Consider the following 56,558-nt stretch of genomic DNA (forward strand, 5'->3'; position numbering starts at 1 on the left):
ATCGTGATCGTCAGCGTCGCGGTATCCGTCGCGCTGCCATCGCTCAGCGTATAGGTGAACACCTCCGTCAGGGTCTCGCCGTCGCGCAGCGCGTTGACCCGGGGGTCATCGTTGTCGAGCGCGTAGCTGTAGCTGCCGTCGGCGTTCAGCGTCAGCGTCCCGTAGGCGCCGGCAAGCCCGCTGCCCACCGTTCCCGTCGTCGCGCCGAAGGCGATGCCGCTGATCGCGAGATCGCCGACCAGCGTGTCCGGGTCGCGGTCGACCGCGCTGCCGGGCGACGGGTCGAGGATGACGTTGCCCGAGACCGAGGCGGTGTCCTCGGCGATAGTTTTGACGTTGTCTTCGGCGACCGGCGGGTCGTTCGTCGCCGCGATCGTGATCGTGCCGGAGAGTGGCGCAGAGGTCAGCGAGGCAGGCCCGCCGGCCGTGTCGTTCTGGCCATCGCGGTTGTTGCCGTCGCGCACGACCAGCGTGTAGCTGCGCGTGGTCTTCGTGCCGAAATCGGTCGGGTTGTCGCTGCTGCTGCTGTAGGTGACGTTCTCGATCAGGGCGATGACGTCGGCGACGCTCGTGCCCGGCGCGAGCTTGATCACGAGCCGCCCGGCCGAACCGTCATGCACGGCGTCGATCGTCACGCCGGCCGGCAAGGTGTAGCCGGCCGCGATAGCGAGCCTGTCTCCGGAGAGATAGCTCGATCCCAGCGACAATTCGATCTCGCCGGCGCCGAAGACACCTGCGCCAAGGCCAGGCGTGGTCGTCAGGTCGATATCGGAGAGCGTGATCGTGCCGGGGGTGAAAAGCGAGGTCGGCGGCAGGCTGGTGCCGGTGCCGGTCTGGGCGTTTTCGGTCACGACCGGATTGGTCGCGGTCCCGCCAAGGAGCGGAGCGTCGTTGAGCGGGTTGACGGTGGTGCCGAGCGCCACAGCGTTCGACCACGGCCCCGTCGTCCCCAGATCGCCGGAGAGATCGGCGCTCGCGGCGAAGCTCACCGGCGCGTCGGAGGCGCGCACGGATAGGCCGCCCGGCGTGCCGTTGAAGTCGGCAGCCGGCACAAAGCGCAGCTTGGCGGTAGGCGCCAGGAGCAACGCGTCGCCGTCGCTGAGGTCGGTGCGGACGGTGGTCCAGTCGGCGCCGTTCAGCGAATACTGCCACTCGCCCTGGGCCGAGCTTGCTGCATTTCCGGTGATGGCGATGCCGCCGAACGGGGTCGCGGCATTGCCGCCGCCCGCAATTGCGCTGCGGTTGTCGGTGGCGTCCGAGTAGAGCGAGCCGAACAGGTTCGCGACCGTCTCGCCCGGCGGAGAGACGGTGTCCTCGTTGACCGAGGCGAGGGTCGCGCCCGAGAGGGTCGGCGCGTCGTTGACGTTGGCGACCGACGTCGTCACGACGACCGAGCCGGCGCTGTAGCGCGTGGTGCCGCCGGTCGCGTTCGCCGCGGAGAGGTCGACGACGGTTCCGGTCGCCGGCGCCCCGGCCGGATGCTCGGCCAGGCGCACGGTCAGGTTCTCAGGCGTGCCATGGAAGTTCGCGGCCGGCGCGAAGCGGATCTGCGTATCCGCAGCGAGGTAGAGCCCGCTCGCGAGGGTGCGTGGGCCAATATCGACCCAGCTCGTGCCGTTGAAATACTGCCAGCTGCCCTGGGCGGGGTTCGTCGTCAGGCCGCCGACGACGACGCCTGCGAAGCTGTCGGCGTTCGAGCCGCCGGTGATCGCATCGCGCGAATCGTCGAAATAGCCCTGGAACAGGCTCGAAACCGTATGCGTCGGAATGCCGGCGCCGGTGCTGTCCTCGGTCCCTGTCAGCGTGACCGTGGTGCCGCCGCCGACGGGCACGACGACGGGTGCGTCGTTGACCGGGGCGACTGTGATGCCGAAGCTGCGCGTCGTGACGAGATGGTTGTCGTTGTTCGGATTGCCGTCATTGCCGTCCGGATCGGCATAGGAGAAATCGCCTGGATTGGCATTGGGGTTGTCGGTGTCGCCCGGCAGCGTCGTCGGTCGGCCGCCATTATTGCCCAGGTCGTTGACGGTGATCGTGACGTTGAACGTGCCGTTCCAGTCTGCGCGGTCCGGCGTTCCAGCCTCGTCCGGCAACTGAATGCGAATGCTGTTCACGGCGCTGTTGATCTGGTCCAGCGTGCCCGAAATGGTGACGGTCGCGGTGCCGACGCCGCCCACCGTGCTGCCGCCGGCCGTGATCGAGGAGATGACGAAGCCGGGTGGCACCGTGACGGTCGTCGTCAGGATGTCGCCGGGCAGGGCATCAGGGTCGCTGATCGCGACGCCGCTCAGCTGTACCGTCGCCGAGCCTTCATTGGGCGTCGGCGGCGTCACGCGGATTTCGGCGGGGTCGTTGACCGAGCTGGGGAAGATCTCGCGGCTGGCCTGGTTGACGTTCGCAGTCAGCCCGCCGGGGACGGCGGCGTAGGGATCGACCGCCGCCGTCGGAACGGCGGAGACACCGCCGGCCGGATTGTTGTTGCCGCCGCCATTCGCTTCGGTGCCCGTCAGAGCACCTGTCTTCACGTCGCGGACGCGGTCGTCGACGACGACCTCGAGGCGCAGACTTCCGTCACGGTTGGCCAATGTGCCCTGGAGCGTGACCGTCAGCCCGGCGAGATAGGCGTTCACCTGCTCGCGCGTGCCGCGGATGACCAAGGCATGGCCGTTGCCGTTCTCGGTGTCGTCGATCTCGAAATTGACGCCTTTGATTGGCGAGGCGGTCGAGGACAAGACTACATCGCCATGGGCCGCGAGCGACAGGGGCAGGCCGCTCGTATCGGTCAACCGGATCGTGACCTGAACGAAATCGGCCTCGCCCGCAGCCGTACCGGTGGCTCCGTCGCCACCAATGTCCTTGTCGGTGACCGAAACGCCGTCCACCGGCGTCGTCCCGGAGACGACGAGCGCGCCCGAGCCGACCGCGACCGTCGGGCGGTCGTTCACCGGGACGATGGTCAGCGCGATCTCGAGCGGAGCGGGATTGGCGGCAGCGCCGCCGCTGCCGATGTTCGAGCCGGTGTCGTCGAAGGTGACGGTCAGGGTCACGTCACCGGCGGCGACCCCATTGCTGTCGTGGTTGTGGTCGGTGGCCGACTGGTAGCGCAATGCGGCATTCAGGTAAGCCTGGATATCGGCGGCCGTGCCGGTCAGCGTCATCGTGCTGCTGTTGGCGCCGCTTACGGTGACGTTCAGCCCCGGCGGCATCGTGCCGAGCGAGAGCGTGCCGGAGCCCACGCTGAGCGTCACCGTCACCGGCGTCCCGAACGCGGCGGACTCCGCATCGGTGATCACGAAGCCGATCTGGCTGCCGATCGGCGTCGCCTGATCCTCATAGACCGTCGCCGCCCCTGTACCGGTCAGCACGGCGGGATCGTTCACCCGCGAGGCGCGGATCGTGACTTCGGCCGCGGCGATGTTGCCGACCAGCGCCGCGATCGCCGGGTTGCCGTTCGAGGCGGTGGGAACGGCATCCTGATACCAGTTGAAGCCGTCATAGCCCGAGACCGGTTGCGGCGAGCCGGTGTAGGGCTGGCTCGGCTCATTGTGGGTGCCGCCGCCATTGCCACCGGGATTGGTGCCCGCAGCCGCCGGGTCGCGGTCGAGCAGCGCGCCGCTTGTCAGGTCGCGCACGCGATCGTCGGCGATCACCTGGACGCGGTAGACGGCGTCGCGGTCGTCGCCGAAACTGACGGCGAGCGTGGCCAGTGCGGCGTTGATCTGCGCCTGCGTGCCGCGGAGGACCAGAATGCCGCCGACCCCATTATGCGTCGCATCGACCGTCGCGCCACCCACGGTCACGCCGAGCGTGGCTCCGGCATAGCCCGCCTGTGTCAGTGCCTGACCGTCCTTGTCGAGTAGCCGGACGGTGACCTGAAGGAAATCCGCCTCGATCGCGAGCGTGCCGTCCGCGAGATCGGGATCGCTGACGCTGAAGCCGGGAATCGTGGTGACGGTATCGGTCGAATTGATCGGCCCGGAGGGGGCTTTGACGACGGGGGCGTCGTTCGTCGGCTGGACGTAGATCCAGAATTCGCGGCCCGTCACCTCGGCGGCGCCGTCGGAGAGGGTGAAGACGAACTTGTCGTCCGGCGTGCCGGGATAGGTCGTGCCGCTCGGCTCGTTGCCGCCGTGCTGGTAGTAGATATAGCCCTTGGCGATATCGTCCTGGGTGAAGGAGGAGCCCTTCCCCAAGGTGGTGAAGTTGATGCCGTCTCTCGAATAGGCGAGGCGCCCATGCGCCGGCGCCTGCGTGATCGAGTACTGGACCTGCGTCACCGAGGAGTCGGGATCGACCGCCTGCAGCAGATCGGGCGTGATCTTCTGCCAGGAGCCCTCGTAGATCACCGTCATGGGCTCGTTGACCGCGCCGCTGCCGCTGGCGCCGCCGCCCGGCCACGGGCCGGTCGGGTCGGGCAAGGTCGGATTGGCCGCGATGTTCGGCGCGTCGTTGACCGGCGTGATGACGAAACCGACGCTGGCGCTGCCGGAAACGGCGCCCCAGCGATCGCGCGCGTGAACCGTGAAGCCGTCCGATAGATCCTCGCCGCCGGCATGGACATAGCGCAGCCGCGTGGTCGCCGGATCGGAGGTCAGCCAGCTCGCCTGGAGTTCCGTTGCGGGCGTGACAACCTGCCAGCTCGCGCCGTCGAACCATTCGAGGTGCCCCTTGGCCGGCAGGGCATCGACGAAGAACGCCAGCGGGTTGGCGGCATCATGGTTCGCAGCGTGGTTGTCCTGCCCGTTCAGCGTCGAGCCGGCTTCGTAGCGCGCTTCGCTCGTCGCGTCGTCGGGATCGGAGAAGCCCAGCATGTCGCTGGTGATGGCGACCGTCTGGCCTTCCTTGATGATGTTCTCGCTGGAGCCCGTCGCCACGGGCGCGTCGTTCACCGGGGTGGCGTAGAAGTGGAAATCGGTGATCCACTTGTCCATCGCCAGCCCGCCGGCACCGTCGTCGATCAGGACGCCGGCGGAGGCGCGCAGCTTCACGCTGGACTCGAAATCCTCGCCGCCGTCATGAACGAAACGAACCCGGCCGGCATCGAGATCGGCCTGGGTGAAATTGTCATATTGCGACAGCGAGACCCAGTCGCTCCCGACCTGCTTCTGCAGCACGCCGTTCCAGCCTGAGGCGGCGCCGTCGAAGGACATCACCGTATAGACGATCTGCTCGGGCGCGACGCCGGGTACCGAATAGTGCAGGCCGGGGCGCTCTTCGCCGCCTGAAGGCTTGCCGTCGTAGAGGACGATGGTGCCGCCCTCGGTCAGGCTGCCTACGGCATGGCCGCTCGCGTCCGTGCCGGCGTGCTCACTGGACTGATGCGAGGGGGTGCGATCGGGGTCGGCCGGCAGGGCGCCACCCTCCCCGTCCTGCGTCTCATGCAGGCGGATCGTGAAGGTGAAGTCCTTCAGCCTGCTCGTCTCGCTGGCTGGATCGTCATAGATGCCGCTCGGGCGCTCGTAGAGCGTGCCGTCGGCGCGCCAGTGCAGCGAGACGCCGTTGTCGACGACCTGGAACTGGAAGCTGTCGGTCTCGTTCGGGCCGGCTCCGAGATGCTGGACGTATTGGACACGGCCGGCCTTGACGTCGGCCAGCGTAAAGGTGCCGCCGACCGGAAGCGGGACGGCGGCGCCGCCGCCCACCGGCGTCAGATAGAGCCGTCCCTTGTCCATCTCGCGCCCGGTAACGACGAAAGAGAGGCTGTCGTCCAGCGAATCCGGATCGCTGACATTGAGCATGCCGGTGTCGAGCGTGATCCGGTGCGAAGCGTCGACCGTCGCCTCGAGCGAACCGCCTGCCCAGACGGGCTCGTCATTGACGGGCAGGACGTCGAGTGTGATCCGCGAGGAAGCGGAGAGCGCTGCAGCGGCGCCGGCCCCGCCGCCACCGTCGATCACGGTGACGTCGAAGCCGTCCTGTGGTTTCGGCCGGCCATTCGCCTGGTCGACGCCGTTATGGGCATAGGTCAGTTGGCTGCGATCGGCGTAGGCGAAACTAATCCCGGCTGCGATGTCCGCCGCCGTGATGGCGCGGTTGATCGCCTGCACGACGCCGCCGATCGTGACCGTGCCATTGAAGTGGAGCGTGCCATCCGTGGGCAGTGTGTCCAGCCGGACGATCAGTAGGGGATCGTTCGGATCCCCGCCTCCGTCGGCGACGATGTAATCGCCGACCTTGGAGGGGGCCGAACCGGGCCCCTGGGCATTGCTCGGCTGCCCTTCATAGACACGCCCGTCACCCGAGACGGTCGGCGCCTGGTTGACCGGTGTGATGTCGAGCCGAATGGTCGCGAGCTCGGAATGGGCAAGCGGCGTCGCGCCGTCGTTGACGCGCACGACGAAGGCGTCCTGCGTATTCTGGTGCGCCCCGGTCGCCGTGTGGACATAGGCGAGCCGGCCGGCCTCGATATCGGCCTGGGTGAAGACCGAGCCCTGCCCGATACGGACCCCGCCAAGGGTAAGGTAGCCGTACTGGGTATCGGTATCGAGCGTATAGACGATCTGGCTCTTGTCCTGCGTCCCGAACGCCACCTCGGCGTCCGTCGGCGCGATCATGGCGCCGTCGAGGATGGTCACGCTCGGCGCGCCGCCCGGACCGACTTCGGCGACGTTCACCGTAACGTCGTCGAGCACGGTCGGATCGTTGGAGGCGGTGACACGGATCGCCGCGGTCCTGTCGGCCGTGCCACCATCGGTCTGGTTGGTGACCGAGACCGCGATATTGGTCGAGGCAATGGCGTTGCCGCGCTCGACATCGGCCGCGGTAAAGGTCAACCCCTTCAGCCAGGCGTCCGCCTGCTGCATCGTCCCGTTGAAGGTCCAGACGTTGCCGAGCTGGACGCCGCCACCGACCGTATCGGCGAACGCGCCGATGCTGGCATCCGAGACGGTGACGGAGACGGTCACGGCATCGCTGGCGTCGGCCGGATCATAGCCAAGGCCCCAGCCGGCATCGCCGAGATTGACGCTCGCGCTCGTGCCGAAGGCCGGGTTGAGCGTGCTCGGCTCGGCCACCTGCAGGTTCTCGGAGCCGGAGATGGTCGGAGGGGCGAGCTCATGGTTCCAGGCCGCCACGGCCTCAGCCGCGAAGGGGAGAGCCGCCTCGATCGCGCCGGTGCGCGCTTCCAGAACCCAGTCGCCACCGCGCTGCTGCGCACCGGTGCTGTCCTCGGAGGCGGCGACATCGCCGCCTGTCAGCATGGCGAGGCTGCCGAGCAGAGCCTCGCCCGCCGGCGTGCCTGCGACGTCGCAGCCCCAGATCATGAGGTCGGCATCGGCGTTCAGCGCCGCGCTCCAGGAGGCGATTTCGGCGCCACGGGCTTCGACCAGCGCGCCATCCACCACCGTTCGGCCGAGGGTGAAGGCACCGCCCTCGCCATGGCCGACGAAATGCACGGCGTCGACGCCGCTGCGAGCGGCCAGCGCCGCGCTCACCTGTGCAAGGCCGTCGCGCTCGGGATCGAGGACGATGAGCTCGACGCCGGGAGCCGGCGTCAGGCTGCCGAGTTCCGGCAGGCGGGCATCGACGAAGACGATCTCGTGCCGCGACGCCTGCGAGCGGCCTTCCGCCTCGATCAGCTGCGCCTCGGCTTTGCCGCCGAACGGCCCGACATCGGCGACCGTGCCGGCTGCGCCATTGCCAGCCGGGAGGCTGTGATCCTGCTCGTTCGCCGGCTTGGTGACGGCTTCCGCGGGCGTGTGCATGTCGGCGGCGACCGCGGCAGCCGTCGTGGCGCCAGCGGCGTCGAACATGAAGCGAGGTTCGAGAGAAAGGGTCAGGCTGGGGAGCGAGAAAGGCCGGCGGGGCCGCCGCAGAATATCAGTTTTAGACAATTAGGCGTATCCGAATCGCTTGCGCAACAAGCGCATATCAGAACCATCTCAAATTGGAAAAATGTAATGTTCGATTTGCCCGTCGGAGGGATATTTATCTTTTAGGCTCGCCGCAGAGACCTCGCTGGGTCAGGTGTAGACTTGGACATCAGGTTTTTTATCGTTCTCGACGGACTTTCTTCGTGAGAATCAGCATTCTGCAGCGCAGCGAGCCTCCTCGGACGTCAGCTCTGGCCGCCCAAACAGGCATGGACAAGACCCTCGCAGCGTTCGAACCGGGAGCGGCAGGCCGTGAGCGCTCCAATCTTTCAAAGCGCTAGATCAGCCAGCGATACCAGCCCCATTGCAGTAGGTCGCGGCAAGGGACGGCGAACACAACAGTTGTGATACCCGGTCGAATACCGTGATCAGCAACTGCGTTTCGCTACGGTGACGCGTGTCACGTGGGCCAAGGAAGACAGGCGACACCAGAGGCAGCTGCTTATCGGCATTTGCGAAGATCGCGCGTCAATCTCGTGGTCGGCTCAGTTGCCGAAGCGCCGCCGCCGGCTCCCGGCGGTGGCGAGTTGCAGGAGGGCTGGCAGCTCCCGGTCGAAGCACGGCAGCCGATCGGCCGATCCGCGTCCCGAGCGCCGCCCCCGGGTCAGTTCATGGAAAGCTTTGGCCCATCGTGGATAAAGCCCCCCCTGCCCCCTGCCCGCCGCCAAATCTTCAATTTGTGCCGTTCAGTGAGTCTCTGAGCGCATAAAATCCAGTCGCTTTCTCTAGATCACGTAGTCCTTGTAGCGCTCAATGTAAGCACGCGCATCCCGGTTGAGCTCCCTGATGCGCAACTCGGCTTCGTCGGCATCGCCGCGCATGATCGCCGCCAGCACCGCGCGATACTGCAGGATGCCCGCCGCGGCGCGGCCGGGCAGCAAGGCGACGCGGCGGATCGTGATCCGCGTACGGTCGTAGATCCGCTCGATCATGTCGCTGAGCACGGGGTTGCGGGCAGCTTGGGTGACCCGGCTGCGGAAGGTCTCGATCGCCGCGACATGCCGGTCGATGTCGCCGGCTTTCAAGCTCTCCTCGAAAGAGGGGCCGAACAATTCGCGGATGTCGTCCCAGTCGCTCGGCTTCGAGTTCAGCGTCGCCAGCCTGACGGCCAGCCCGTCCAATGCCTCGCGGACCTCGTAGAGGCGGTATGTGGTGTCCATGTCGACCGCCGCCACGACGGCCCCCTTGTTGGGCTCACGGGTGATGAGGCTGCGATCCTCCAGGGTCGCGAGCACCTCGCGCGCCTTCGCTCGCGGCAGGTCGTAGGCCAGCGCCAGGTCTTCCTCTGGAATTCGCGTGCCCGGACTGAGAGCCCGCGAGGAGATCCGCTTGCGCATGTCGGCGATGGCACCCTCGACAGTCGCCGCCTTTCGCTTCGGCCTGGGCATTCTTGCAACCTCATGGTGTCCGTTCGCTTCCGAATAATGCGGTTGAGCCCCCAGATCAATCGTTCAGACAAAAGATTGTACAATCTATTGCAATATCATTGACACAAAATCAGGTGCAGGCTTATCTCCAGCCAAGGCGATTGGCTGTCGGGGAGGGACGTCGCATGAGGCTGAAGCAGGAGCTGGCTGTCCCGGGCCCGCAATGCGCTTCACTGCTCGATCGCCGCAATGCGGTCGTGGCGCGTGGTGTCGCGAACGGTCCACCGGTCTTCGCATCGAGCGCCGCAGGAGCCGGGCTGACCGATATCGACGGCAATGAGTTTCTCGACTTTGCCGGCGGGATCGGCACGCTGAATGTCGGGCATGCCCATCCGGAGGTGGTGCAAGCCGTGAAGGCACAGGCCGAGCAGTTTCTGCACACCTGCTTCAACATCGTGATGTATCCCGGCTATATCGACCTGGCCGAGAAGCTCGCCGAGCTTGTCCCCGGGGCGTGGCAGAAGAAGGTCATGCTCCAGACCACCGGGGCCGAGGCGGTCGAGAACGCGATCAAGGTGGCGCGGAGCGCTACCGGACGGCAGGCCGTCATCGCCTTCGAGGGCGCCTTCCATGGCCGCACCTTCATGGCTTTGTCGCTGACGGCAAAGGCGCCGGCCTATAAGAGCGGCTTCGGACCGATGGCTTCGGAAGTCTATCGGGCGCCGTTCCCGACCCTGTATCGTTCCGGTCATGAGAACGACGAAGCCTGCAGCGAGGCGGCCTTCGCCGAGTTTACCCGCATGGTCGAGATGGAGATCTCGCCCGAGGCCGTTGCCGCCGTCATCATCGAGCCGCTTCAGGGCGAGGGCGGCTTCCATGTGGCGCCCGGATCCTTCCTGCGGAAGCTGCGCGCGTACTGCACGGCGCACGGCATCGTGCTGATCGCCGACGAAATCCAGTCCGGCTTCTGCCGCACCGGCGAGTGGTTCGCGACGCAGCATGCCGGCATCGAGGCCGACCTCTACACGCTCGCCAAGTCGATGGGTGGTGGGATGCCGATCGCGGCCCTGGTCGGGCGCGCCGAGCTGATGGATAGCCCCCGAGTCGGCGGCCTTGGCGGGACCTATGGAGGCAACCCGCTATCCTGCGCCGCGGCCCTGGCGACGATTAGGGTGATGGAACGCGAAGACTACCGCGAGAAAGCGCGGCGCCTCGGTGCCCTCGTCGAGGGGCGCTTTGCCGGCTGGGCGCAGCACTATCCGATTGTTGGAGATGCCCGCGGCCTCGGCGCGATGCGCGCGGTCGAGATCGTGCGGGATCGCAAATCCCATGAACCGGCCGGCGACTTGGCGGCTCAGATCATCGAGGAGTGCTATCGCAACGGTCTCATTCTGGTGAAGGCCGGGTTCCACGGCAATGTCATCCGCTTCCTGGGGCCCCTTTCGCTGGAGACAGCGGAGCTGGAGCGGGGGCTCGACATCCTCGGTGAGGCGATTGCCGCCACCGACCGCCGCGCCCGTCCGGTGGCCAAGATCGCCTGAGCGATGGACGCGCTTCGCAAGCTCGTGAACGCCCGCAAGGTCGTGAGGTTGCTCGGCAATGCCGGGCGGGAGAGCCAGGTTCTGGTCCTCTACGATCTCTATACCGCACATAATGTCGAGGTGCTGGCGATCGCCTTGTCCGAGGTCGGTGCCGAGGTGAATCTGATGCAGATCGAGGGCTCGGCGCGGCATGGCGGCCAGCTTTCGCAGATTGCTGCCGAAGCCATGAAGGCTTCGGATCTCGTGATCGGGCTGACGCGGGCCAACATCGCGCACACGCAGGCCCGCCAGGAGGCCACCGGCGCCGGCGTAGGCGTCATCGTCCTGCCGGAGTCACACCAGAGCGACTTCTTTCTGGCGGAGGGGTGGCAGGCGGATTTCGTCGCCCTGCGGCCGTGTATCGAACGCCTGGCTGGGGCCTTGACCGAAGCCGCGACCGCCCGCGTCACAAGCCCGCATGGGACCGATGTGACGATGAGCATCGCCGGAAGGTGTGGCCGCGCGCTGCATGGGTTCGCCAATACAGTCGACATCTCGGCGGGCTACTGCCTGGAGGCCAGCCTGGCCCCGGTCGAGGGCACGGCAGAGGGCGTCATCGTCGTAAACGCCAGCATACCGGGCGTGGCGCTGATCCGCGAGCAGCCGGTGCGCATCCATGTCGAGAAAGGCATGGCCGTTGCGATCGAGGGCGGCGTCGAGGCGCGGCTGTTCCGGGACCTTTTGCAGAGCTTCGGCGACCCGCTCGTCTACAATCTCGGCGAGCTCGGCATTGGCATGAACCCGAGCTGCACTCTCGATGGCACCATGCTCTCGGACGAGAGCGTCTACGGCTCGGTCCAGCTCGCGCTCGGCACGAGCGCTTACATCGGTGGCACCGTGCGCGCGGCGGCCCACTACGACACCATCCTGACCGACGCCACGCTGGAGCTGGACGGCCACACCGTCCTGCGCGGCACCAATCTTTTGCTGGAGTGCGCCTGATGAGCATCGAGGTTTCGCGCAACGACAACGGCGTTGCCACGGTGCTGATGAACCGTCCCGAGAAGCGCAATGCCTTCACCATGGAGATGTACCAGGCCTTTGGCGCCGCCTTTTCCGCCTTCGAGGCTGATGACACGGTGCGCTGTGTCGTGGTCCGGGGCGCCGGCGGGCATTTTTGTGCCGGCAGCGACATTGGCGGCTTCGGCGACGACCGCGATGGCCGCCAGCAGGCCCGCGACTACGCAGATTTCACGCTGGAGATGACCGACCGGCTCAAAGACCTGCGGCATCCGACCGTGGCTTGCGTCGAGGGTGCCTGCGTCGGAGGCGGGCTGGAAATCGCCGCGATGTGCGACGTCCGGATCGCGGGGCGCTCGGCCCGTTTCGGCGTGCCGATCAACCGGATCGGCATCACCCTGGATTACCGCGAGCTCGAAGATATCGTCGCCGTCATCGGCCATGCCACGGCGCTCGAAATCCTGCTGGAAGGCCGTGTCTTCGGGGCCGAGGAGGCGCTGTCGAAAGGCCTCGTCAGTCGCCTCGTCGATGATGAGGCCGTGGCAGTCGAGGCCTACGAGACCGCCGCGCGGATCGCCGAAGCGGCCCCTTTGACCAATCGCTGGCACAAGAAATTCGTCCAGCGCTTGCGGCGAGGTGGCCCGCTGACGTCGGAAGATTACGACGAGGCCTATGCCTGCTTCGACACCGAGGATTACCGGCTGGGGCGTGCGGCCTTCAGCCAGAAGGCCAAGCCGGCCTTTGTCGGTCGTTGAGACAAGATGACAGGTGAAACTCCGATGAGCAGTCGTCCGTCGCCGATCGCCGGCATGAAGGTCCTCGATCTCTCCCAGATCATGGCGGGGCCTTATTGCACGATGGTCCTGGCCGATCTCGGCGCCGAGGTGATCAAGGTCGAGAAGCCGGTCACCGGCGACGATTCACGCGAGATGGGTCCTTATGTGAATGGCGAGTCGACTTGCTTCGCCCACATCAACCGCAACAAGCAGGGTATCTCCCTAAACCTGAAGGATTCCCGGACACGCGAAATCCTCTACGACCTCGTCCGCTGGGCTGATGTCGTGGTCGAGAACTACCGGGTTGGTGTGACAAAATCCCTCGGCGTCGACTATGAGACGCTGAGCAGGATCAACCCACGCCTGATCTATTGCTCAGTGTCCGGTTACGGGCAGACCGGACCGTATTCGCGCAAGGGCGGCTTCGACCTGGTCGCGCAGGGCCTTTCCGGCATCATGAGCATGACGGGCGAGCCAGATGGCCGCCCGCTCAAATCCGGCATCGCGATCTATGATGTCGGCGCCGGTCTTACCGCCGCCTATTCGATCCTCGCCGCCCATGTGCATCAGCTAAAGACCGGCGAGGGCCAGCACATAGATATCTCGTTGGCTGAGTGCGGCCTGCCCTGGTTCGTCTGGGAGGCTGCCGCCTATTTCGCCGAGGGCACCGTGGCGAAGCCAACGGGTAGCCGCCACCGGGTTTCGGCACCCTACCAGGCGCTGCGCACAGGCGACGGCTACATCGTCATCGGCGCGGCCAACCAGCGCACCTGGGAAAAGCTCTGTCGCGATGTGATCGCTCGCCCCGAGCTGATCGCCGATCCCCGCTTCGTGACCAATATGGATCGGCTCGAGAACATCGAAGCGCTGGAACCGATGCTCGAAGAGGCCTTCGCCTCGGCCGATGCGGCGACCTGGATCGCCCGCTGCGAGGAAGCCAGCGTGCCCTGCGGCCCGATCAATGATTTCGGGCAGGCGATGAACGACCCGCATTACCTGGCCCGCGGCATGATCGAGGAGATCGAGCATCCGGCGCTCGGCACAATGCGGACGATTGGCATCCCGACGAAGTTCTCGAAGACGCCCGGCGCGATCAGGAAGCCTGCGCCTCTGCTGGGCGAGGATACCGACAACATCCTACGCCGGTTCGGGGTTTCGGACGAGGAGCTTGCCGGCCTGCGCGGGCGCGGCGCCATCCAGTGAGGCAGCCTCGCGCGACATTCCCGGGATGGCCGCGTGAGAGGCGCGGCGCATCGGCTTGGCACAGCCCGGCAATTCCGGCGGGCGGCAACCGAACGCTTGTTAAGTTCAAGGCGAGAACAAAAACATCGCCAAGCATAGGGGAGGCTGACGTGACCGCCATCAAGCCGCATTTCAGCGCCGTGCGCGGGCTGTGTGACGGATTCGGCGAGGCGACCGGCCTGGTTTTCGGGTTCGCCCCGACGCGCCGGTCAGCCTAAGCGCGGGACGCCGGTCATGTCGATATTTTCGCTAATGAGTCTGGGGCCCGATGGCTGGGGTCTGGCCATGTTGGCCGCCGCCGGGGTGACGCTGTCGGTTGCGGCTTGCGGGTTCGTCATCGGCTCGGTGATCGGTGCTTTCGTTGCGTGGGTGAAGCTCTCGGGCGGGGCGCTCGCCCGGGCCGCGGCGGACGCCTACACCACCGTGCTCCGCGGCATTCCCGACCTTCTGATCATTTACCTGTTCTATTTCGGCGGCAGCGCGCTTCTGAGCAGCATCGCGGCGCTCTTCGGTCCGGGCGGCTTCGTCGGGGTGTCAGGTTTTGCCGCAGGCGCCGCCGCGATCGGCATTATCTCGGGCGCCTACCAGTCGGAGGTTTTCCGGGGTGCCTATACCGCGCTGAGCCGGGGCGAGATCGAGGCTGCCAAGTCCGTCGGCATGCACCGCGCCCTGCTGTTCCGCCGGATCATCGCGCCGCAGGTCTTGCGCTACGCGATTCCCGGACTGGGCAATGTCTGGCAGCTGGCGCTGAAGGAATCGGCTCTGGTCTCGGTTACAGGGCTCGTCGAATTGCTGCGTCAGTCGGCGATCGGCGCAGGGTCCACCCGCGAGCCGTTCAGCTTTTATCTTGCGGCAGCGGTGCTCTATCTGGCCATCACCACGGTTTCGTCCTGGGGCTTCCGGCGCGCCGAGAGCTACTCGATGCGCGGCGTTCGGAGAACCTGAATGCAGCGTCCCAGCATACCGACCGAATGCGCTCCCCCTGAAAGGTTCCGGCCATGATCGATGCCGCCTTCATGGGAGAGACCTTTCTGAAGCTGTTGGAGGGGCTGCCTCTCACGCTCAAGCTCACCTTCTCGTCGGTCTCGCTCGGCCTGCTCGTGGCGATGCTGCTGGCGGCGATGCGGTTGTCCGGGGTCTGGCTCCTCGACGGGTTCGCGCGCGGCTACGTCTTCGTGTTCCGGGGGACTCCGCTCCTGGTCCAGATCTTCCTGATCTACTACGGCCTCGGGCAATTCCGGCCCGAGCTCCAAGCGATGAACCTGTGGGGTTTCTTCCGCGAGCCCTACTGGTGCGCGCTGCTCGCCCTGACGCTGAATACGGCCGCCTATGTCAGCGAGATTCTGCGCGGCGGCCTGCAGTCGGTGCCGCTCGGCCAGATCGAGGCAGCGCGCGCCTGCGGCATGTCGCAGTTTCTCCTCTACCGGCGGATCATTGCGCCAATCGCCTTCCGGCAGGCCCTGCCGGGCTACGGCAACGAGATCATCCTGATGGTGAAGGCGACCTCACTCGCCTCGATCATCACGATGATGGAGGTGACCGGCATTGCCCATAAGCTGATTTCGCAGACCTTCCGGGCGATCGAAATCTTCATCTGCGCCGGAGCGATCTACCTCATCCTGAATTTCCTCGTGACGCGAGCCATCCAGGCCCTGGAGCACCGGCTTTCGCCGCATCTGCGCCAGGCACCGGTGCCTGCGCAGCGCCTCGAGCCGGCTATGAGCAGCGGAGATGACCGGTGACCCTATTATCGACGCCTGCAGTGTCCATCCGCGATCTGCGCAAGAGCTTCGGCGCGCTCGAGGTCCTGCGCGGCATTTCTCTTAGCGCAGCCGAAGGCCAGGTTATCTCTATCCTGGGCTCGTCGGGATCCGGCAAGTCGACGATGCTTCGCTGCATCAACATGCTGGAAACGCCCGACGCCGGCGAGATCGCCATTGGCGGCGAAGTCATCGCGCTGCGCAAAGGACGCCGCGGGCGCACCGAACCAGCCGATCGCGCCCAGGTCGACCGGATTCGCTCGCGCGTCGCCATGGTCTTTCAGAGCTTCAATCTCTGGTCGCATATGACGGTGCTCGAGAACGTCATCGAAGCGCCGATCCATGTGCAGAAGCGTCCGAGGGCCGAGTGTATCGAAGAGGCCGAGGCGCTGCTCGCCAAGGTAGGTATCGTCGACAAGCGCAACCATTATCCGGCGCATCTCTCCGGTGGCCAGCAGCAGCGCGCCGCGATCGCCCGGGCCCTGGCGATGAAGCCAAAGCTGATGCTGTTCGACGAGCCAACCTCGGCGCTCGATCCGGAACTCGTCGGCGAGGTCCTACGCGTCATGCGGTCGCTGGCCGAAGAGGGCCGCACCATGCTCGTGGTCACGCACGAGATGGGGTTCGCTCGGGACGTCTCGTCCCGCGTGGTCTTCCTCCACAAAGGGATGGTGGAGGAGGACGGCCCGCCCGGCGAGGTGTTCATAGCGCCGACATCGCCGCGGTTTCGACAATTCATCTCTGAACATCATTAGGAGGGGACCTCATGAGCAATTCGATAATGCGCCGCTGGTGGCTGGCGTTAGGTGCCTGCGCACTTCTGGCTCCGGCTGCTTCGGCACAACAGAGCAAAGAGATCACCATCGCCACCGAAGGCGCCTTCGCTCCCTGGAACCATACCGAGCCCAACGGGCAACTCGGCGGCTTCGACGTCGAGCTGGCGAACGAGCTCTGCCGCCGGATGAAGGCCAAGTGCAAGATCGTCGGACAGGACTGGGCCGGCATCATTCCGGCTCTGCAGGCCGGTAAGCACGACGCCGTGATGACGGGAATGAACATCACCGACAAACGGCTCGCGGTGATTGGCTTCTCGAGGCCCTACGCCACCAGCCGCCATGTGTTCGCGACCATGGGCGATCGCGAGATGCTCAAGCTTCCGAAGGCCGGGGAGCTTATCGACATCACCGCATTGAACGACGAGGACAAAGGCACCATCGAGCAAATGCGGAAGCTGATCAAAGGTAAGACGATCGGCGTCCAGACCTCGACCAACGCTCTGGCTTTCCTTGAAAATTATTTCAAGGGCGACATCGAGATCCGCGAGTACAAGACCGCCGAGCAACACGATCTCGACCTTTCGGCCGGGCGTATCGACGCGGTGTTCGTCGACTATGCCTCGGCAACGTCATCACTCGAGAAGAAGGAGCTGAAGGGGATGACCGTGACCGGGCCGTCATTCCGCGGTGGGCTTCTCGGTCGCGGGGTCGCGATCGGGTTGCGCAAGAGCGACACTGAGCTGAAACAAAGCTTCGATCAGGCAATCGAACAGGTGTTGGCGGACGGCACGGTCAAGGCCCTTAGCCTGAAGTGGTTCAAGTCCGACATGTCGCCGCCGAAATAGAGCAGCGAACCGGCGTGCCGGATCGGTCAGGCGCGGCTGTGATCCGCGCCTGACCGGCCGGAAGCAGGAAACCCCAACGCTTGAGGCGAGTGCTGACGTTGCCGTCCAGGATGCAAGGGTACTGCGTTGCCAGCCCGATCAAGCGCGGCGCCACGCGGCCGCTCGGGCGGCGATAGCAAACCATCGGCATGCTGGGATGCTGCTGACAGGACCAGCAGCTGGGTCTCGTGGAGGCGGGGCATGGCGAGGTCTCGTTGCAACGGCACCTGCCGTCACTACCGCGAGCCCCACAATGCTGGATCGTCGGTGACGGCGGGTTCGCCCGAGCCCGTCATCACCACACATGCTCGCTTCGGCAGCCAAATCGAGCGCAATGTCGGGTGGCCAATCCGGCTGGCTATCCTCGCTGTCGAGTAGGTCCCAGCGGCTCTTGAACGGGTTCAAACTCCTGAACTGTATGCGCCATCGGATGCCGCAAGGGCTGCGATAATAGATGCGGTCGAGATCGACCCCAGGGATGACGTCGTAGCTCGACCCTTCCGGATGCAGATCGACGGCGATGTGGAAGATGTGCGCTGCGAACTTGGCCTGGGCGAGCGAAGTGCCGCTCTCGCGCCTTGGGCCCATAACGAGACAAGGCCTGCGCAGAGCACGGGCCTTGTCGTCAACGATCGGGTTTTAGGCTTCGGCGTTGGCCTGCAGCGGAAGCTCAGTGAGCCGCGATGTCGCGCGGAGCGACGCCCAGTGCGCTATTCCGCCCGGCCGAGCGGCTCGCCGACGCCGGTGCGGGCGGTTATCAGCTCGTAATGCTCGACGCGGCGATGGGCCGCGAAGTTGAACATCGTCTCCTTGCCGAAGCGGGTGGCGTCGAGATCGCAGCCATGGACGAGCAGGCCATCATCGTCATGGTCGAGCTCGCCGACGATCTTGCCGTCCGGCCCGGCGATCAGCGTGCCGCCGAAGAGGGGATAACCGTCCTCGACGCCGGCCTTGGCCACCGCGACGACCCAGGTCGCGTTCTGATAGGCGCCGGCCTGCACCGACAGGCGGTGATGGAACATGCGGTCGGCCAGGGTCTCGGTCTTGGAATGGCCGTTGACGGTCGGGGTGTTGTAGCCGAGCACGACCATCTCGACGCCCTGCAGGCCCATGACGCGATAGGTCTCGGGCCAGCGCCGGTCATTGCAGATCGCCATACCGACAAGGCCGCCCTCGAAGTTCCAGACCGGGAAACCGCGGTCGCCGGGCTCGAAATAGCGCTTTTCGAGATGCTGATGCGCCCTGGTCGGGTCGAGCTCGGCATGGCCGGGCAGATGCACCTTGCGGTACTTGCCGACGATGGTGCCCGCCCGGTCGACCAGGATCGAGCTGTTGAAATGGCGGCCTTCCGGCGTCAGCTCGGCATAACCGAAACTCATGGCCATGCCGAGACGGCGGGCTGCGTCGAAGAGCGGCTGCGTATCGGGCCCGGGCATCGCGGCCTCGAACCACTGGTCGGCCTCGGCACGATCCTCGCAGTACCAGCGCGGGAAGAAGGTGGTCAAAGCGAGTTCGGGATAGACGATGAAATCGGCGCCACGCGCCTTCGCCTGCTCCATCAGCGCGATCATCCGTCGCACGACCGAGGCGCGATCATCGGCGCGATGGATGGGGCCGAGCTGAGCCGCTGCGACGGTGAGAAGGCGCGACATCGGGGAAGACTCCTTGGAACGGCGACAGCCGGATCGAACGGGCCGCAATCTAGCCGAGTGCCTTCAGAACAAGCATATGCTATTTCTCTGCTCACACATAAGCGGATGTTATGCGCATGGCGATGAATCTCCGGCAGATCGAGATGTTCCGCGCGGTCATGGCGACGGGCTCGATCAGCGGCGCCGCAAGGCTGCTCTCGGTCTCCCAGCCGGCGATCAGCCGGCTGCTTTCCTATACCGAGGATCGGCTCGGACTGACCCTGTTCGAGCGGGTCAAGGGGCGCGTCCAGCCGACGCCGGAGGCGCGGCTGCTCTTCGCCGAGGTCGAGCAGGTCCATCAGGGCGTCACGCGCGTCAACGAGATGGCGGAGGAGCTGCGCCGCGGCAGCGCCGGCTCGGTCAGGCTGCTGGCGAGCCCGAGCGTCGGCCATATGCTGGTGCCGAAGGCGATCGCGCGCTTCCGGCAGTCCCACCCGGATGTGCGCGTCGAATTCGAGATCCTGACGCTGACGGACCTGATCGCGCGCATCGCCAGCCATCGCGCCGACCTCGCCATCACCTCCATGGCCGTCGACGATGCCAGCGTGAAGGCGGAACAGCTCGCCGAAGGGCGCCTGCGCGTGATCTTTCCGGAGGGGCACCCGCTCGGCGCCAACAGGGTGCTGAAACTGGCCGATCTCGTGCCCTATCCGATGATCGGCTACGGCTCGCAGACACCCTACGGCATGATCGTCAACCGGGCGCTCAGCGCCGCGCCGAAGCCGATCCGCTTCAACGCGCAGGTGCGCTTCACGCCAAATGCCTGCTGCCTGGTCCAGGCCGGCGGCGGCATCGCGATCGTCGACGAGTTCGTGCTGCTCGACAATGCCTGGCCTAATATCCGCTCGCGCCCACTGGTGCCGAAGACGACGACGCGGCCGCATCTGCTCTCCTCGCGGATCGAGCCCCTGTCGCGCGTGGCCCGCAGCTTCGTGCGCGATCTCAGGGAGATGGTGCCGTCATCGCCCGACTCCGCTACGCTCGACTGAGGCGCGGCAGAGCGATCCCGGCCCGATGCGCAGCCGACATGCAGCCATTCCATAACCGAAGATTATGTACTGCAGCGAAATTGGTATTTGATTCGATCACCGTCCCCGCTGTTTCTGTCGAAAGGGGAACCAGAAAGGACGACCACAATGTCGAAGACCAAGTCGAGCGCTTTCACCGCCGTCTTCAGCGCCGCCATCGCGCTCACCGCCCTGCCCGGCGCCGCGCACGCCGCGGACAAGGTGCATCTCATGCTCGACTGGATTCCGACGGGCGACTACGCGCCCTACTATGCCGGCATCGCCTCGGGTATCTACGAGCGCAACGGCATCGAGCTGCGGATCAGCAAGGGCAACGGCTCGGGCGACACGCTGAGCAAGGTCGCCGGCGGCGCCGCCGAGATCGGCATGGCCGACGTCTCCGCGCTGTTCACCGCCCGCCAGCGTAGCTCGGTGCCGCTGAAGATGATCGGCGCCGTCTACGCGCACTCGCCGCATTCGCTCTTCGTGCGCAAGGATTCCGGGATCACCACCTTCACCGGGCTCGAAGGCAAGAAGATCGGCATCACGCCCGGCAACAGCCATCGGCTCTATTTCCCGGCCGTGGCGGCTGCCGCCAAGACCGATCCCAACAAGATCGAATGGGTGACGGTCGACGGCTCGGCGATGGGCCCGCTGCTGATCAGCGGCAAGGTCGACGCCATCCCGTCCTATTCGACGAACTTCTATTACCAGAACAAGCAGGCCCAGAAGGCCGGCAAGGAGCTCGCCTTCCTGCCCTTCGTCGAGGCCGGCTTCGCGATCTATTCGCTGGCCTTCCACACCACCGAGGCGAACATCAAGAACCGCCCGGAGATGCTGAAGAACTTCATGAAGGCGACGAGCGAGGCTTGGGAAGCCGCCCGCAAGGATCCGCAGGCCACCTGCGAAGCCCATGTGAAGGCGATCCCGCAGGTCGATCTCGACGACTGCCTCGGCAGCCTGAAGGCGACGCTCGGCTTCATCTTCACCGACCATGCGAAGGACGCCGGCGTCGGCGGCATCACCGCCGAGCGCCTGAACAAGACCTATGAGGTCGTGGCCCAGGCGCAGAGCCTCGACCCGAAGACCGATCCGGCGAGCGCGGTCGACATGTCCTTCCTGCCGCCCAAGAAGTGAACGCAGCGGACCAGCCAGCCGCCGCCGGAGAACAAAGATGATTGAAATAAACGGAGCCGGCCAGGTCTTCGGCTCGGTCGGCAACGGCGGCGTGCGCGCGCTCGACGGGATCGACCTTTCGATCCGGGACCGCGAGATCGTGACGCTCGTCGGCCCCTCCGGCTGCGGCAAGTCCACGCTGCTGCGCCTGATCTCCGGCCTGGTGCCGCCGAGCGAGGGCAACATCACCATTAACGGGGAGCGGGTCACCGCCCCCCGGCAGGACACCGGCATCGTCTTCCAGGCGCCGACCCTGCTGCCCTGGGCGACCATCATGGAAAACGTGATGTTCCCCTCCACCATCATGGGGCGCGCCGACGAAGCGGCGCGCAAGCGGGCCAAGGACCTCCTGGCCGTCGCGGGGATCGCCGACTTCGCCGATCACCGGCCGCGCCAGCTCTCCGGCGGCATGCAGCAGCGCGCCGCGATCTGCCGGGCGCTGGTCCACGATCCCGGCATCCTGCTCATGGACGAGCCGTTCGGCGCGCTCGACGCGCTGACCCGCGAGATCATGACGATCGAGCTGCTGCGGATCTGGGCGAACGCGCCCAAGACCATCGTCTTCGTCACCCATTCCATTCCCGAGGCGGTGATCCTGGCGGACAGGGTCGTGGTGATGTCGCCGCGCCCCGGGCGGATCGCCGAGATCATCGATGTCGACCTGCCGCGCCCGCGCGACTTCGCCATGTCGGGCCATCCGGAATTCCAGCGCTGCGCCGGCCGCATCCGCGAACTGATCTTCGGCGAGCAGGGAGCGCGCTTCGATGTCGAACACTAAACTCCAGGGTCTGCTCGGAGCCAGCCGCGAATTCCTGATCCCGCTCGTCGCGCTTATCGTGCTGATGGCGATCTGGGAGGTCAGCGTCCGGGCCTTCGCCATCCCCGAATACCTGCTGCCGGCGCCCTCCCGGATTTTCCAGGACACGGCGGCAATGGGCCCCGCGCTCGGCGAGCACACGCTGGCGACGCTCCGGACCGTGCTCTTCGGCTTCCTGCTCTCGATCGCGGTCAGCTTCCCGCTCGCCGTGCTGATCTCCTCCTCGCGGCTGGCAGCCGATGCGATCTATCCGCTGCTGGTGCTAACCCAGTCGGTGCCGAAGGTCGCGATCGCGCCGATCCTGGTCGTGGTGCTCGGCCCCAACGAACTGCCGCGCGTGATCGTGACCTTCCTCGTCGCCTTCTTCCCGCTGGTGATCTCGATGACGACCGGCCTGCTCGCCGTGCCGCCGGAGCTGGTCGAGCTCGCACGCTCGTGCCGGGCGACCAAACTGCAGGAACTGCTGCGGGTGCGCCTGCCCTATTCGATCCCCTTCGTATTCTCGGGCCTGAAATCGGCGATCGCGCTCTCGGTGGTCGGCGCCGTGGTCGGCGAATTCGTCGCCGCGGAAAAGGGTCTCGGCTACCTCATCACCTCGGCGACCGCCTTCTTCAAGGTCCCGGTGGCCTTCGGGGCCATGCTGATCCTCGCACTGCTCGGCATCGTGCTATTCCAGCTCATCGTCGTGGCCGAGCGGGTGTTCTTCCCCTGGGCAGCCGCCGAGCAGCGGCGCTGAGAAGGAAACGCGTCATGACCACCAGCCCGCTCTACACGATTGTCCGCAACGCCCTCGTCCTGCTGCCGGGCAAGGCGCAGGCCGAGCCGGTCGATCTCTTGCTCGAAGGCGACACGATCCGCGAGATCGGCCCGCGCGGCATGTCGGCCCCTGCCGATGCGGCGATCGTCGACGCCGCCGGCAAGCTCGTCCATGCGGGGCTGATCAATGCCCACACGCACGGGCACGGCGCCCTCGCCAAGGCGATGGGCGACCGCTGGACGCTCGAGCTGCTGCTCGCCGCCGGTCCCTGGATCAGCGGCAATCGCAGCCTCGAAGACAAGTATCTCAGCGCCACGCTCAACGGCGCCGAGATGGTGCTGAAGGGCACGACCGCCTGCTACGACCTGTTCTTCGAGGTGCCGGCGCCTTCGGTCGAGGGCATGTCGGCGATCGCGCAGGCCTACCAGGATGTCGGCATGCGCGCGACGATCGCGCCGATGGTCGCCGACAAGACGCTCTACGAGGCCATTCCCGGCCTCTACGACGCCCTGCCAGAGGCGCTGCGCAGCGCGGTCGACCGCTTCCGCATGCAGCCCTATGCCGAAACGCTGAAGGGGTTCGAGGCCTTCGTGACGCAGACGCGGATCGACAGCGAGCGGCTGAAGATCGCGCTCGCCCCGACGATCCCGCTGCACTGCTCGGACGAGTTCCTCGGCGCCTGCCGCGACTGTGCCAGGCGCTTCGGCCTCGGCCTGCACAGCCATGTCTCGGAATCGAAGATCCAGGCGCTGTCGGGCGTGAAGCGCTATGGCCGCACCCTGACTGCCCATCTCGACAAGCTCGGCCTGCTCGGCCCCGATTTCACGGTGGCGCACGGTGTCTGGCTCGACCCGGACGACATGCGCATCCTCGCCGGGCACGGCGCCTCGGTCGCGCATAATCCGGCGAGCAATATGCGCCTCGGCAGCGGCCTCGCCGATCTCAGGGCGATGCTCGATGCGGGCGTCAATGTCGCGATCGGCACCGACGGCTCGAACAGCGGCGACAACCAGAACATGTACGAGGCGACGCGGCTCGCCTCCTTCGTCTCGAAGGTGCGCGGGCCGGACATGCACCAGTGGCTGACCACGCCGGAAGCGCTGCATGCGGCGACGGAAGGCGGCGCCCGCGCGCTCGGCTTCCAGGGCAAAATCGGGCGCATCGAGGCCGGCTACAAGGCCGACCTCGTCTTCGTCGATCTCGGCCATATCAACTGGCTGCCGCATAACCGTACGGTCAACCAGATCGTCCATGTCGAGGACGGCACGGCGGTGCGCGACGTGATGATCGGCGGTCGCTTCGTCGTGAAGGACGGCCGCCTGCTGACGATCGACCTCGCCAAGCTGGCCCGCCAGGCGGAAGCTGCCCGCGAGCGGCTTGAAGCGGTCAACGCGCCGATGAAAATCCTGGCCGAGAAGCTGCAGGAGGCGGTGGCGAGCTTCTGCATCGGCCTCGCCCGCGAGCCCTATCAGGTCGAGCGCTACGGCGCGCCACTGCGCTGAAACACCACTCCCCTCGGCCGCAAGCGGCCGAGGGGAGTATGGACTACTCGAACCGTCCGCCGAAACGGCTCAGTTCAGGCGTTCATCGAGCAAGCGCACGGTCTGTGCGAGGACGCGGGCACCATCTCCCGCCTGCTCGGGCGTGATCGATTCCTCCGGTGCATGGCTGCGACCGTCGAGGCAGGGCACGAAGATCATCCCGATCGGCCCTGTGCGGGCGACGAAGACGCCGTCATGGCCGGCACCGCTCGGCAGGTCCCGCGTCGCGAGCCCCAGCGATGCCGACGCATCGGCGATGGCCTTGCGGATCTCGTGGGCGCAGGCGGTCGGCGCGACATGGCTGATCGGCTCGGACGTGACCGTGAGGCGCAGTTCCTCGAGCGCCGGCCTGAGGTCACGCACCAGCGCCTCGCCGAAGGCCTTGACCGCAGCCTCGTCGCCGGAGCGCACTTCGAGGGTCATCACCGCCTCGCCCGGCACGGCATTGGCCGCATTCGGGCTGACCTCGATCCGCCCGAAGGTGGCGACGAGCGGCTGGTTGTCGCGCGCCGTCGCCAGCGCGCGGCGATAGGCGGCTTCGATCAGCCGGGATGCACCGACCAGCGCATCGGCCCGCAGCGGCATCGGCGTCGCCCCGGCATGGTCGGCCCGGCCCGTGACGGTGATGCGCTCGCGGCGGATGCCGACGATGTCAGTGACGATGCCGATCGGCACCGCCTCGCTCTCCAGCACGCGGCCCTGCTCGATATGGACCTCGACATAGGCCGTGACGCTGCCCGCCGGACGCACCACCGAGGCCAGTTCCTCCGGGCGACCGCCGACGAAGGCGATGCCTTCGCGCAAGGTCATGCCGTCCGGCCGGCTGAGCGCCAGATGCTCGGCGCTGAGCGCACCGGCGAGGCCGCGGCTGCCGATGCAGGACAGGCCGAACTCGCTCGGCTCCTCGGCCAGGAAGTCGACGATCTCAAGCGTGTGGCGCAGCCTCTGCCCGTTTTCGGCGAGGCTCTGCGCCACTTCCAGCCCGGCGAGCACGCCGAGGATGCCGTCATAGCGCCCACCGGAGGGCACCGTGTCGGAATGCGAGCCGATCAGGATCGGCTTCAGCGCGGGATCGCTCCCGGGCAGGCGGCCGATCAGATTGCCGGCGGCGTCGATCGCGGTTTCGAGCCCGACGGCACGGAACTCGGCCGTCAGCCACTCCCGCCCTTCGAGGAAGCGCGGCGTGAAGGAGCGCCGCGTCCAGGGGCGCTCCGGGTCGGTGATCCGCGACAGCGCTTCGAGGCGACGCCAGAGGCGGCTTTGGTCGATCGACATGGCAGATTACGCCGCGGGCCGGAGGAAACGGCCGTCGCCGGCCTTGTTGGTGATCTTGCTGCCGTCCCAGGCAAGCGCGCCGCGGACATAGGTCGCAGCGACCCGGACGCGGAATTCGCGGCCCTCGAGCGAGCTCCACTTCACCGCGGACAGGCTCTTGCTGGGATCATGCACGAAACGACCGGGCTCCAGCACGACGATGTCGGCATCGGCGCCGGGGGCGAGACGGCCCTTGTCCGCGAGGAGGAAGGCCTTGGACGGGCCTTCGCAGAGTTGCTTCACCACCATGGTAGGCGAGATACCGCGCTCCTCGCAGCCGGTCCACAGCGCCGGCAGCAGGGTCTCGATGCCGGGGCCGCCCGAGGTGTTCTTGAAGATGTTGGGATCGCCCTTCTTCTCCAGTCCCCAGGAGACGTGGTCCGAGGAGATGAAGTCGCAATGCCCGGCGGCGAGATGGCTCCAGAGCAGCTCGCTCTCGGCCTTCGGCCGGATCGGCGGGTAGTGCTTGATCTTGGCGCCGAAGCGCGGGCCGTGCTCCTCGGCGTTGAGCATGAAATACTGCACGCAGCTTTCGACCGTCGCCTTGTGGCCGGCGCGTTTGTAGAGGTTGCAGATCTCGAAGCCGCGCGAGGTCGAGACGTGGACGGCATGGGCTCGCGCTCCGGTCTCGGCGCCGAGCTCGTAGATGCGGGCGGTGGCGAGGTTCTCGATCAGCGGGGTGTGGGCGCGCAGGAAAGCGTCCTGCCCGGTATCGCCGGCCTCGATCAGGCGCGCGATATTGCGCCGGGTCATCTCCTGATCCTGGTTGTGGACGCCGCAGAGCAGCCCGGTCGGCTCGATCAGCTTGAAGGCTTCGTAAAGAGTGTCGTCGCCGATGCGCGGGAAACGCGTCGGATTGGCCTCGAAGGTCGAGAACTTGAAGGCGCAGGCACCGGCGTCGACGAGACCAGGAATGGCGTGCAGTCCGTTCTCGATGGTGATCGTGGCATAGAGCGCGACATCGACATGCGCATCGCGCTCGACCACCGCCACCTTCTCGTTGAAGAGCTTGGCATTGGTGACCGGCTCGGGCTCGTCATAGGGCATGTCGACCATCACGGTGACGCCGCCGGAGGCGGCGGCACGTGAGCACATGCCGATGCCCTCGTGATTGGCCTGGCTGCCGGAATGGACCTGGCCGTCGATCACCCCGGGGATGATCCACTGCCCCCGGAAATCCTGCGTCTCGCGGGCCGAAGGCGGCGTGCCGGCGCCGACCGCTCCGACCTTGCCCCCGGAGACGGCGACATAGCCATCCTCGATGATTTTGTCGGACAGGACGACATTGCCGCGAAGGACGAGATCGAAGTCGCTCATGATGTGGCCGGCTCGGTTTCCGTTGAAATGGCAGCGTCATGCTAGCCGGTCCCGGTAACGCGCCACGCATGCCAATTTTACGCGGCCTTATAACCCGCCGTTATGCAGGCGCCCGCGCCGATGCCATTCCCGTCGGAACCATGGGAGACATCCCTGGCCGAGCATGGCGGTAGCCATAACGCCGGACATCCCGCCTTCGACGGCAATATCTCGGCGGCCTCAACCTTTTGTTAACCCTATCGCTCCTTTCTGGAGACATCCGACCGGGGGCTGGGCAACCGGGGAAGGATAAGGCCATGGGCGATGCCGGGCCAGAAGCGGCGGCGGTCAATGACCTCGTCGGCCTGCCTGTCGCGGAGGTGGAGCGCGACCTCATCCTCGCGACACTGCGTGAGACACGCGGCAACCGTACGCATGCCGCGCATATCCTTGGGCTCTCGATCAGGACGCTCAGGAACAAGATCGTAGCCTATGCTGCGGAGGGGCACGACGTGCCCGAACCGGGCACTGCCATTCATTGAGCCAGTGTCCGTGATCGATGGCTTAGCAGATGGATAACCGCGCAGCTCACGGCGCGTTCCGCCTTCCGCGGTCCCGGTGGGGCCGCGGAAGGCATTGGCCGATTCACCGCCTTGCGCGCCAGGCCCGATAGCGCTCGAGCAGGCCGACGGCGCGCATGGCGAAAGCCGCCATCGGCTTGCGCAGGAAGGGGATGTCGGCGGCGATCAGCATCAGGCCCAGAGGCAGCATCCAGAGGCCGAGAAAGGGCAGGATCGAGAAGATGCCGCCGAGGATCAGCAGGAGCGCCGCGGGAATGCGGACGAGCCGCGAGGAGGGATGCCTGAGCCAGCGGCTGGCGGCTGCGAGCCTGTCGGGCAGTTCCTGCTCCAGCCGCTTGAAGGCCAGCCGAAGAAGCCGTTTTCCGTCGTTCATCCGTCGCTATTTCAACCAGGGCCCGGCAGGGCTGCCTTCATCTGCCCGTAAATCATGTCGTTTTCTGAGCAGCTTCCGAGCAGCGCAAGCTCAGTGGAAATCGCGCGACTTCGGGAGGATGCGGACATTGCGCGGATGGCCGGCGCGCGGGTGCTGCGGGTGCAGGAACTCGTCGGCACGGCTGAGCGCGATCTCGGCGCGGTGAGTATCGGACAGCCCGAGCAGATCGGCCGAGCGGTCGAAGACACGCCGCGCCATCAAATGCACCACGCCCTCGACGCTCTTCTGCACCCTGCCTTCGACCAGAAGCAGCCGCGCCGCCATGACCTCGCGGCGGAAGCGGGCGAAATCGCGGGCCCAGAGCACGATGTTGGCGATGCCGGTCTCGTCCTCCAGCGTGATGAAGATGGCGTTGCCCTTGCCGGGGCGCTGGCGCACCAGCACGACGCCGGCGACGCTCGCAAAGGCTCCGTCGCGCCCGGCGGCGATCGCCGCGCAGGTCGCGACGCCCGCCCCTGCAAAGCGCGGGCGCAGCAGGTCCATCGGGTGTCCCTTCAGCGAGAGCCGCGCCGTCTGGTAGTCGGCGACGACATGCTCGGCGAGCGGCATCGCCGGCAAGGCTGCCTCCGGCTCCTCCCCGAGCTCGCGGGCCGCTGCCGCCTCGAACAGCGGCAGGGCCTCGTCATCCGGCAGACGCCGCACCGCCCAGAGCGCCTCGCGCCGGTCCAGCCCGAGCGAGCAGAAGGCGTCGGCATCGGCGAGCAGGCGCATGGCACGCGCCGGCAATCGCGCCCGGCGGGCGAGACCCTCGACATCGCGATAGCCGTCGCCACGGGCCGCGATCAGGCGTTTCGCCCAGTCCTCCTTGAAGCCATCGAGCTGGCGTAATCCCAGACGTAGTGCCCAGGGGCTTTTCCAGCCGGGCGTCGCCGATTCCAGGAGATTGTCCCAGGCGCTGGAATTCACATCGATCGGCCGCGGCTCGACGCCGCCATTCTCCTGCGCTTCCCGGACGATCTGGGCCGGGGCGTAGAAGCCCATGGGCTGCGAGTTCAGCAGCGCCGCGGCGAAGATCGCCGGATAGTGGCATTTCAGCCAGGAGGAGACATAGACCAGCTTGGCGAAGGAGGCGGCATGACTCTCGGGAAAGCCATAGCTGCCGAATCCCTTGATCTGCTCGAAGCAGCGCTGGGCGAAGGCCGGCTCATAGCCACGCTCGACCATGCGCCCGACCATCAGCGCCTCATATTGGCCGATGGTGCCGAGATTGCGGAAGGTCGCCATGGCGCGGCGCAGGCCGTTGGCCTCGGGATCGGTGAATTTCGCCGCCGTCATGGCGAGCTGCATCGCCTGCTCCTGGAAGAGCGGAACGCCCAGGGTGCGGTTCAAGACATGATAGAGTTCGTCTTCGTCTCCGTGCTCCCGCGACGGAGAAGGATAGCTGACCTCCTCGATCCCTGAGCGCCGCTTCAGATAGGGATGCACCATATTGCCCTGGATCGGGCCGGGGCGGACGATCGCGACCTGGATGACGAGATCGTAGAATTTATCGGGCCTCAACCGTGGCAGCATGTTCATCTGCGCCCGGCTCTCGACCTGAAAGACTCCTAAAGACTCGCCCCGCTTCAGCATGGCGTAGGTCGCCTTGTCGTTTTGCGGGACGTCGGCGAGGCCGAGGTCCCTGCCCTCATGCTCGCGCAGCAGGTCAAATGCCTTGCGGATGCAGGTCAGCATGCCCAGCGCCAACACGTCGACCTTCATCAGGCGCAGCGCGTCGATGTCGTCCTTGTCCCATTCGATGAAGGTGCGATCCGCCATCGCGGCCTTGCCGATCGGCACGGTCTCGTCGAGGCGCCCACGCATCAGCACGAAGCCGCCGACATGCTGCGAGAGATGGCGCGGGAAGCCGAGCAGGCGCACGGCGAACTGCACGGCCTGCGCGATCACCGGATTGTCGGGATCGAGCCCGGCCTGGCGGACCTGCTCGCGGGTGATGTCGGAGCCCCAGCTGCCCCATTGCGTCGAAGCGAGACGGGCGGTGACGTCCTCGGTCAGTCCCAGCGCCTTGCCGGCCTCGCGGATGGCGCTGCGCGGCCGATAATGGATCACGGTCGCGGCGATGCCGGCGCGCTCGCGTCCATAGGTCCGGTAGATCCACTGGATCACCTCCTCGCGCCGCTCATGCTCGAAATCTACGTCGATATCGGGCGGCTCGCGTCGCTCCTCCGAGATGAAGCGGGCAAAGAGCAAGGTGTGCTCGGCCGGATCGACGGCGGTGATGCCGAGCGCGTAGCAGACGGCGGAGTTGGCGGCAGAGCCTCTGCCCTGGCAGAGGATGCCCTCGCCCTCGGCGAATTCGACGATCTGGCGGATGGTCAGGAAATAGCGGGCATAGTCGAGCCTGCCGATCAGGACGAGCTCGTCGTCGACCTGCTTCTGGACTGCAGGCGGGATGCCGCGGGGATAGCGCATCGGCAGGCGCCGGCGCACCAGCTCTTCCAGCCAGCGCTGTGGTGTCCAGCCGGGCGGCACCGGTTCGTCGGGATATTCGTACCTGAGCTGCCCCAGGTCGAAATCGATACGGCCGAGGAGATGCTGGGTCTCCTCGATCGCCTCCGGCGCCTCCTTGAACAGCCGGGCCATCTCCTGCGGCGTCTTGAGATGGCGCTCCGCATTGGCCTCGAGCAGGCGCCCGGCCCTGGCGATCGTCGTGCCCTCACGAATGCAGGTCATGAGGTCCTGGAGATCGCGCTGTTCGGGCGCGTCGTAGAGCACGTCGTTCGTGGCGATCAGCGGGGTACTGGTCGGCGCCGCGATGTTTTTCAGACGGGCGAGGCGACGGCGATCGTCGCCGCGGCGCGACATGGTAGCGGCGAGCCAGACCGCGCCGGGCGCGGCGGCATCGAGCCGGGTGAGGATGTCGGAGAGGCCGTCGAGCCGGCGCTCCGGCATGACAACCAGCAGGAGGTCGCGGGCATCGCTCAGGAGATCGTCGAGGGCGAGGATGCATTCGCCCTTCGTTTCCGTCTTCAGATTACCGACTGTCAGCAGGCGGCAGAGCCGGCCCCAGCCGGCACGGTTGGCGGGATAGGCGACGATGTCGGGCGTGCCATCGGCGAAGACGAGGCGGCTACCGGTGACGAGCTTGAAAGCCTGCGCCTTCGCCTGGAGTTGGGACAAGGTGAAGGGCAGATCGGCAAAGGCGGGATTTTCGACCCAGATGTATTCGCCGGGGCTGCCGCCCTCGCGGATCTTCTCGGGGGCCAGCGCGCCTTCCTCACGCAGATCGCGCAGCGCGCTCCAGGCCCGCACCACGCCGGCGAGCGTGTTGCGGTCGGCGATGCCGAGGCCGGTCTGGCCGAGCAGCAGCGCGGTCATGAAGAGGTTCGGCCCTGGCGAGGCGCCGCGCAGGAAGGAAAAATTCGTCGCGGCGACGGACTCTGCATAGGCGGTCATGCGAACAGCCCATGCAGGAACCAGCGCGGCTGGACGCTCTCGCGATCGTAGAGCCCGGCGCGGAACAGCCAGAAACGGCGCCCCTGTGCATCCTCGACGCGGTAGTAGTCGCGCGTCGGCTCGTCCGGCCCGTCGCGCCACCATTCCGGCGCGATCCGCTCCGGCCCCTCGGCGCGGGCGATCTCGTGCAGCACGCGGCGCCAGCGAAAGCGCAAAGGCGGACCGTCCGGCACCTCGGCGAGCGTCTCGACCGGTTGCGGCGGCTCGAAGAGCTGGAGCGGGCGCGCTGGCGGCTCGCCTGGTTCAGGCTCCGGCCAGATCTGCGTCCCGGCCGGCGCACCGACGGCCGGAACCACCCCCGCTTCCCGCTCGGGATGATGGGAGTTGCGGGCGACGAAGCGCAGCACCCGGTCGCGGCCGAAGCGGGCGACGAGCCGGTCGACCAGATCGGCCACCGCTTCCTCCTCGACCGCGCGCCCGTCGAGGCTCGCCTGCGGCGTCCCGAGCGGTTCACAGACCGGCACGGCAAGACGGATCGCATCGAAGCCGAAACCGGGATCGAGCGGGTCCGCCAGCGTGTCGATGCGCTCGCGGTAGAGCCGCAGGATGGCGGCGGGATCCCGGGAGGGTCGGCCGGTCTCGAGGAAGAGGCGCCGGACGGCGCCGTCGCTGCGGAAGAAGCTGATCTCGAAGGCACGCCCGCCTTCGCCGCGCTGCTCGAGGATGCGGGCGGCCTCGTCGAGCAGGTGGCGCAGGATCGCCTCGAGCCCGTCAGTATCCTGCAAAGGCTCGGGGAAATGCCGCTCGACCATACAATCGGGCGGCGGCCGCAAGGGCGTGATGCGAATGTCCTCATGGCCGAGGATGCGTCGCAGACGCCTGGCGAGCGTCTCGCCGAAGCGGGCCGACAGCGTGCCCGAAGGACGGGTGGAAAGATCGGCGAGTGTCTTCAACCCGGCCCGCGACAGGGCAAGAATGGTTTCGGGCGGCGCCTCCAAAGCGGCGACCGGCAGGAGCCGGGCGCGTTCCGCATCGCCGCCCGGCGGAGAGATGGCGCAATCGCCGAAGCGGGCGAGCGCGCGCGCCGCCTCGGGCGTGCCGGCGATGCTGGCGCGAAGCTGGATGCCGAGCCGGCGCAGCCGGATGCCGATCTCCTGGCGCAGCGCCGCCTCGCCGCCGAAGAGATGGGCGCAGCCGCTGATGTCGAGCACCAGCCCATGCGGCTGATCGAGCGCGACCAGCGGAGTGAAGCGGTCGCAGAGCCCGGCGAGACGCCCGATGAAGCGCGCATCGGCAGCGGGGTCGGCCTCGGCTATGGCGAGGTCGGGAATGCGGGCGCGGGCATCGGCAAGGGTCAGCCCGCGGGTGAGGCCGAGCGCGACGGCGCGCCGGTCGCAATCGGCGAGCCTGAGCGCGCCGCCTTCCTTCTCGACCAGGACGAGCGGCCGCTCATCCTGCCCGGCGCCAGGCGGGAGCGCCCTCTGCCGATGCAGCCGGTCGCTCGCCAGGAATGGGAACCAGAGGGCGAGATAGCGGCGCTGCATCCTTTCGGCCCCCCCCCTCTCGGCCCCATTCCTGGAAAGATCGTCGCTCACGGTTCCACTCCACACGCCACTCACACTCACCGAGGCCGCCGCGATGGCGCAGCAGCCTCAAACTGAAGGCCGGATCACCCGGCGCATTGGCCTCGCGCGGCCGCGATGGCAGGGCCCGCACCAGCCAGCGGGTCGTCGCCGCACTCGGCGCCGGCTCGGGAGCGACCCGCAGCAGCAGCGTCATGACGCCGGACGTCTCGGCCGCCAGAACGAGGCGCCGGCTGGCGGTCAGATCGAGCTGGCGCGGCTCGCCCCAAGGCTCGATCAGCGCCGCGCCGAGAGCCGAACAGCGGGCCGCCTCGGCCCCGGCGCGCAAGACGCCTTCGGCATCGCGGGCCCGCACCAGCAGCACCTGCGCGGGGTCGAGGCCGAGCTCGGCGAGACCGGACGGGTGCAGCCGGCCGGCCTCGGCCACCAGGAAATCCTGCCGGACCCAGAGCAGCGGCCGCGTCCCCGCAGCCCGCAGGGCCAGGGCCGTGGCGAAGCCGGTCGCGGCGGGCAGATCGGCCCCAGCCGAGGCATAGATCTCATGCAGGGCGGCGCGAGCGATGCCGCCGCCCAGCGGCTCATCGAGCTCCGGCATGCCGAAACCGACGCGCTCCACCGGCGCGAGCTCGCGCGCCAGCCCCGCCAGAGCGAGGCTTTGCCGGAGACTGGCCAAGGCAGAGGAAGAGATGTCGGACATGGTATTATGTTCACTATATGTTCTCTAGCAAAACCACTCCCAAACCTCGCAGGAGTCAAGCCCGGATATGCGGCACGCTCCTTGCCAGAAAGGCGAGACGCGGCCGGAATTGCCTTCCAGCCGGCGGAACTGTCGCCAATCCCGGCGTTTCTGTCATATCAAGGAAACGCTGATCGGCTTGCTGCGAGGCAGGCACGCCAGCCGCCGCCTTTCCGGGGACAAAGATGAGCTCAGGACTGTTCGCGCTTCTCGACGATATCGCCGGCCTCGCCAAGGTCGCGGCCGCCGCGCTCGACGATGCGGCGAGCCAGGCGACCAAGGCAGGCGCCAAGGCTGCAGGCATCGTCATCGACGATGCGGCGGTGACGCCGCGCTACGCCGTCGGTTTCTCGGCCGACCGCGAGCTGCCGATCATCTGGCGGATCGCGCTCGGGTCGCTCAAGAACAAGCTCATCTTCCTGCTGCCGGCGGCGCTGGTGCTCAGCTTCATCGCGCCCTGGGCGATCACCCCGCTCCTGATGGCGGGCGGCGCCTATCTCTGCTTCGAAGGCTTCGAGAAGGTCTACGAGCTCGTCATGCCTGATGCCGAGCACGAGGCGGCGCAAGGCGAAGGCACGGCCGAAATCCTCGATGCGGCACAGCTCGAACAGCAGAAGATCTCGAGCGCGATCAAGACCGACTTCATCCTCTCGGCCGAGATCATGGCGATCACGCTCGCGACCGTCACCACCTCATCCTACTGGACGCAAGGCTTGGTGCTGGCCGTCGTCGGCCTCGGCATGACCCTGCTGGTCTACGGCGCCGTCGCCTTGATCGTGAGGGCGGACGATGCGGGCGCCGCGATGGCGCGCACCGGCAAGCCCATCATCAGGCAGATCGGCCGCGGCCTCGTCCTCGGCATGCCGCACTTCCTGAAAGCCTTGAGCGCGGTCGGCACGGCCGCGATGCTCTGGGTCGGCGGCGGCATCATCATCCACGGCCTCGCAGGCTACGGGCTGACGGGGATCGAACACGCCATTCACGGTGTCGCCGTGGCTGCCGGTCAGGCTGTCTCCGCGGCTCCCGGCCTGCTGGAATGGCTGACCACCGCCGCAGCCTCGGCCGTGTTCGGGCTTGCCGTCGGCGGGCTCTGCCTCGTCGGCATGCATTTCATCGTCGAGCCGGCCCTCAAGCTCTGGCGCGGCAGGGCGGCGAAGGCCGCCGACGCTGCGGCAAGGGAATAGTCCAGCCGGCTGAAGCCTGCCGGGCAGCACTTCGCTACCCAAACGCTCACTACCGCGCCTGTGGCTTGCCGACTAATCTCCGCGCCACCGAAATGCAGGGGAAGGGCATGACTCCGTTCCTGGTCGGCGCCGTCGCGTTCCTCTTCATATTCGGCGCGGCAGCTGGCGGTATGCTGCTGCGCGCTCGCCTGCCCGACCATCACCTCTCTCCCGACTCCCGGGAATTGATCAAGCTCGCGACCGCGATCATCGGGACCCTGTCCGCCATCGCGCTCGGCCTGCTGATCGCCTCGGCGAAGCGCTCCTTCGACGAGGCGGCGTCAGAGCTCAGGACCTCGGCCGCGCATGTGGTGCTGCTCGACCGGACCATGGCCCAGTACGGTCCGGAGACGGCGGCGCTGCGCGAGACGCTGCGAAAGAGCCTACAGGCCCGGCTCAGCGAGCTCAGGGATCAGCGTGAGGGGCTGTTGCACGAGGGCCTCGACGTCGAGTCCATCCAAAACGGGCTCAGGCGCCTAGTGCCGGCGAATGACGGGCAGCGCTGGCTTCAGGCCCGCGCCCTCCAGCTCAGCTCGCAGATTTCGGAGATGCGGTGGCAGCGGCCGGAAACCGAGACCGACGGATTTCCCGGCATCTTCATCATCATCCTCGTCCTCTGGCTCGCTTTGCTCTTCGCCTCCTTCGGCCTGCTGGCCCCGGGCAATGCCACGGTGGTTGTGACGCTGTTCGCCTCGGCGCTGTCGGTGACGGCGGCGCTGGTCCTGATCATCGACATGGACCACCCCTATCTCGGCTTCATCCGCGTCTCCGACCTGCCGCTCCAGCTGGCGCTCGAACGCCTCGGCCGCTCATGAGCCGTGGCAAGCCGCCGCGACCGTCACGCAAACGTGCCAGGCGCCATGCATGGGCGGGGGCCGCCATCACGGCGGAAATCTGCTAGCTCCTGGCGAAGGGTCCAGCGCACGGGCCGCCGGACCCGCCATGCTGCAATTCCTCGCCACCAGCACGCCCTTCTTCGCCGTGATCGGACTCGGCGCGTTCTCCGCCTGGCGCGGCCTGTTCGGCAGCGATGCGGTCCGGGTGCTCAACACCTACGCCTTCATGGTGGCGACGCCAGCGATGGTGCTCAGGGTGATGTCGCGCCAGCCGATCGCCGAGCTTTGGAACGGGGTGTTCTTCGCGGCGCTTGCGCTGATCGGCATTGCCGTGATGGGTCTCGGCATCCTGCTGGCCCGCCGCCTGTTCGGCATGTCCTTTCCGAATGCGGTCTCGCGCGGCCAGAGCCTGGTCGGCGGCAATTTCGCCTTCCTCGGCATTCCCCTGATGCTGGCCTTCCTCGGCGACGGGGCGGCGGCGCCGATCGCGATCGGGCTGATCTGCGACACGGCGCTGGTCGTCCCCCTCGCGATCGGGCTTATCGAGGCTGGGCGGGGCAAGGGCTCGCCCTGGCGCATCGCGGCGAGGCTGGTGCGCGGCACCATCGTCAACCCCTTCATGCTCTCGATCATGGGCGGCGTCGCGCTGTCGCTCAGCGGCCTTTCCATCCCCGAGCCGATCGACCGCTTCCTCCTCTTCCTCGGTGGCTCGGCCGCCCCGGTCGGAATCTTCGCGCTCGGCGTCGCCGCCTGGCAGTGGAGCCGGGAAGGCAGGCTGCCGCTGCGCGGCGTGCTGCCGCTCGTCCTCGGCAAGCTCGTGCTGCATCCGCTGCTGACCTGGTTCGTGCTCGCCGTCGTGCTCAGGCTCGACCCGTTCTGGGTCAAGGCCGGCGTGCTCTATGCCGCGTTGCCGATCGCCGCCAATGTCTTCGTGATCTCGGAGCGCTTCGAGACCGACAGCCGGCCGCTGGCCGCCGCCATCGTGATCTCGACCGCTGCCGCGGCCCTGACCTTTCCCTTCGCGATCTGGCTGGTCTCCGGCTGAGCCACTGCCGGCCTTTCCACCGCTCCCACAACCCGAGGACAGCGCATGACAAGCCAGCTCTTCCGCCCGCTCGCACTCGATGGGCTCCAGCTCCCGAACCGCATCGTCATCGCACCGATGTGCCAGTATTCGGCGGATAACGGCTCGGCCACCGACTGGCACCTGATCCATCTCGGCAACCTCGCGCTCTCCGGCGCCGGCCTCCTGATCATCGAGGCGACGGCGGTCGAGCCGGAGGGCCGGATCAGCCCCGACGATCTCGGCCTGTGGAGCGACGAGAACGAGACGGCGCTCGCACGCGTGCTCGACGCCATCCGGCGCCATTCCGACATGCCGGTCGGCATCCAGCTCGGCCATGCCGGGCGCAAGGCTTCGGTGCATTCACCTTGGAACGGCAGCCGCCAGCGGCCGCTCGACGATCGCGGCTGGCAGACCGTCGCGCCCTCGGCGCTGCCGATGAACCCGGGCGACCGGCCGCCGCTGCCCCTCGACGCCGGGGGGCTGAAGCGCGTGCGAGACGCCTTCGTCGCCACGGCGAAGCGCGCGGTGCGCATCGGCCTGCAGATGGTCGAGATCCATTGCGCCCATGGCTATCTGCTGCACCAGTTCCTCTCGCCGCTCGCCAACCGGCGCGAGGATGCCTATGGCGGCACGCTGGAAAACCGGCTGCGTTTTCCGCTTGAGGTCTATGACGCCGTGCGCGACGCCGTGCCCGCGCACATCCCGGTCGGCGTACGGGTTTCGGGCACGGACTGGGTCGAGGGCGGCTGGGAGATCGAGCAGACCATCGCCTTCGCGCAGGCGCTGAAGGCGCGCGGCGCCAGCTTCGTCCATGTATCGAGTGGCGGCGTCTCGCCGGAGCAGAAGATCCCGCTCGGACCGGGCTACCAGGTGCCGCTGGCACGGGCCGTGAAGGCCGCGACAGGGCTTCCGACCATCGCCGTCGGGCTGATCACCGAATATGAGCACGCCGAGGCGATCGTCGCCGGTGGCGATGCAGACATGGTCGGGCTGGCGCGCGGCATTCTCTACGATCCGCGCTGGCCTTGGCATGCGGCCGCCCATCTCGGCGCCAGCGTCAAGGCGCCGAAGCAATATCTGCGCTCGCAGCCGCGGCAGCTGAAGGAGCTGTTCGAGAGCTGAGCGGTCAACCCTCAGGCTAGTCATCCCGGACGCGCGGCGAAGCCGCGCTGATCCGGAATCCATGCCAGAGCCCTTCGGAAAGAGTCTCCGGAATGGATCCCGGGTCTCCCTGCGGTCGCCCGGGATGACCCAAATAGGGCTCTGAAAGCGTATGAGAGCCGGGCTCAATCGCCCGGCTGGGCTCCGTCATAGCCGCCGATGATCACGAGATCGACCGGGCCGACCTTGGCGAGGTGCTGCACCGCCGCCTGATACTCCGGCGATTCGTAGCAGGCCCTGGCCGTCGCCTCGTCCTTGAACTCGATGACGACGTTGTGCTTGCGGCCCTCGCCGCGGGCGAGCTTGTACTCGCCGCCGCGGACGATGAACTTGCCGCCGTACTTGGCGAAGGCGATGGCGTTGAGCGATCGGTAGGTCGCGTACTCCGCCTCGTTCTGCACGTCGAGGCGGGCGATCCAATAGCCTTTCGCCATGGTCAGACGCCTTCGACGACGACGATATCGATCTCGCCGGCGCCTTCGCGCTCCTTGCGGGCTGCGGCGTATTCCGGCGAGTTCACATAGGCCTTGGCCGATTCGAAATCCTTGAATTCGATGACGACGTTGCGAGCCCTGCCCTCGCCTTCGCCGACCGTCATCTGGCCGCCGCGCACCAGCGGCGTGCCGCCATACTGCTTGATCGCTTCCGAGGCCTTGGCGGCATAGGCCGCCCACAGCGTCGCGTTGGAGACCTTGGCGCGCGCGATCACATATCCCTTGGGCATTTCGGCTTCCATTTCCGTTTGGATGGGGGGCTAAGCTTAGGCGGCGCCGGCGATCTCGTCCATGATCGCGGCCGCCGCTGCGCGCGGGTCGGCTGCGCGAATGACGGGACGCCCGATCACCAGATGGTCGGCGCCGGCGGCGATGGCCTCGCCCGGCGTCAAGGTGCGCTTCTGGTCGCCGGCGGCGCTGCCGGCCGGACGGATGCCGGGGGTGACGATGACCATGTCGGGGCCGATGACGCCGCGGACGATCTCGGTCTCGGCGGCGGAGCAGACGATGCCGTCGACGCCGGCAATGCGGGCCTGCTGGGCGCGCATGCGCACGAGATCGCGCACGGCGAGCCCGTAGCCGGCATCCTTCAGATCGCCATCGTCATAGGAGGTCAGCGCCGTGACGGCGAGCAGCTTCATGGCCGACTCGCCGCGCCCCTCGACCGCGCCGCGCATGGTCTGCGGATAGGCGTGGACGGTCAGGAAGGTCACGCCGAGCTTGGTCAGCGATTCGACCCCTTCGGTCACGGTGTTGCCGATGTCGTGCAGCTTCAGGTCGAGGAAGACCTTCTTCCCCTCGCCGATCAGCTGGCGGGCGAGATCGAGCCCGCCGGCGAAAGCGAGCCGGTAGCCGATCTTGTAGAAGCTAGCCTGGTCGCCGAGCGTCGAGACGATGCGATAAGCGTCCCAGATCGTCGGCACATCGAGCGCGACGATCATGCGGTCCCGGAGATCGTTGATTTTCTGCGCCATGGCCCTGTCCTCCTCGCTGCCCGGCGGCGATGGGGCACGATTCGACGGCGGACGCAAGCCGGGCACGGCATTCCGTTGCGGCAGGCGATGGGTTAGTCTTGCCGCTGCCGGCGCGGGATCAGCCCCGTTGCCGATACGCCTTCGCCGTCAGCCTGCCCAGCTGCCCCCGCGAGGAGCCGTCATGCCGATTTACGTCAAGTTCAGCGCGCCGATCAGTGACAGCTGCGAGGCAGAAAGCGCCCAGCTGATCCCTACTGGCACCACCGCCGCCCCCAACGGACTGCGTACCCGCGCTCAGTCCGACGATATCACCTTCGTCAAGAAGATCGACTTCCTCTCAGCGAAGCTGATGATGCATACCAACAACGGAACCGAGTTCGAGACCGTCACGATCGAACTGCGTAAACAGGGTCACCCTACGCCCTATATGATCTACACGCTCTCAAAGACGATCATTGCAGGATACAGTTTTTCTGCTTCCCGCGGCTCACTCCCGTACGAGACGATCGGCCTTAATGCCGAGAGCGTCCGCTGGCGATTCTTCAACTAGCTACCATCCGGAGCAGTAACCCGCTGCCGGAACCGCTTTAAGCCGCGCCGCTCAGCACCTGCGCGAAGACCTTGGCCCAGACGTCGGGTGTCTGCGCGCCGGAAACCGCGAGCTTGCCGTCGACGATGAAGAAGGGCACGCCGGTGACGCCGACCCGCTGAGCATGCGCCTCGAGGCCGATCACCGTCTCGCGCAATTCGTCATTGGCGAGCTCGTCGCGCGCCGCCCGCTCGTCGTAGCCCTGCTCGCCCGCGATCGCGACGAGGGTGTCGAGATCGCCGATGTCGCGCCCGTCCTGCCAATAGGCCTTGAACAGCGCCGCCTTCATCTCGCTGCCGCGCTGCACGGTCGAGGCGGCAGCGACGAGCATATGCGCCATGCGGGTGTTGACGCTCTTCTTCACCGCGGCCCAGTTGAAGGTGACGCCGCTTTCCAGCGCCGCCTCGGAGAGGCGCAGTTCGATCTCCCTGCGCTTGCCGGGGCCGAATTTGGCGTCGAGATAGGCGGTGCGGTCCATGCCCTCCTCCGGCATGTCCGGATTGAGCTCATAGGGCAGCCAGGTGATGGCGACGCGCTCGGTCAGGCCATGATTGGCGAGCGCCGTCTCGAGGCGCGCCTTGCCGATGAAGCACCAGGGGCAGGCGAGATCGGAGACGATCGCGATCGGCATCTTGTCTTGCATAGGGGTCTCCGCTCAAACTTTCCGGACCGGCTCGCCATAGCGCGCGAGCGTCGCGTCCGAGGTCAAAAGGGCAATGCCTTCGATACGGGCCTGCGCGACCAGCATACGGTCGAACGGGTCCTTATGATGGGGTGGCAGGGCATCCAATGCGAGAGCGTGCTCGCCAAGCACAGGCAACTCGCGATAGCCGTTCTCCAGCAGGCCGCGCCGCAAGGCCGGCAGCTTCACCGAGAAATCGCTCCGCCCGAGCCCGTTGTTGATCGCGATCTCCCACAGGCTGACGGCACTGAAGGTGAGCTCGTTTCCGGCATCCCCGATCAGCGCCCGCGCCTCGAAAGACAACATATCCGGCTGCCCCGCCGCCCATAGCAGCAGGTGGGTGTCGAGCAAAAGTCTCACGAACGGCCTTCGAACATCTCGACGATGCCATCGGCGCCCATGCTGTCGAAATCATCGGGCACGCTGATCTCCCCGGCCATGAAACCGAGACGTCGTGGCGCGGGACGCTCACCCTCGTCGAGCGGCACGAGCTTGACCAGCGGCTTGCCCGCCCGGGCGATGACGATGCTCTCGCCTTGCGCCGCGCGCTCGACCAGCCGCGACAGATTGGTCTTGGCCTCGTGAATGTTGACGGTTTTCATGGCCGATCCAGACTTAGTCCACCGGACTTAGTTTAGCGCAAGCGGCCTGCGGCCGAAAGGCCGGTCACTCCGGCGGGTAGGCGTGCAACTCACCATGGCGGTCCTCCGCATGGCCGCGCGCGCCGGGCGTCTCGCAGCCCGAGAGAAAGGCGGGACCAACCGGGATCTTGCCGGCTCCGCCGGGGATGTCGAGGATATAGGTCGGCTGGCAGAGGCCGGAAAGATTGCCGCGCAGGCTTTTGACCAGGGCCTGTCCTTCCGCCAGCGACAGCCGGAAATGGCCGGTACCCGGTGCGAAATCGGGATGGTGCAGGTAGTAGGGCTTGACCCTGTTCTCGACGAAGGCGCGCATCAGCGCCGAGAGCGTCTCTACATCGGCATTGACGCCCTTGAGCAGCACGCTCTGGCTGACAAGGACATGACCGGCATCGGCCAGCCGGGCGAGCGCCTCGCGCGCTGCCGGCGTGAATTCGCGGGGATGGTTGGCGTGGACCGCGACATAGCTCGCCTTACCCGGCACGCGCAGCGCCTTGGCGTAATCCTCGGTGACGCGCTCGGGCTGGACCATCGGCACGCGCGTGTGCCAGCGCGCCACCTTGATATGCGGTATCGCGGCGAGCCGCTTGCCGACCTCGCGCAGGCGCCGGGCGGAGAGGATCAGCGGGTCGCCCCCGGTCATGATCACCTCCCAGATCTCTGGACGGGAAGCGAGATAGGCGAGCGCCGCGTCGAGCTTCTCGCCGGTCAGGGCATCGCCACCGGGGCCCACCATCTCGCGGCGGAAGCAGAAGCGGCAATAGACCGGGCAGGCATGGACCAGCTTGAGCAGGGCGCGGTCGGGATAGCGATGGACCACGCCTTCGACCGGCGAATGCGCCTCGTCGCCGATCGGATCGGCCAGCTCTTCCGGTAGCGTCCTGAGTTCGGCGGCATCCGGCACGAACTGGCGAGCGATCGGGTCGGCCGCGTCGGCCGGGTCGATCAGCGCCGCGACGGCCGGCGTCACCGAGACGGCGTAGCGCTGGGCGACCTCAGCCAGGACCTCACGCCGGGCGGGCGCGACGAGACCACGCTCGACGAGGGCGTCGACCGTCTTCAGCGGCTGGCCGGGCGGCTGGTGGATCGTCATCGCCCTCCCCTGCCCGGTTGCGCGACCGGCGTCCAGAGCACGTCGTCGATGCGGCGAGCATCGATGCAGAGCATCACCAGCCGGTCAAAGCCGAGCGCGATACCTGAGGCCTGCGGCATAACGGCGAGCGCCGCGAGGAAGTCCTCGTCGATCGGATAGCGTTCGCCATAGATGCGCTCTTTCTCGTCCATGTCCGCCTCGAAGCGCCGGCGCTGCTCCGCCGGGTCGGTCAGTTCGCCGAAAGCGTTTGCCAGTTCGACGCCGCAGGCAAACAACTCGAAACGCTCGGCGACGCGCGGATCGCCGGGTTTCGGCCGCGCCAGCGCCGCCTCGGAGATCGGGTATTCGCACAGGATGGTGGCACGCCCGCGGCCGAGATGCAGCTCGACCTTCTCGGCCAGCACGCGGCTGAAGATGTCGGACCAGCTGTCGTCCTCGGCCAGCCTGACGCCGGCATCGCGCGCCTGCGCCGCCAGCGCCTCGCGATCGGTCGTACCGGTCCCGGCGATCGTCGACATCAGGTCGATGCCGGCATGGCGGGCGAAAGCCTCGGCGAGGGTCAGACGCTCGGGCTCGGCGAAGGGATCGACCTCGGCGCCACGCCAGCGCAGGCGGGCGACGCCGGCGGCGCGGGCGGCCGCGGCCAGCAGCTCGGCGCAATCGGCCATCAGCGCCTCGTAGGGCTCACCGACCCGGTACCATTCCAGCATGGTGAATTCAGGATGGTGCAGCGCCGTGCGCTCGCGATTGCGGAAGACACGGGCGAAATCGAAGATGCGCCGCTCGCCGGCGGCCAGCAGCTTCTTGGCGGCGAATTCCGGCGAGGTGTGCAGGTAATAGGGATGCTTGGCGCCGCCATCGTCGACGAAGACAGTGCGGAAGCCGTGCAGATGCGTCTCGTTGCCGGGCGAGACCTGCAACAGCGCCGCCTCGACCTCGAGAAAATCGCGCGCCTCGAACCAGCGCCGCAGCGCCGCCTTGACGCGGCCGCGCGCCATCAGCGCTGGGCGCCGGTCGGCATGGATGTCCGGCCGCCAGAAGGGCGGGTGGTTTTCGTTCATGGATCCTCTGGCAAACCCGTCAGCCAGCTTCCGTTTCGCGCATAAATGCGGTAGTTGCGCGGCGACGAAACCGGCATAGCGCGCCCCTCCGCCGCGCACCAGCAAGGAAGTTCACGTGGTCAAGGTCATCGCCTCCTCCGTCCGCAAGGGCAACGTCCTCGAACTCGACGGGCATCTCTGCACCGTCATTTCGGCCGAGAGCTTCTTCCCGGGCAAGGGCACGCCGACGACGCAGATTGACATGCGCCGCATTTCCGACGGCGTGAAGATGACGCAGCGCTACAAGACGACCGAGCAGGTCGAGCGCGCCTATGTCGAGGATCGCGACTTCACCTATCTCTATCAGGACGGCGAGCAGTACGTCTTCATGAACCCCGAGACCTATGACCAGATCCATGTCGACGGCGACGTGGTCGGCGATCTCGCGCCCTATCTCCAGGAAGGCATGAAGGTCACGCTCTCGGTGTTCGAGGACAAAGCGGTCGCGATCGAGTTGCCGCAGCGCGTCACAGTCGAGGTCACGGAAACCGAGCCGGTGACCAAGGGCCAGACCGCCTCGTCGTCCTACAAGCCGGCGATCCTCGCCAACGGCGTGCGCACCGCGGTACCGCCGCACATCGGCGTCGGCACCCGCATCGTGGTGATGACGGCCGACGGCTCCTATGTGGAACGCGCGAAGGATTGATCGCGCTACGGCGCCCCGCGTGACGGCGCATGCGCTATAGAATGAGGCAGCGGGCCCTTTCCGGGCCCGTTTCCATTTCTGGAGCCAAGACCATGCCGCTTTCCGCTCATGCCGCCGCCTTCGCCGGCTTCGTCCAGACCCTCAAGGCGCTCGACGCCATCCTCGACAAGGCGCAGGCCGAGGCGGAAACGCGCAAGATCCAGCCGGAGGTGCTGCTGTCGAGCCGGCTGGCCCCCGACATGCTGCCCTTCACCCGGCAGATCCAGCTGATGTCGGATTTCGCCAAGAATGCCGCGGCGCGCCTTGCCGGCGGCGAGAACCCGCGCTTCCCCGACGAAGAGAAGAGCTTTCCCGAGCTCAAGGCGCGCATCGCCAGGACGCTCGACTTCGTCGCCTCGGTCGACAAGGCATCGCTCGATGCCGGGCTCGAACGTGACGTCACTTTCCCGCGCGGCCAGTCCGCCACCGTGACGATGAAGGGCGCGGATTACCTGACCCGCTTCGCCGTGCCGAACTTCTATTTCCACGCCACCACCGCCTACGCGATCCTGCGCGAGAACTGCTTCTCGATCGGCAAGCAGGACTTCCTGAAGGGCGTGTTCGACGCCTGAGCCACGCGGCACGATCGCGAGCGCGGAACATGACAAACGTCGTCATGCTCGCCCTTGTGGCGAGCATCCAGGTCCTGGACACCGCGCTCGTCACGATAAGACGTGGATGGTCGGGACAAGCCCGACCATGACGGTAAGCAGCCCCCACGAGCGTTGACGCAGACTACGTCTGCGTCACTCCGTGACGCCACTGGATGCGGTGGCCTGCCTCACAGATAGGGCGAGCAGAGCCAGAGTAGGCGATCGAGCAGGCGGATCGGAAAAGGGCGGGCACGCAGCTCCGCCAAAGTGACGGGGCGCGCCGAGGCGATCACCCCGTCGATGCGCGCCTCGATGCTGCGGGCGAAATCCTCGTCCAGCACCTCGAGGTCGATCTCGAAATTCAGGCGCAGCGAGCGCGGATCGAGGTTGGACGAGCCGACATAGGCCCAGGTGCCGTCGATGGCGAGCAGCTTGGAATGGTCGAAGGCGCCCGTCGCTCGCCAGACCCGGCAGCCATCCTTCAGCACCTGGTCGAACTGCGCCTGCATGGCGCGATCGACGAGGACGAGATTGTTGACCTCGGGCACGACGATGTCGATCGTCACCCCGCGGCGGGCGGCGGTGACGAGGGCGCTGATCAGCTCGCGATCCGGCAGGAAATAGGGCGACATGATCCGGATCGAATCGCGCGCCACCGAGAAGGCGCCGATCAGCAGCCTGTGATTGGTCTCGAGGCTGGAATCCGGCCCCGAGGCGACAGCGCGCATCACCACGCCGCCTTCGCCGGGCGGAGGCTGAGGCGCGACCGACCAGGCCGCGTCGGCAAGATCCTCGCCCGAGGCGAAGCGCCAGTCCTCGGCGGCCACCGCCAACAGATCTTCGACCACCGGTCCGGCGATACGGAAATGCGTGTCGCGTGCCGTAGCGTCCCCGGCGAATTCGCGGGTGAAGCCCTGCCTGATGTTCATGCCGCCGGCGAAGGCGATCTCCCCGTCGACGATCAGGAGCTTGCGGTGGGTGCGCAAGTTCGCATAGGGCAACCGCAGGCCCATGATGATGTTGCCGTTGAAGACGTCGACCGGCACCCCGCCCTTCTGCAGGTAGCCGACGATGCTCGGCACCGAATAACGCGCGCCGACCGCATCGATCAGCACCCGCACGGCGACGCCGCGCCCGAGCGCCGCGATCAGCGCATCGGCGAGACGCAGGCCGATCGGGTCACGGTCGAAGATGTAGGTCTCGAGGATGATCGCGCTGCGGGCTCCGGCGATCGCCTCCGCCATCGCGGCATAGGCCTCGTCGCCGGTCCGCAGGGTCGTGATCGCATTGCCGCTCTTGAGCGGGCGGCGTGCCACCTTGTCGCCGAGCGTCTTCAGCGCGGCGAAGCGCCGTCCGAAATCACGCTCCACCGCCTCGCTGGAAATCGCAGCGGGCTCGCCCGCCGCGCCGGCCCCGGGCTCCCGCCTTCGCTGCGAGACGATCGAAGCCCGGCGCATGCGGTTGACGCCAGCGACCGCATAGATCAGGGCGCCCAGAAAAGGAGAGAGCAGGATGACGCCGACCCAGCCGATCGCGGCGCGCACCTCGTCCTTGGTCAGCGCGGCGTGGCTGGCGGCAACCACCGTGATCGCAAGCGACAGTGCGGCCAGGATATGCGGCCAGTAGCCGTAGAGAATCTCCCACATGGCCGCGACTATCGCACGGCCCGCAGCCCCGGCAATGCCGCCGGCGCAGGCCTGCCGGCCTGCGCCCTTGCGCAACGGCAAGAGCATACCCATATCGGTTTCACGGCGATGTCGAGGGCGTTCCACGGCCCTCCAGCGCCGTTGAAGACGGCCATGAATTTGGACCGGTGACGCCGGATGTACGCGCACAGGTTCGGGACATGGCCGTTGGCCAATCCGAGACCCGTCGCGAGCGCTCGCCGTCGCGAGCGCTCGCGACGGGTCTTTTCTTGTCAGCCCTGCAGGAACGGATTGGTCCGGCGCTCCTCGCCGAGCGTGCTCGCCGGGCCGTGGCCTGGCAGGAACTGGACGTCGTCGCCGAGCGGCAGGAGCTTGCCCTTGATGCCGGCGATCAGGTCGCTGTGGCTGCCATAGGGAAAGTCGGTGCGGCCGACCGAACCGGCGAAGACGGTATCGCCGGCGAGCAGGAAGCGCAGATCCTTCTGGAAGAAGGTGACATGGCCCGGCGTATGGCCGGGCACGTGCTGGACGGAGAATGCAACGTCACCGACCGAGACGCTGTCCCCTTCCACGAGCCAGCGCGTCGGCGTCACAGCCTTCATGTCGCGGATTTCGAAACGCAGCCCCTGCTCGGGCAGCGCATCGAGCAGGAACTTGTCGGCCTCGTGCGGGCCGATGATCGGCAGGGAAAGCGCCTCGGCGAGCTCGGCCGCACCGCCGGCATGGTCGAGATGGCCATGTGTCAGCCAGATCGCGACGGGTTTGACGCCGGTCTCCTTCAGCGCCGCCTGGATGCGCTCGACATCGCCGCCAGGGTCGACGATCGCGGCCTCCCTGGTCTTCGTGCACCAGACCAGCGAGCAGTTTTGCTGGAACGGCGTCACCGGAATTACGGCGACGCTGAGCGGGGCCTGCGCTTGGTCGGTCATGACAACGCCTTTCGCTGAAATGGGCGGAGCTGGCTGAGAGGAACCGATCGCGCGGCTAGCGCTTGCCGCAGCGGTTGGCGAGCAGCACCCGGTAGTCGGAGAGCGACTCGTCCATCTGAGCGACGTTCTGCTCGCGCTCGCGCCCGCTCTGGCAGGTGGCGAAGACGGAGCGGGCCTTCTGCATGAAGGCAACATGATCGCGCCAGGCGGCGCATTGCGTCGCCTGGTCGGCATTGGCGACCTGCTGCATTTTGTACTGCCGCTGGCGCATCGCAGCTTCGTTCTGGAACAGGTCGCGCGTGCAGGTCGCCGGGACGGGACGCGGCTGTGCCAATGCGAAGATCGGAACCAGGGTCAGCAGGACGGCGGCTGCAGCACGAACGATCATCCGAGGTTCAGCTCCTTGAAGAAGTCATTGCCCTTGTCGTCGATGACGATGAAGGCGGGGAAATCCTCGACCTCGATCTTCCAGACTGCCTCCATGCCGAGTTCCGGATACTCCAGGACCTCGACCTTCTTGATGCAGTCCTGGGCGAGGCGCGCCGCCGGCCCGCCGATCGAACCGAGATAGAAGCCGCCATGGCGGGCGCAGGCCTCGCGCACCGCCGAGGAGCGGTTGCCCTTGGCGAGCATCACCATCGAACCGCCGAAGGACTGGAACTGGTCGACGAAGGAATCCATGCGGCCGGCCGTGGTCGGGCCGAAGGAGCCCGAAGCCATGCCGTCCGGCGTCTTGGCCGGGCCGGCATAGTAGACCGGGTGGTTCTTGAAATAGTCGGGCATGCCCTGCCCGCTCTCCAGCCGCTCGCGGATCTTGGCGTGGGCGAGGTCGCGGGCGACGATGATGGTGCCGGTCAGCGAAAGGCGCGTCTTGACCGGGTGCCTGGTCAGCGTGGCCAGGATCTCGCTCATCGGCCGGTTGAGGTCGACCTTGACGACCTCGCCGCCGAGCGAGGCGTCCTCGATCTCCGGCAGGTACTTCGACGGATCGGTCTCCAGCGCCTCGAGGAAGATGCCGTCGCGGGTGATCTTGCCCTTGGCCTGGCGATCGGCCGAGCAGGAGACGCCGAGCCCGATCGGCAGCGAGGCGCCGTGGCGCGGCAGGCGGATGACGCGCACGTCGTGGCAGAAATACTTTCCGCCGAACTGGGCACCGACGCCGAGCGACTGCGTCAGTTTGTGGATTTCCTCTTCCATCTCGATATCGCGGAAGGCGTGCCCGGAGGGCGAGCCCTTGGTGGGCAGGCCGTCGAGATAGCGCGTCGAGGCGAGCTTCACCGTCTTGAGGTTCTGCTCGGCCGAGGTGCCGCCGATGACGATGGCGAGATGGTAGGGCGGGCAGGCCGCGGTGCCGAGCGTCAGGATCTTCTCCTTCAGGAACGCCATCATGCGGTCCTTGGTCAGGAGCGACGGCGTCGCCTGGTAGAGGAAGGTCTTGTTGGCCGAGCCGCCGCCCTTGCAGACGAAGAGGAATTTATAGGCATCCTCGCCCTCGGCGTAGATGTCGATCTGGGCCGGCAGGTTGGTCGCCGTGTTCTTCTCCTCGAACATGGAGAGCGGGGCGAGCTGCGAATAGCGCAGATTGCGCTTGAAATAGGCATCGGCGACGCCCTCGCCGAGCGCGGCCTCGTCCTCGCCATCGGTCCAGACCTTGCGGCCGCGCTTGCCCATGATGATCGCTGTGCCGGTATCCTGGCACATCGGCAGCACGCCACCGGCGGCGATGTTGGCGTTCTTGAGCAGGTCATAGGCGACGAACTTGTCGTTCGAGGTCGCCTCGGGATCGTCGAGGATCTTCTGGAGCTGGGCGAGATGGCCCGGGCGCAGCAGATGGTTGATGTCGATGAAGGCCTGCTCCGAAAGCCGGCGAATCGCCTCCCGCGAGACCGTCAGGACCTCGCGATCGCCGAGCTTCTCGACCGTGACGCCCTCCGTGCCGAGCGAACGGTACGGGGTCTTGTCTTCGCCGAGGGGGAAGAGATCGACATGGGTATAGGCCATCGGGCGACACTCCGGCATTTCGGCGGCGCCTTGCGCGGCACCTCACAGCTTCGGGCGCGTCATAGCCCCTCGGGCCAAGGCCTCCAAGCCTAGATTGAGATGGTTCCAGGGAGGCGGGCCGTCCCGGTCGAGACTCAACAAGAGGCCTCAACCTGATGAGCGATCACAGATCGCGCCTCAGAAGGAGGGCTGAGGAAAAACCGACGAAGCTCAGGCGGCCTTGGCTGCGGTCTCCGCCAGGATGGCGTAGATGGCCGCCGGGTCATGCGCATGGCGCACCTGCTCCAGCACAGCCTGATTGCGCAGCACGCGCGCGACGCGCGCCAGCGCCTTGAGATGGTCGGCCCCCGCCCCTTCCGGAGCGATCAGCACGAAGATGATGTCGACAGGCTGGCCATCCAGCGCCTCGAAATCAAGCGCCTTGTCAGCCCGCGCGAACAGGCCGACGAGCTTGTCGATGCCGGGCATCCGGCCGTGGGGAATGGCGATGCCGTCGCCGATTCCGGTCGAGCCTAGGCGCTCGCGCTGCAGCAGCGCCTCGAAAAGTTCACGCTCGGGCAGGCCAGTGAGCAGAGCCGCGTGCTGGGCCAGTTCCTGAAGCGCCTGCTTCTTGCTGTTGGCGCGCAGCGGCGAAATCACCGCCTCGGGCCGGAGGAGATCGGTCAGCGTCATAGGCCAATCCATGCATGTCCCGTGCCTGCCGGTCCGGTCCCTGCCGGAAAAGCCCGGCAGGGCGCCCAGATTCGTCAGCGGCGGAACTTCAAGAGAGAGAAGCCGGCGGATCGATCCAGCCGATATTGCCGTCGCGGCGGCGGTATACGACGTTCATGCGGCCATTGCCAGCGTGCCGGAAGATCACGACGGGGGCGCCGGTCATGTCGAGCTCGGCAACCGCGTCGCTGACCGTCATCTGATGAAGGGATTTGGTCGTTTCGGCCACGATGACCGGATTTTCGCCGATATGCTCGGCGTCATGCTCCTCGATATCCTGGTCGGGAGCCGCGATCACATAGCTGGGGATTTCGAGGCTGGCCTCGCGCCCGTTCATTGCCGCGGAGCGATCCTTCAGCCGCCGCTTGTAGCGACGCAGGCGCTTTTCGATACGCTCGGCCATCTTGTCGAGGCTGGCATAGGCGTCATGCGCCACTGCCGACGCTTCGAGCGTGATGCCGGAGGAGAGGTGCAGGACCCCATCCGTCTTGAAGGCGGTTCCGTCCTTGCCGACGGTGACGTGCCCCTGATAGCCGCCTTCGTAATACTTGCTCAGGGCTGCCGCCACGCGCGCTTCGGCCTGACCCCGCAGGGCCTCGCCGACATCGAGATTCTTGCCGGAGATTCGCAAGCTCATGGAGTGCTTCCCCTTCTTGTCGCCATGGCCAGTAGTCGGCCATCTACTGGAGGTAAGAACGGGGTCACCGGCTTGTCAATGAGCCCAAGGGCGGGTGCCTCGAAGGAGCTGCCCTCAACGGGACGCATGCCGCAGGGGCAGCTCGACCGGCCAGAGCAGATCGCAGGACAGGCTCCGCGGCCTCTTCGTCAGGGCATGCGCGGCGCGTGTCGCGAGCGGGCTCAGCGCCCCCCGCCCGCCATGGCGAGCTTCTCCCGCCGACGCTCCATCGAGGACGGGATACGCAGCGATTCCCGGTACTTCGCCACGGTCCGCCGGGCGATGTCGATGCCGTTCGCCTTCAGCCTGGTGACGATCGCATCGTCCGAAAGAATCTCCGCCGCACTCTCCTCGTCGATCATCTGCTTGATCCGGTAGCGCACCGCCTCGGCCGAATGGGCCTCGCCATAGCCGGTCGCGGCGATTGCGGCCGAGAAGAAATACTTCATCTCGAAGACGCCGCGCGGGCAGGTCAGGTACTTGTTCGAGGTGACGCGCGACACCGTCGATTCGTGCATGCCGATCGCGTCGGCAACGGTCTTGAGATTCAGCGGGCGCAGATGCTCGACGCCATGGGCGAAGAAGCCGTCCTGCTGACGCACGATCTCGCTCGCGACCTTGAGGATGGTGCGGGCGCGCTGCTCGAGCGAACGGGTCAGCCAGTTCGCGGTCTGCAGGCATTCGGCGATGAAGGCCTTGTCCTCGTCGTTGCGTGCGGCCCGCGAGACACGGGCGTGATAGGTCTGGTTGACGAGCACGCGCGGCAACGTGTCGGGGTTGAGATCGACCAGCCAGGAGCCATCCGGCGCAGCGCGGATGAAAACGTCCGGCACCACCGTCTCGGCGGCCGAACCGCCGAAGGCCCGGCCGGGCTTGGGATCGAGCCGCCTGATCTCGCCGACCATGTCGGCGATGTCCTCGTCGTCGACGCCGCAGATCCGCTTCAACGCGGCATAGTCGCGTTTCGCGACCAGCGGCAGATTGGCGAGCAGGGCCTGCATGGCCGGATCGTAACGGTCCCGGTCGCGCAGCTGGATGGCGAGGCACTCGCCGACATCGCGGGCTGCAACGCCGCTGGGATCGAAGCCCTGGACGATGCGCAGGACCTCCTCCACCCTGGCCTCGTCGACGCCCAGCCGCATGGCGATATCGGCCAGCGGCTCGGCGAGGTAGCCGGCATCGTCGACGCCGTCGATGATGTGCCGGCCGATCAGTCGCTCGGCCGGCGAAGCGACCGCGAGATCGAGCTGGGCGGCGAGATGGTCGTGCAGCGAGAGCTCGGCGGTCAGGCCGCTCTCGAAGCCTTCGGGACCATCCTCGAAGGAGCCACCATTGCCGCCATAGGCCCCGCCGGTGATCGGCAGGCTGTCGACCCCGCGCGTATCGAGCCGGGCGATCTGCGGCTGTTCGTTCTGGAAGACGTTCTCCAGCCCGGTGCCGAGCCGCCCTTCCATGCCTTCCTGGGTGTTCAGGCTCTCGGCCCGCTCATAGCTCGCCTGGTCGGCGGCCAGAGCCGCCTCGCTGGCGGCGTTGGGCAGCGTAGGCTCGCCGGCCTCGTCGCCGCGCTCGAGCAGCGGATTACGCTCGAGTTCGCCCTCCACGAAATTCTGCAGCTCAAGATGGGAGAGCTGGAGGAGCTTGATCGCCTGCAAAAGCTGCGGCGTCATCACCAGGGACTGCCCCTGGCGCAGCTCCATACGCGGCATCATCGCCATAGACGATCCGGCCCCTTTCCTCCGCGCCACCTCGGCACGCTTCTTGCCTGTGAGGAAAGCCTAGACTCGGGCCGCAGCCGCGTCAAAGCCCTTTGCATGCGCAAAGGGAGAGATTTTGTCGCGCTGCAGCATCGACCGCCGGCCCTTGCCGGCCGATCCGCTCAGAGGCGGAAATCCTCGCCGAGATAGACGCGGCGGACGTCGGCATTTGCGATGATCTCGGCCGGCGAGCCTTCCGTCAGCACGCGACCGGAATGGATGATGTAGGCGCGATCAACCAGTCCGAGCGTCTCGCGGACGTTGTGGTCGGTGATCAGCACGCCGATGCCGCGATCGGTCAGTTGCCGGACCAGCTCCTGGATGTCGCCGACGGCGATCGGATCGATGCCGGCGAAGGGCTCGTCGAGCAGGATGAAGGAGGGACGGCCCGCCAGCGCTCGGGCGATCTCGCAGCGGCGCCGCTCGCCGCCGGAGAGCGCGATCGACGGCGCCTTGCGCAGGCGGGTGATGTTGAACTCGTCGAGCAGCTTGTCGAGCTCGCGCTCGCGCTTCTTGCGGTTCGGCTCGACGACTTCGAGCACCGCCCGGATATTGTCCTCGACCGAGAGGCCGCGGAAGATCGAGGCTTCCTGCGGGAGGTAACCGATGCCGAGCCGGGCGCGCTGGTACATCGGCAGACTGGTGATATCGTTACCTTCGAGCGAGATCACGCCCATATCGGCCCCGACCAGGCCGGTGATCATGTAGAAGATCGTGGTCTTGCCGGCGCCGTTCGGCCCGAGCAGGCCGACAGCCTCGCCGTTCCGGACATAGAGCGAGGCTTCGCTCACGACATTGCGGGCGCCATAGCTCTTGCGCAGGCCGCTCACGGCGAGGATGCCGGGGCCGCCGATGGAGGATGCTGCCGGCTCAGTCCCAGCGAACGGCTCGTTCGCCCGCGCGCCGTCCTTTCGGCCGAACAGCCGGCCGAGGCGCGAGAGCACGCCCCCGGCGACAGGCGACGCCCCGGCTGCGGCCGAAGATTGCGGACGCTGCGCCCTTTCGGCGGTTTCGGCGGGCGATGGCGGAGAGATCGTCACGGGAAGGGGCGCAACCTGCTGGTTTTCGGCATGGCGTGTGTTCTGGTATTCGAGGCGTTCCAAACTGGCAACGCCTCGAATACCAAAAGAGCCGAGAGGTAAGGTCAGTTCGTCGGCGTCGCAGGCTTTCCTGCCGCGCCCGGCTTCTCCTTGCCGGCCTCGGCCGAATTGGGCACAAAAAAGCCCTGCACGCGGCCGCCCGGCTTGGTGTCAACATTGGCGATGCCGGTCTGCGTGTCATAGACGAGGCGCTCGCCACGGGTGATGTTCGGGCCGTCGTTCAGCGCGACATTGCCGGTCATGATCACCTTGTTGTTGGCGCGATCGAAGACGGCATTGTCGGAGGTCGCGGCCTGCGTCTTCGAGACGACGGTCACCGGCCCGGCGCATTCGATGCGCTTGATCGCGCCATCGTTCGACGAAGGCGCCGCACCGGCCGCCGCCGGAGCGGGCTCCGGCGCGGTGCGTTTGCCGGCGCCGTTCTGGCCGCGCCCCTCATAGAACACGGTCATGGTCGAACAGCGCACCGTGGTCTCGCCCTGCACGGCAACGACATTGCCGGAGAAGATCGCCTTGTTGTCCTTGTCGAGCACATCGAGCTTGTCGGCATCGATCTTGATCGGCTCCTTGCTGTCGCCACCCATGCCGCCAAAGGGCGAGCCGGGCGCGCCACCGCGCGCCTTCGCCGCCGCCGGCTTTGCCGGCTGGGCCGGGGTGGCGCCGGAACGCGCCGGCTGCTGCTGGGCGAGCGCCGCCGCAGGCAGCAAGAGAACTGCGGATACGGCTGCGAAGAGGAGGGTTTTAGATTTCATCGCCGACCTGTCATTCGCTTGAGCTTCACTGGTTCGAGCCGGTTTCGTCAGCGCCGCGCCGCCGGGGCGGCGGCGCCCTCCGCCTCCGCTGCGGGCCGCAGCAGGTCAGGATTGGGAGTGCTGCCCTGGCGCTCCGGCCCGGCAAGACTGTTGGCCGGCGCATTCTCGATGACGACACGCACCCGGCCCTCGAACACGATCAGGGCGCCGTTATCCTTAACATCCAGTGTATCGGCATTGACCGTGGTGGTGCCTAGATTGACCTTGACCGGCTCGCGGGACACCACCGTGCCCGCCTTGAAGTCGACATCCGCGGTCCGCATCTGCACGTCATAGCCCGATTCCGTCCGAATCTTGACGTCATCGACCAGCTTCAGCCGCTCCTTTTGCTGATCGAAGAGGCCATTGAGGGCATTGACGGTGACCCAGCCTTCCTCGGATTTCATCTGGATCCGCGCCGTCATCTTCACGAGCTCGATCTGCGTCGGATTGCGGATGTCCTGCAGGGCCGAATCGGCGGTGACCACGTAGGGGCTGTTGTCCTTGCGGTAGCCGGCGAGCTTGGGCGCCTCCATCACGACCTTGCCGCCGGACAGGCCGATCGAGCCGAGCGAGAGATTGCCGACTTCACGCAGCGGATTGAGGAAGGGCGCGACGATCAACGCCAGCACGGCCACGACTGCGCCGATCGGAATGGCGCGCCGCAGCAGCCGCACCAGGCCGGAATGACGGCGCGCAGCCTTGAACGCGGCCTGCCGCGCCCGCACCTGCTTCACCGCTGCTCCCGCCATGTCAGGGGATGTCATTGCCAAGGTCATGTCCCGCCCATTGCCAGCCGCCGACGGCTTTTTCATGTCGGCGGCAGCGCAGCGGCACGACCGCGCGACCGCCAAGCCGACCGCTCGACGAATGACCTAGTTGGAATACAACAACTTTACGTATGTGCGAAGATGTCGGTCTCGGGCCAGCCGGCGAGATCGAGTTCCGCCCGGACCGGCAGGAAGTCGAAGCAGGCGCTGGCCAGATGAGCCCGCTCCTCTCGGGCCAACATCACGTCGAGCCGCGCCTTCAAAGCGTGGAGATGCAGCACGTCGGCCGCAGCGTAGCTGAGCTGGGATTCAGACAGGGTCTCGGCGCCCCAGTCGGAGGATTGCTGCTGCTTTGAGAGATCTATGCCGAGCAGCTCCCGGACCAGATCCTTGAGACCATGCCGGTCGGTATAGGTGCGCACCAGCTTTGAGGCGATCTTGGTGCAGTAGACCGGCGCGGTGACGACGCCGAAGGCCTTCTGCAGCGCTGCAATGTCGAAGCGGGCGAAGTGAAACAGCTTCAGCACACCGGGATCGGCGAGAATACGGCAGAGATTGGCGGGGGGAGGCGCGTCCTTCGGAATCTGGACGACGTCGGCCGAGCCATCGCCGCGCGAGAGCTGCACCACGCAGAGCCGATCGCGCTGCGGATTGAGACCGAGCGTCTCGGTGTCGATCGCCAGGATCGGCCCAGGCTGGAAATCGGCCGGCAGATCGCCGCGATGCAGACGAATGGTCATGGCGTGGACGCGCCCCTTGTAAACTCTTGCCTTGCAAACACTTGCCGCGGGCCGAGCTGGCGGGCGACTCCAGCCAGCTAGCGAGCCGACCGCCGCCACACAAGCCTTTTCTCGTTCTAACTGCCTCAGGAAAATTAACCTTCTATTCACCATATCCTTCATCTGGACGCCGAGACATGCGAGGGTGCCGAATCGGAGCTCGACGCATGTCCCTCTTTCGCCTGTTCACCGATCTCGATGGCCGCATCGGCCTGCGCCAGTTCTGGCTCGGCAGCCTCGCTCTCACACTCTGCCTGCTGGCTGTTCAGTGGGCCGCGCCCTATCTCGTAGACAAGCCGACGGCGATCAGTGTCGTCGCCTTCAGCAAGGCCTTCGCGCTGTTTCCCTGGGCCGCCCTGGCCGCGAAGCGTGCCACCGACCGCGGCGGCTCGGCGCTGTTCGGCATCTTCCTGGTCTGCGCCATCGTGCTGCCGACCGAGTTGCGGCCACATCTCGACTATGCTTGGCGTCCGTCGCTGGAGGCGATTTCGACGATCGCCTGGCTGATCGCCTTGGTCGATCTCGGCCTGATGCCCGGCGTCGGGTCCGACAGGGTGCTTGCAGCGCAGGGGGCTGCTGCTAAACGGGCTTCATGAGCCAGAACACCGCTGCACCCGCCTTCGACGCCGCCGATCCCGTAGCCCTGGCGCAGGCGCTGATACGCTGCCCCTCGGTAACGCCTGCCGAAGGCGGCGCCCTCGCCCTGCTCGCAACCGTGCTCGC

General features: G+C 66.8%; 51 protein-coding genes (1 of these 51 running past the window's edge). 23 read left to right on the forward strand and 28 right to left on the reverse strand.

Translation table 11 applies throughout. The features are described 5' to 3' along the window. Both DK26_RS24175 and DK26_RS24180 read right to left on the reverse strand, forming a co-directional pair. A partial coding sequence (locus tag DK26_RS24175) for a cadherin-like domain-containing protein (RefSeq protein ID WP_157089826.1) occupies positions 1–7,751 on the reverse strand: 7,751 nt, incomplete at its 3' end. A gap of 845 nt (positions 7,752–8,596) precedes the next feature. After that, positions 8,597–9,259 carry a GntR family transcriptional regulator gene (locus tag DK26_RS24180; RefSeq protein ID WP_066478272.1) on the reverse strand — a complete coding sequence of 221 codons (663 nt, stop codon included), beginning with the start codon at positions 9,257–9,259 and terminating at the stop codon, positions 8,597–8,599. 2 nt (positions 9,260–9,261) lie between these two features. Between DK26_RS24180 and gabT the strand changes: the two genes are divergently transcribed. The 8 genes from gabT (at position 9,262) to DK26_RS24220 (ending at position 17,177) form a co-directional block, all read left to right on the forward strand. Further along, a complete protein-coding gene (gene gabT, locus DK26_RS24185) occupies positions 9,262–10,779 on the forward strand; it encodes a 4-aminobutyrate--2-oxoglutarate transaminase (RefSeq protein ID WP_198162410.1) in 1,518 nt (505 codons plus the stop codon). Positions 10,780–10,782: 3 nt separating this feature from the next. Beyond that, a complete protein-coding gene (locus DK26_RS24190) occupies positions 10,783–11,760 on the forward strand; it encodes a hypothetical protein (protein ID WP_066478277.1) in 978 nt (325 codons plus the stop codon). Continuing rightward, complete coding sequence (locus tag DK26_RS24195) at positions 11,760–12,533, forward strand: enoyl-CoA hydratase-related protein (RefSeq protein WP_066478279.1); 774 nt, start codon at positions 11,760–11,762, stop codon at positions 12,531–12,533. Before DK26_RS24190 ends, DK26_RS24195 begins: the two co-directional genes overlap by 1 nt. Before the next feature lie 24 nt (positions 12,534–12,557). Next, positions 12,558–13,757 carry a CoA transferase gene (locus tag DK26_RS24200; RefSeq protein WP_066478284.1) on the forward strand — a complete coding sequence of 400 codons (1,200 nt, stop codon included), beginning with the start codon at positions 12,558–12,560 and terminating at the stop codon, positions 13,755–13,757. A gap of 273 nt (positions 13,758–14,030) precedes the next feature. Next, positions 14,031–14,741 (forward strand): ABC transporter permease subunit, encoded by a 711-nt coding sequence (locus DK26_RS24205; RefSeq protein ID WP_184231618.1) that lies wholly within the window; start codon positions 14,031–14,033, stop codon positions 14,739–14,741. 53 nt (positions 14,742–14,794) lie between these two features. After that, the gene (locus DK26_RS24210) at positions 14,795–15,538 is read left to right on the forward strand and encodes an ABC transporter permease (RefSeq protein WP_210312233.1); all 744 of its coding nucleotides are present in this window, start codon (positions 14,795–14,797) and stop codon (positions 15,536–15,538) included. 20 nt (positions 15,539–15,558) lie between these two features. After that, positions 15,559–16,311: an ATP-binding cassette domain-containing protein gene (locus DK26_RS24215; RefSeq protein ID WP_184231605.1), complete on the forward strand. Its 753-nt coding sequence runs from the start codon at positions 15,559–15,561 to the stop codon at positions 16,309–16,311. 11 nt (positions 16,312–16,322) lie between these two features. Continuing rightward, a complete protein-coding gene (locus tag DK26_RS24220; RefSeq protein ID WP_282568055.1) occupies positions 16,323–17,177 on the forward strand; it encodes a transporter substrate-binding domain-containing protein in 855 nt (284 codons plus the stop codon). A 749-nt stretch (positions 17,178–17,926) separates the two neighbouring features. Here the strand turns inward: DK26_RS24220 and DK26_RS24225 are convergent. Next, positions 17,927–18,868 (reverse strand): N-carbamoyl-D-amino-acid hydrolase, encoded by a 942-nt coding sequence (locus DK26_RS24225; protein WP_066478287.1) that lies wholly within the window; start codon positions 18,866–18,868, stop codon positions 17,927–17,929. A gap of 116 nt (positions 18,869–18,984) precedes the next feature. Here DK26_RS24225 and DK26_RS24230 point away from each other — a divergent pair, with 116 nt between their 5' ends. The 5 genes from DK26_RS24230 to DK26_RS24250 all read left to right on the forward strand — a co-directional run bounded on the left by DK26_RS24230 (position 18,985) and on the right by DK26_RS24250 (position 24,166). Continuing rightward, positions 18,985–19,896, forward strand: a complete 912-nt coding sequence (locus DK26_RS24230) for a LysR family transcriptional regulator (protein ID WP_066478288.1) — start codon at positions 18,985–18,987, stop codon at positions 19,894–19,896. Between the two features lie 147 nt (positions 19,897–20,043). After that, positions 20,044–21,051: an ABC transporter substrate-binding protein gene (locus tag DK26_RS24235; RefSeq protein WP_066478290.1), complete on the forward strand. Its 1,008-nt coding sequence runs from the start codon at positions 20,044–20,046 to the stop codon at positions 21,049–21,051. Positions 21,052–21,088: 37 nt separating this feature from the next. After that, positions 21,089–21,868, forward strand: a complete 780-nt coding sequence (locus tag DK26_RS24240) for an ABC transporter ATP-binding protein (RefSeq protein ID WP_066478293.1) — start codon at positions 21,089–21,091, stop codon at positions 21,866–21,868. Next, positions 21,855–22,643 (forward strand): ABC transporter permease, encoded by a 789-nt coding sequence (locus tag DK26_RS24245; RefSeq protein WP_066478295.1) that lies wholly within the window; start codon positions 21,855–21,857, stop codon positions 22,641–22,643. Before DK26_RS24240 ends, DK26_RS24245 begins: the two co-directional genes overlap by 14 nt. Before the next feature lie 14 nt (positions 22,644–22,657). Further along, positions 22,658–24,166, forward strand: a complete 1,509-nt coding sequence (locus DK26_RS24250) for an amidohydrolase family protein (protein WP_066478297.1) — start codon at positions 22,658–22,660, stop codon at positions 24,164–24,166. Positions 24,167–24,235: 69 nt separating this feature from the next. Here DK26_RS24250 and DK26_RS24255 read toward each other — a convergent pair whose 3' ends face one another. Both DK26_RS24255 and DK26_RS24260 read right to left on the reverse strand, forming a co-directional pair. Continuing rightward, positions 24,236–25,480, reverse strand: coding sequence for a Zn-dependent hydrolase (locus tag DK26_RS24255; RefSeq protein ID WP_066478298.1), 1,245 nt, complete (start codon positions 25,478–25,480; stop codon positions 24,236–24,238). A 6-nt stretch (positions 25,481–25,486) separates the two neighbouring features. Then, positions 25,487–26,836, reverse strand: coding sequence for an amidohydrolase family protein (locus tag DK26_RS24260; protein WP_066478301.1), 1,350 nt, complete (start codon positions 26,834–26,836; stop codon positions 25,487–25,489). A 296-nt stretch (positions 26,837–27,132) separates the two neighbouring features. Between DK26_RS24260 and DK26_RS24265 the strand changes: the two genes are divergently transcribed. Beyond that, a complete protein-coding gene (locus DK26_RS24265) occupies positions 27,133–27,357 on the forward strand; it encodes a helix-turn-helix domain-containing protein (RefSeq protein ID WP_066478303.1) in 225 nt (74 codons plus the stop codon). Positions 27,358–27,460: 103 nt separating this feature from the next. Here the strand turns inward: DK26_RS24265 and DK26_RS24270 are convergent, their stop codons facing one another. The 4 genes from DK26_RS24270 to DK26_RS24285 form a co-directional block, all read right to left on the reverse strand. Further along, the gene (locus DK26_RS24270; protein ID WP_066478306.1) at positions 27,461–27,769 is read right to left on the reverse strand and encodes a hypothetical protein; all 309 of its coding nucleotides are present in this window, start codon (positions 27,767–27,769) and stop codon (positions 27,461–27,463) included. 90 nt (positions 27,770–27,859) lie between these two features. Further along, complete coding sequence (locus DK26_RS24275) at positions 27,860–31,225, reverse strand: error-prone DNA polymerase (protein ID WP_066478309.1); 3,366 nt, start codon at positions 31,223–31,225, stop codon at positions 27,860–27,862. After that, positions 31,222–32,769 (reverse strand): DNA polymerase Y family protein, encoded by a 1,548-nt coding sequence (locus DK26_RS24280; protein WP_083533565.1) that lies wholly within the window; start codon positions 32,767–32,769, stop codon positions 31,222–31,224. Before DK26_RS24280 ends, DK26_RS24275 begins: the two co-directional genes overlap by 4 nt. Next, a complete protein-coding gene (locus DK26_RS24285; RefSeq protein WP_066478311.1) occupies positions 32,675–33,505 on the reverse strand; it encodes a hypothetical protein in 831 nt (276 codons plus the stop codon). The genes DK26_RS24280 and DK26_RS24285 overlap by 95 nt, the downstream gene beginning before the upstream one ends. 224 nt (positions 33,506–33,729) lie before the next feature. Between DK26_RS24285 and DK26_RS24290 the strand changes: the two genes are divergently transcribed. From DK26_RS24290 to DK26_RS24305, 4 genes are all read left to right on the forward strand, one after another. Continuing rightward, positions 33,730–34,728, forward strand: coding sequence for a DUF808 domain-containing protein (locus DK26_RS24290; RefSeq protein WP_066478313.1), 999 nt, complete (start codon positions 33,730–33,732; stop codon positions 34,726–34,728). Between the two features lie 107 nt (positions 34,729–34,835). Beyond that, positions 34,836–35,582, forward strand: a complete 747-nt coding sequence (locus DK26_RS24295; RefSeq protein ID WP_066478315.1) for a DUF4239 domain-containing protein — start codon at positions 34,836–34,838, stop codon at positions 35,580–35,582. A gap of 127 nt (positions 35,583–35,709) precedes the next feature. Continuing rightward, entirely contained in the window at positions 35,710–36,648 is a 939-nt protein-coding gene (locus DK26_RS24300; RefSeq protein WP_066478317.1) for an AEC family transporter, read from the forward strand. Positions 36,649–36,693: 45 nt separating this feature from the next. Next, positions 36,694–37,791 carry an NADH:flavin oxidoreductase/NADH oxidase gene (locus DK26_RS24305; RefSeq protein ID WP_066478320.1) on the forward strand — a complete coding sequence of 366 codons (1,098 nt, stop codon included), beginning with the start codon at positions 36,694–36,696 and terminating at the stop codon, positions 37,789–37,791. 164 nt (positions 37,792–37,955) lie between these two features. Here the strand turns inward: DK26_RS24305 and DK26_RS24310 are convergent, their stop codons facing one another. Genes DK26_RS24310 through pyrF form a run of 3 tightly spaced genes read right to left on the reverse strand, consistent with a single transcriptional unit; the run spans position 37,956 to position 39,298 of the window. Beyond that, entirely contained in the window at positions 37,956–38,264 is a 309-nt protein-coding gene (locus DK26_RS24310) for a DUF1330 domain-containing protein (protein ID WP_066478322.1), read from the reverse strand. 2 nt (positions 38,265–38,266) lie between these two features. Then, positions 38,267–38,554 (reverse strand): DUF1330 domain-containing protein, encoded by a 288-nt coding sequence (locus DK26_RS24315; RefSeq protein WP_066478569.1) that lies wholly within the window; start codon positions 38,552–38,554, stop codon positions 38,267–38,269. Between the two features lie 36 nt (positions 38,555–38,590). Further along, positions 38,591–39,298, reverse strand: coding sequence for an orotidine-5'-phosphate decarboxylase (pyrF, locus tag DK26_RS24320; RefSeq protein WP_066478325.1), 708 nt, complete (start codon positions 39,296–39,298; stop codon positions 38,591–38,593). A gap of 181 nt (positions 39,299–39,479) precedes the next feature. Here pyrF and DK26_RS29455 point away from each other — a divergent pair, with 181 nt between their 5' ends. Continuing rightward, positions 39,480–39,848, forward strand: coding sequence for a type VI secretion system tube protein Hcp (locus tag DK26_RS29455; protein WP_066478331.1), 369 nt, complete (start codon positions 39,480–39,482; stop codon positions 39,846–39,848). 37 nt (positions 39,849–39,885) lie between these two features. Here DK26_RS29455 and DK26_RS24330 read toward each other — a convergent pair whose 3' ends face one another. From DK26_RS24330 to epmA, 5 genes are all read right to left on the reverse strand, one after another. After that, entirely contained in the window at positions 39,886–40,530 is a 645-nt protein-coding gene (locus DK26_RS24330) for a DsbA family oxidoreductase (protein WP_066478334.1), read from the reverse strand. A 12-nt stretch (positions 40,531–40,542) separates the two neighbouring features. After that, the gene (locus tag DK26_RS24335) at positions 40,543–40,929 is read right to left on the reverse strand and encodes a type II toxin-antitoxin system VapC family toxin (RefSeq protein WP_066478336.1); all 387 of its coding nucleotides are present in this window, start codon (positions 40,927–40,929) and stop codon (positions 40,543–40,545) included. Then, positions 40,926–41,171, reverse strand: a complete 246-nt coding sequence (locus DK26_RS24340) for a type II toxin-antitoxin system Phd/YefM family antitoxin (protein ID WP_066478339.1) — start codon at positions 41,169–41,171, stop codon at positions 40,926–40,928. The genes DK26_RS24335 and DK26_RS24340 overlap by 4 nt, the downstream gene beginning before the upstream one ends. A gap of 64 nt (positions 41,172–41,235) precedes the next feature. Continuing rightward, positions 41,236–42,300 carry a lysine-2,3-aminomutase-like protein gene (locus DK26_RS24345; protein ID WP_066478342.1) on the reverse strand — a complete coding sequence of 355 codons (1,065 nt, stop codon included), beginning with the start codon at positions 42,298–42,300 and terminating at the stop codon, positions 41,236–41,238. Then, the gene (gene epmA, locus DK26_RS24350; protein WP_066478343.1) at positions 42,297–43,361 is read right to left on the reverse strand and encodes an EF-P lysine aminoacylase EpmA; all 1,065 of its coding nucleotides are present in this window, start codon (positions 43,359–43,361) and stop codon (positions 42,297–42,299) included. Before epmA ends, DK26_RS24345 begins: the two co-directional genes overlap by 4 nt. Positions 43,362–43,476: 115 nt before the next feature. On the opposite strand from epmA, the gene efp reads away from it, so the two are divergent. Then, complete coding sequence (gene efp, locus DK26_RS24355; RefSeq protein ID WP_066478344.1) at positions 43,477–44,046, forward strand: elongation factor P; 570 nt, start codon at positions 43,477–43,479, stop codon at positions 44,044–44,046. Between the two features lie 92 nt (positions 44,047–44,138). Then, positions 44,139–44,657, forward strand: coding sequence for a DUF1993 domain-containing protein (locus DK26_RS24360; RefSeq protein WP_066478345.1), 519 nt, complete (start codon positions 44,139–44,141; stop codon positions 44,655–44,657). A gap of 209 nt (positions 44,658–44,866) precedes the next feature. On the opposite strand, the gene DK26_RS24365 is transcribed toward DK26_RS24360, so the two are convergent. The 11 genes from DK26_RS24365 to DK26_RS24415 all read right to left on the reverse strand — a co-directional run bounded on the left by DK26_RS24365 (position 44,867) and on the right by DK26_RS24415 (position 55,796). Then, the gene (locus DK26_RS24365) at positions 44,867–46,324 is read right to left on the reverse strand and encodes a phospholipase D-like domain-containing protein (protein WP_066478571.1); all 1,458 of its coding nucleotides are present in this window, start codon (positions 46,322–46,324) and stop codon (positions 44,867–44,869) included. Between the two features lie 272 nt (positions 46,325–46,596). Then, complete coding sequence (locus DK26_RS24370; protein WP_066478348.1) at positions 46,597–47,253, reverse strand: MBL fold metallo-hydrolase; 657 nt, start codon at positions 47,251–47,253, stop codon at positions 46,597–46,599. Between the two features lie 55 nt (positions 47,254–47,308). Next, complete coding sequence (locus tag DK26_RS24375) at positions 47,309–47,641, reverse strand: hypothetical protein (protein ID WP_066478351.1); 333 nt, start codon at positions 47,639–47,641, stop codon at positions 47,309–47,311. Continuing rightward, positions 47,638–49,254 carry a fumarate hydratase gene (locus DK26_RS24380; protein WP_066478354.1) on the reverse strand — a complete coding sequence of 539 codons (1,617 nt, stop codon included), beginning with the start codon at positions 49,252–49,254 and terminating at the stop codon, positions 47,638–47,640. Before DK26_RS24380 ends, DK26_RS24375 begins: the two co-directional genes overlap by 4 nt. A 210-nt stretch (positions 49,255–49,464) precedes the next feature. After that, positions 49,465–49,926, reverse strand: coding sequence for a PTS IIA-like nitrogen regulatory protein PtsN (gene ptsN, locus DK26_RS24385; RefSeq protein ID WP_066478356.1), 462 nt, complete (start codon positions 49,924–49,926; stop codon positions 49,465–49,467). Between the two features lie 88 nt (positions 49,927–50,014). Continuing rightward, positions 50,015–50,602: a ribosome-associated translation inhibitor RaiA gene (gene raiA / locus DK26_RS24390; protein WP_066478359.1), complete on the reverse strand. Its 588-nt coding sequence runs from the start codon at positions 50,600–50,602 to the stop codon at positions 50,015–50,017. 221 nt (positions 50,603–50,823) lie between these two features. Further along, the gene (rpoN, locus tag DK26_RS24395; protein ID WP_066478362.1) at positions 50,824–52,356 is read right to left on the reverse strand and encodes an RNA polymerase factor sigma-54; all 1,533 of its coding nucleotides are present in this window, start codon (positions 52,354–52,356) and stop codon (positions 50,824–50,826) included. A gap of 161 nt (positions 52,357–52,517) precedes the next feature. After that, complete coding sequence (lptB, locus tag DK26_RS24400; protein ID WP_210312252.1) at positions 52,518–53,318, reverse strand: LPS export ABC transporter ATP-binding protein; 801 nt, start codon at positions 53,316–53,318, stop codon at positions 52,518–52,520. A 221-nt stretch (positions 53,319–53,539) separates the two neighbouring features. Beyond that, complete coding sequence (locus DK26_RS24405) at positions 53,540–54,247, reverse strand: LptA/OstA family protein (RefSeq protein ID WP_083533568.1); 708 nt, start codon at positions 54,245–54,247, stop codon at positions 53,540–53,542. 47 nt (positions 54,248–54,294) lie between these two features. Further along, a complete protein-coding gene (gene lptC, locus DK26_RS24410) occupies positions 54,295–55,053 on the reverse strand; it encodes an LPS export ABC transporter periplasmic protein LptC (protein ID WP_184231606.1) in 759 nt (252 codons plus the stop codon). A gap of 128 nt (positions 55,054–55,181) precedes the next feature. Continuing rightward, positions 55,182–55,796 carry a ribonuclease H-like domain-containing protein gene (locus tag DK26_RS24415; RefSeq protein ID WP_066478368.1) on the reverse strand — a complete coding sequence of 205 codons (615 nt, stop codon included), beginning with the start codon at positions 55,794–55,796 and terminating at the stop codon, positions 55,182–55,184. 206 nt (positions 55,797–56,002) lie between these two features. Between DK26_RS24415 and DK26_RS24420 the strand changes: the two genes are divergently transcribed. Both DK26_RS24420 and dapE read left to right on the forward strand, forming a co-directional pair. After that, the gene (locus DK26_RS24420; RefSeq protein ID WP_066478369.1) at positions 56,003–56,431 is read left to right on the forward strand and encodes a DUF805 domain-containing protein; all 429 of its coding nucleotides are present in this window, start codon (positions 56,003–56,005) and stop codon (positions 56,429–56,431) included. Next, positions 56,428–56,558, forward strand: the 5' portion of a protein-coding gene (dapE, locus tag DK26_RS24425) for a succinyl-diaminopimelate desuccinylase (RefSeq protein ID WP_066478371.1). Its footprint extends 1,069 nt past the window's final position; 131 of the gene's 1,200 nt are visible here — the first part of the coding sequence; the start codon lies at positions 56,428–56,430; its stop codon lies off the right edge, out of view. The genes DK26_RS24420 and dapE overlap by 4 nt, the downstream gene beginning before the upstream one ends.

Origin of the sequence: Allobosea sp. WAO (genome assembly GCF_001509835.1) — a bacterium.
GTDB lineage: Bacteria > Pseudomonadota > Alphaproteobacteria > Rhizobiales > Beijerinckiaceae > Allobosea.

Excerpts from the sequence above, each read along its gene's own strand:
- DK26_RS24205 (WP_184231618.1), top strand. The coding sequence starts at position 14,031 with ATGTCGATATTTTCGCTAATGAGTCTGGGGCCCGATGGCTGGGGTCTG.
- DK26_RS24250 (WP_066478297.1), top strand. The coding sequence starts at position 22,658 with ATGACCACCAGCCCGCTCTACACGATTGTCCGCAACGCCCTCGTCCTG.
- DK26_RS24375 (WP_066478351.1), bottom strand. The coding sequence starts at position 47,641 with ATGATCGTTCGTGCTGCAGCCGCCGTCCTGCTGACCCTGGTTCCGATC.
- DK26_RS24340 (WP_066478339.1), bottom strand. The coding sequence starts at position 41,171 with ATGAAAACCGTCAACATTCACGAGGCCAAGACCAATCTGTCGCGGCTG.
- DK26_RS24180 (WP_066478272.1), bottom strand. The coding sequence starts at position 9,259 with ATGCCCAGGCCGAAGCGAAAGGCGGCGACTGTCGAGGGTGCCATCGCC.
- DK26_RS24260 (WP_066478301.1), bottom strand. The coding sequence starts at position 26,836 with ATGAGCGACTTCGATCTCGTCCTTCGCGGCAATGTCGTCCTGTCCGAC.
- DK26_RS24225 (WP_066478287.1), bottom strand. The coding sequence starts at position 18,868 with ATGTCGCGCCTTCTCACCGTCGCAGCGGCTCAGCTCGGCCCCATCCAT.
- lptC (WP_184231606.1), bottom strand. The coding sequence starts at position 55,053 with ATGACATCCCCTGACATGGCGGGAGCAGCGGTGAAGCAGGTGCGGGCG.
- rpoN (WP_066478362.1), bottom strand. The coding sequence starts at position 52,356 with ATGGCGATGATGCCGCGTATGGAGCTGCGCCAGGGGCAGTCCCTGGTG.
- DK26_RS24220 (WP_282568055.1), top strand. The coding sequence starts at position 16,323 with ATGAGCAATTCGATAATGCGCCGCTGGTGGCTGGCGTTAGGTGCCTGC.
- DK26_RS24195 (WP_066478279.1), top strand. The coding sequence starts at position 11,760 with ATGAGCATCGAGGTTTCGCGCAACGACAACGGCGTTGCCACGGTGCTG.
- DK26_RS24190 (WP_066478277.1), top strand. The coding sequence starts at position 10,783 with ATGGACGCGCTTCGCAAGCTCGTGAACGCCCGCAAGGTCGTGAGGTTG.
- DK26_RS24360 (WP_066478345.1), top strand. The coding sequence starts at position 44,139 with ATGCCGCTTTCCGCTCATGCCGCCGCCTTCGCCGGCTTCGTCCAGACC.
- DK26_RS24245 (WP_066478295.1), top strand. The coding sequence starts at position 21,855 with ATGTCGAACACTAAACTCCAGGGTCTGCTCGGAGCCAGCCGCGAATTC.
- DK26_RS24290 (WP_066478313.1), top strand. The coding sequence starts at position 33,730 with ATGAGCTCAGGACTGTTCGCGCTTCTCGACGATATCGCCGGCCTCGCC.
- DK26_RS24285 (WP_066478311.1), bottom strand. The coding sequence starts at position 33,505 with ATGTCCGACATCTCTTCCTCTGCCTTGGCCAGTCTCCGGCAAAGCCTC.
- DK26_RS24210 (WP_210312233.1), top strand. The coding sequence starts at position 14,795 with ATGATCGATGCCGCCTTCATGGGAGAGACCTTTCTGAAGCTGTTGGAG.
- DK26_RS24380 (WP_066478354.1), bottom strand. The coding sequence starts at position 49,254 with ATGGCCTATACCCATGTCGATCTCTTCCCCCTCGGCGAAGACAAGACC.
- DK26_RS24310 (WP_066478322.1), bottom strand. The coding sequence starts at position 38,264 with ATGGCGAAAGGCTATTGGATCGCCCGCCTCGACGTGCAGAACGAGGCG.
- DK26_RS24255 (WP_066478298.1), bottom strand. The coding sequence starts at position 25,480 with ATGTCGATCGACCAAAGCCGCCTCTGGCGTCGCCTCGAAGCGCTGTCG.
- DK26_RS24405 (WP_083533568.1), bottom strand. The coding sequence starts at position 54,247 with ATGAAATCTAAAACCCTCCTCTTCGCAGCCGTATCCGCAGTTCTCTTG.
- DK26_RS24240 (WP_066478293.1), top strand. The coding sequence starts at position 21,089 with ATGATTGAAATAAACGGAGCCGGCCAGGTCTTCGGCTCGGTCGGCAAC.
- DK26_RS24300 (WP_066478317.1), top strand. The coding sequence starts at position 35,710 with ATGCTGCAATTCCTCGCCACCAGCACGCCCTTCTTCGCCGTGATCGGA.
- raiA (WP_066478359.1), bottom strand. The coding sequence starts at position 50,602 with ATGAGCTTGCGAATCTCCGGCAAGAATCTCGATGTCGGCGAGGCCCTG.
- ptsN (WP_066478356.1), bottom strand. The coding sequence starts at position 49,926 with ATGACGCTGACCGATCTCCTCCGGCCCGAGGCGGTGATTTCGCCGCTG.
- epmA (WP_066478343.1), bottom strand. The coding sequence starts at position 43,361 with ATGAACGAAAACCACCCGCCCTTCTGGCGGCCGGACATCCATGCCGAC.
- DK26_RS24315 (WP_066478569.1), bottom strand. The coding sequence starts at position 38,554 with ATGCCCAAGGGATATGTGATCGCGCGCGCCAAGGTCTCCAACGCGACG.
- pyrF (WP_066478325.1), bottom strand. The coding sequence starts at position 39,298 with ATGGCGCAGAAAATCAACGATCTCCGGGACCGCATGATCGTCGCGCTC.
- DK26_RS24235 (WP_066478290.1), top strand. The coding sequence starts at position 20,044 with ATGTCGAAGACCAAGTCGAGCGCTTTCACCGCCGTCTTCAGCGCCGCC.
- DK26_RS24370 (WP_066478348.1), bottom strand. The coding sequence starts at position 47,253 with ATGACCGACCAAGCGCAGGCCCCGCTCAGCGTCGCCGTAATTCCGGTG.
- DK26_RS29455 (WP_066478331.1), top strand. The coding sequence starts at position 39,480 with ATGCCGATTTACGTCAAGTTCAGCGCGCCGATCAGTGACAGCTGCGAG.
- DK26_RS24295 (WP_066478315.1), top strand. The coding sequence starts at position 34,836 with ATGACTCCGTTCCTGGTCGGCGCCGTCGCGTTCCTCTTCATATTCGGC.
- DK26_RS24420 (WP_066478369.1), top strand. The coding sequence starts at position 56,003 with ATGTCCCTCTTTCGCCTGTTCACCGATCTCGATGGCCGCATCGGCCTG.
- DK26_RS24330 (WP_066478334.1), bottom strand. The coding sequence starts at position 40,530 with ATGCAAGACAAGATGCCGATCGCGATCGTCTCCGATCTCGCCTGCCCC.
- DK26_RS24275 (WP_066478309.1), bottom strand. The coding sequence starts at position 31,225 with ATGACCGCCTATGCAGAGTCCGTCGCCGCGACGAATTTTTCCTTCCTG.
- DK26_RS24280 (WP_083533565.1), bottom strand. The coding sequence starts at position 32,769 with ATGCAGCGCCGCTATCTCGCCCTCTGGTTCCCATTCCTGGCGAGCGAC.
- DK26_RS24230 (WP_066478288.1), top strand. The coding sequence starts at position 18,985 with ATGGCGATGAATCTCCGGCAGATCGAGATGTTCCGCGCGGTCATGGCG.
- DK26_RS24265 (WP_066478303.1), top strand. The coding sequence starts at position 27,133 with ATGGGCGATGCCGGGCCAGAAGCGGCGGCGGTCAATGACCTCGTCGGC.
- DK26_RS24415 (WP_066478368.1), bottom strand. The coding sequence starts at position 55,796 with ATGACCATTCGTCTGCATCGCGGCGATCTGCCGGCCGATTTCCAGCCT.
- DK26_RS24200 (WP_066478284.1), top strand. The coding sequence starts at position 12,558 with ATGAGCAGTCGTCCGTCGCCGATCGCCGGCATGAAGGTCCTCGATCTC.
- DK26_RS24345 (WP_066478342.1), bottom strand. The coding sequence starts at position 42,300 with ATGACGATCCACCAGCCGCCCGGCCAGCCGCTGAAGACGGTCGACGCC.
- DK26_RS24365 (WP_066478571.1), bottom strand. The coding sequence starts at position 46,324 with ATGTGGGAGATTCTCTACGGCTACTGGCCGCATATCCTGGCCGCACTG.
- DK26_RS24270 (WP_066478306.1), bottom strand. The coding sequence starts at position 27,769 with ATGAACGACGGAAAACGGCTTCTTCGGCTGGCCTTCAAGCGGCTGGAG.
- DK26_RS24305 (WP_066478320.1), top strand. The coding sequence starts at position 36,694 with ATGACAAGCCAGCTCTTCCGCCCGCTCGCACTCGATGGGCTCCAGCTC.